This is a genomic window from Acinetobacter sp. 148 (genome assembly GCF_031196675.1).
GTDB classification, from domain to species: domain Bacteria; phylum Pseudomonadota; class Gammaproteobacteria; order Pseudomonadales; family Moraxellaceae; genus Acinetobacter; species Acinetobacter baumannii.
Map to the genome: position 1 here is coordinate 1 of NZ_JAVIMT010000038.1, position 57,671 is coordinate 57,671.

Consider the following 57,671-nt stretch of genomic DNA (forward strand, 5'->3'; position numbering starts at 1 on the left):
TTTATAATGATTTGACTATAAACAAGTTGTTCTTTATTAAGGAGCTTCTTTCAATACACTTTATGAGATAAATAAAAAAAGCCCCGTAGGGCTTTTTTGAGATGTTCAAGTGGTTGTGATTTTAGTGGTCTGATGCACCAGAAGCACCAATACCTGTCATTGAACGAACATATTGAGCATCGAAAGAAGCGCGTTCTTTTTTCGCACGTGCTGAGCTGTCAGTTACCGAGAAGAACCAGCAGCAAAGGAACGACAAAGGCATTGCAAATAATGCAGGACCATTGAACGGGTTAATTGGGGTATCAGATATTTTTAAAGTATCTACCCATACTGCTTTAGACAGAATAATGAGTACAACCGCTGTTACAAGACCAACTACGCCACCAATGACCGCACCACGAGTTGTTAAACCTTTCCAGAACATTGAAAGAACAAGAATTGGGAAGTTTGCACAACACGCTACAGAGAATGCTAAACCTACCATGAATGCTACGTTTTGCTTTTCAAACAAAATACCTAAAATCATGGCAAAGATTGCTAAACCAAGCGTCGCGATTTTTGACATGCGAAGCTCTGAAGCTGGCGTGGTTTGACCTTTTTTAAATACGTTAGCGTATAAATCGTGTGAGATCGCAGATGCACCTGAAAGTGTTAAACCAGCAACAACAGCAAGGATCGTTGCGAACGCTACTGCTGAAATGAAGCCCATGAATAAGTCACCGCCTAAAGCGTCACTTAAATGCACGGCTGCCATATTGTTACCACCAACAAGCTCAAGTTTGCCGGTCATTGCCATTTTCGCAACATCAAGGAATTGCGGGTTGTTTGATACGAAAAGGATCGCACCGAAACCAATAATGAAAGTTAAAAGATAGAAGTAACCAATAAAACCTGTTGCAACGACAACCGATTTACGCGCTTCTTTTGCGTCTTTTACCGTGAAGAAACGCATAAGAATGTGTGGAAGACCTGCTGTACCAAACATGAGTGCCAAGCCAAGAGATAAGGCATCAATCGGGTTTGCGGCAAGTTTACCTGGTCCCATAATTTTTGCAGCATCTTCAAAGCTTACATCATGAACTTTACTGAACACTTCAATTGATTGGGTGAACATATTACTAAAGCTGAAACCAACCGCTTTCATCACCATAAAGGCCATGAAAGTTGCACCACTTAATAACATCACTGCTTTAATGATTTGTACCCATGTGGTTGCTAGCATGCCGCCGAAAATAACGTATGCCATCATGAGCAAGCCGACAATCACAACTGCAATGTTATAGTTCAAACCAAATAATAGTTTGATGAGCTGACCTGCCCCTACCATTTGTGCAATCAAATAGAACGCGACTACAACAAGCGAGCTGAAAGCAGCTAAAGTACGAACTGGTTTTTCTTCAAGACGGAATGACACTACGTCAGAAAGGTTATATTTACCAAGGTTACGTAAGCGTTCTGCCACCAAGAATAAAACGATTGGCCAACCGACCATGAACCCGAGTGAATAAAGCAAGCCGTCAAAACCTGAGCTAAACACCATTGCAGAAATACCAAGAAATGACGCTGCTGACATATAGTCACCCGCAATCGCCAAACCGTTTTGGAAACCACTGATCCCACCACCAGCAGTATAGAAGTCTTGCGCCGATTGAGTTTGTTTAGCCGCCCATTTGGTAATAAACAAGGTAAAGCCAACAAAGATGATAAACATGATAATGGCATGCCAGTTGGTGGCTTGCTGTTCTGCTTCACCTAAGTCCGGGCTTGCCATAGCAACAGTTGAATATAGCGATGCTGCTGCCAATAAGGCTTTCGCTTTGAATGAATTCCATTTCATATTAGTGTAGTCCTTTCTCATGCGTGATGGCTTCAACTTCCTTCAACGCTTCTTCACTCAATTGGTCAAGGGTATTATTTGCGATATAGGAATACACACCACAAAGTAGGAAAGATAAAACAATAATTCCTAAACCTAGCGGGATCCCCCATGTCGTTACACCACCACTAAAGGAACTCATCAAAAATTCTTTGTTGTAGCCCACAAGTAGCATAAAGCCCACATAAAGCACTAACATGATGATTGTGAGCGTCCAGCTTAATGCACTTTTTTTCTTGACCATTTTTTGAAACTTTGGATTACGTAGAATCTGTTCTACTTGGCTTTGATCCATAACCAAACTCCTTACATAGTGCCCAACCTTGGTCACTTTTTTTTAATGTATTTTTTCATTATTAAAGTTAGCAAGATTCCAGCTCAGTCGTAACTTAGACTTTGGTCGTTAAAATTTAATCAATTTATAGCTTTGTTTCGGCTTGGGTTATGATAGGCATAAGGTTTCACTTATGTAGGTCATATGAACAGCTGGCTGATTATTGGGGTGCTCACTCTTTATATTGCGCTTTTATTTGTCTGTGCTTTTTTTGGTGAGAAGCATGCCAGTCGTCTTAGCACGCGTGGCCGTATGTTTTTATTTAGCTTAACTTTAGGTGTCTATTGTTCCTCTTGGACATTCTATGGGGCAACTGGGGCTGCCGTACGTGAAGGCGTTATCTTCTTACCTATTTATTTAGGTCCACTGTTATTTGTCTGGTTTGGTTATGACATCTGGCGGCGTCTAGGTCGAGTTCGTCAGCATCATGCGATTTCGTCAATCGCTGACTTTGTCGCGGCACGCTATGGTAAAAGTGGTGTACTCGCATCGTTGGTGACTATTCTTGCAGTTATTGCGATTATCCCCTACCTCGCGTTACAGCTCCGTGCGATTGCGTTAAGTACCTCGGTCATTATGGAGCAAAGCTCGCATATTCATACGACGACCAACAGTGTGTTATTGCTCACCAGTGTGCTTGCGATTTTAGCCATGATTTTTGGTACAAGGCAGATTGCAAACACGGAGCAACACGGCGGCCTCATGCTTGCGGTTGCATTTGAATCATTTGTGAAGTTATTTGCCTTACTTTGTGTCGCTTTATTTTTTATTTTTGAATCACCGGCCAACCTGAGCCAAATGACCTCTGATGTAAACCAGACTTTTCAGGAAGTTCAGCTTTTTGGTGTACCCGAAACCTTCTGGATTCAAACATTATTGGCGGGCTTAGCCATTATTTGCTTACCACGTCAGTTCCACGTGGCGGTGGTCGAGCTACGCGATGAGAAGCATATTCGCGGTGCTCGTAAATGGTTCGCGGTTTATCTCATTTTAACTATTCTTGCCATTATTCCGATTGCAAGCTGGGCTTTACATGCCGCACCGAAGTTTCTGACCGTGCCTGATGTAGCTGTGTTGTCATTGCCTTTAAGTTATAACCAAGAGTGGCTGGCATTACTGGCCTTTTTAGGCGGGTTCTCTGCATCAACAGGTATGTTACTGGTGTCATCAGTAGCATTGTCTATTATGCTCAGTAACGACTTGATTATGCCTGCTCTATGGCGATTTAAGTTGCTGTCACGTCACGATAAGCATTTACCTAAAGTTCTTAAATTTAGCCGCCGTATCAGTATTGTTGCGGTGATGCTACTTGGCTTTTTATTCTTCCATTTCTTTAATGACATTAACCAACTTTCAGTTTTCGGCTTATTGGCCTTTAGTGCTGTAGCACAGTTTGCACCTGCACTGATTGGTGGTTTGTATTGGCGTGGCGGAAGCCGTCAAGGCGTCTATGCAGGACTTATTATTGGATTTTTAATGTGGAGTTATACATTACTATTTCCAACTATTTTGCGTAGCTTGCCTGAAGCCTATCAGGAAACTGCTCAAAGTATTTTACTTTTCGGTCCTTTCGGCATTAATGCCCTATGCCCGGAATCTTTATTTGGTTTTGAGTCATTTGCACCTTTAACTCATGGTGTTATTTGGTCACTCGGTTTAAATATTGTTTTATATATCTGGATTTCAAAAATTTATCGGCCAAGCGTCGCTGAGCAAATTCAGGCAGAAAGCTTCTTTTATTATGAAACAAAGCCTTTACCATCACCGCACACCTCTACTGATTTAACCTATCTTCCTCATGATGCGGCCCGCTTAAAAGTGGGTGATTTATTTGCCCTAGCCAAAAGAATTACGGGTGAGCAACCCACTACGCAAGCGTTCGAAAATTTTTGTGAGCAAAATCACCTCACCCTCAACCCAAATAGTATTGCCAATGGCATGTGGTGGCGTTTTACCGAGCAATATCTGGCCGGTATTATCGGTGCCGCTTCTGCACGTACGTTGCTCACAACAGCAATGATTAATAACGGTCTCGCTTTAGGGCAAGTGGCTAATATTTTAGACCAAGCATCGCAGTGGCAACGTTTTAATCAGAACCTTCTTATGACCATGATTGACCACATGACCCAAGGGGTAAGCGTGGTTGATAAAAATATGTGTTTGGTCGCATGGAACAATCAATATTTAAAACTGTTTGGTTACCCAAAAGACCTCGTTTATGTGGGCTGCCCAATTGCCGACCTCATTCGTTATAACGCCGAACGCGGTGAATGTGGTCCCGGTTCAGTTGAAGAACATGTGCGTAAACGCCTTCACTGGATGAAAGTGGGAAGTGCTCACGAATTTGAACGTATTCGTAAAGATGGCCGTGTAATTCAAATGCGAGGAAATCCGATTGCAGGTGGAGGCTTTGTAACGACATTTGCCGATATTACGGCCTTCCGTGCGAACGAAGCCGTGCTTGAAGCCCGCGTAAAAGATAGAACACAACAGCTTGCCGATGCCTTAACTGAACAACAGCTTGCACGTGAACAAGCTGATATGGCCAATATGTCAAAAAGTCGATTTATTGCCGCGGCAAGTCACGATCTATTACAGCCTATGCATGCTGCTCGTCTGTTTAGTACCGTTCTTGAGCAAAGTATTTCGACCGAAGAAGACCGCCAGACCCTACAACAGCTTGACCGAGCACTCTATGGAGCAGAAAGTATGCTCTCTGCCCTACTCGATATTGCACGTTTGGAAGGCGGCACCATACAACCAAAGAGACAACCTTATCCGTTGCATGATTTGCTCAGTGATCTTGAGTTGCAGTTTAAATCGATCGCTGCTCAGCGAAATATCTCACTGAAAGTCCACGATGTGTCTTTCTGGATCGATACCGACCCGCAGTGGATTCGTCGTATTATTCAGAACTTTGTCAGTAATGCTTTGCGTTATACCGCTAAAGGTCGAGTGGTGGTGGGTGTACTCCGCTCTGCGCAGCAGTCTGGACATATTCGAATTGGGGTTTGGGATACTGGACCAGGGATTGCCGAAGAACAACGGATTAAGCTATTCCAAGAGTTTGAGCGCTGTGGGCATTTATCACCTTGGGGTGAACAAGGTTTAGGGCTAGGACTTGCCATCGTACAACGTATGACAGGTTTGCTAAATTACCCTGTTCATGTTTACTCAGAGTTGGGCAAAGGCTCATGCTTTATGATTGAAGTACCTATTGTCGAGCCGCCAAAAGTTGCAACACCAGCTGTACAAGCCGTACCTTTAAAAACTAAAGCCTACCGTATTTTGTGCCTAGACAATGATGAAACTATTCTTGAAGGAATGAGTAGTTTATTAGGACGATGGGGTTATCAAGTTTTCAAAGCGACTGAACCTGAACAGGCGCTAGAAATTATTCAAAAAGAGAATATACAGGTTTGGCTCATTGACCAGCACTTAAACCACAATCAACTTGGCGTTGATTTTATTACTCAAAATCGTCAAGAAGATGTTCCTGTTGCCTTAATTACAGCGGACTCGCACCCTGAATTACCGCAGCAATTAAAAGAGCTGAATATTGTTTTACTCAAAAAACCGTTAAAACCTGCTTCATTAAGAGCATGGTTATCTGGGCTTAAAATTGCCAGCACGATAGACTAATCATTTATCGCTTCCCAACCTTTGATAAGTTTGGGGAGCGGTTCTTGGCAAAAATGTTTGACTGAATTTAAGCCAATAGGCAGAACTGCTCAAAAAGTCTACTTTTACCCAGTAAATCATTGACCAAAATTTCCAATACCTTTTTTTCTATGGCAAAGCCCACCTTTTTTGTAAGTGAACACTTGTATACTTAGTTACAATTTAATAAATCATTGTTTTTATAATAGATTATTTACGAAAAATCACCTTATACGACTTTAGTCGTATTCTACTTGCATTCTTCATGACACATAAATATTCAAAACGAATTTTTAAATTGTATAACGAATTATCAAATTGATTTCCAATCTATATAGCTTCACTGCTCTAGAATGAATGCAAAGGATAACTGCCATGAATATTTCTGATAACACCCCACAAGGGCAACTCTCGTCTCAACAATTTTATCGTCAATACAGTGCCAATGCCTTACTTCCTGAGTTAGATTGGCAAAGTATTTTTCCGCATAGCAAGCTTAGCGAAGCACATATCAAAGCACTCAATACTATTTATCAGTGTGCTGTACCTCTCGCACTTAATGTATTTCATGATCTAAATTTTGATGTATTTGCGCCTGCTGCCTATCATCCGCAAGGCTTGGGTTTATTTGATAAATTAGCCCAACAAGAAGAGAACTTCTTAAAAGTCCTTACTGCGGAAAGTGAAAACCTTGATCATGAAACACGCCATCAAATCTGGAGTATGCTTCTACGCGGTGGCGCTGTTCTGGTTTTCAAGGCCTGGCTTGGTCATGTCAAACTCGGAGAAAACCAGTTAGATATGACTCAGTTCGATGAGCTTTCTGACTTGCTGTTTATTAAGACTCCTCCACATCAACTTGCTGAACGTTTGCATGTAGATGAAAAAGCAAAACTTGACCATATCTTCTTAATGTATGGCAATGATATTTTCCTTGACCGGTTCAATAGCCTAGAAACTGCAGCTCTCTTTGTTGATTTAGGTGTTTATGATGCGGCTTTCTTAAGCTTGCGTGATGACCGTGTAGCTGAATATTTAAAAAGCAAGGGCTATGTGACCCAAGAACAAATTGATGATTTGCAATGTGCTCTTAACCCACTGTACTGCGACAGCCTAACACCTAAGCAAGATTGCCTTGCCTAAGTGGAACATATAAAAAAGACCTCAATTGAGGTCTTTTTTATTTTAGATTTTTTTATCTTCAATATTTAATGCACTAATTGCCAATACAGCCTGTGTACGATTTTGTACGCCTAGTTTTCTAAAAATAGCGGTTACATGCGCTTTAATGGTAGCCTCTGAAACATCGAGTTCATAAGCAATTTGTTTATTTAATAAACCTTCTGCAACCATCATCAAAACTCGGAATTGCTGAGGAGTTAACGACTGGATACGTTCAGCCAAAGCAGTTTCATCTGCCGCTCTCGGGTCAAGATTAATATTTGATGGCAAGTTTGGCGGTAACCAGATTTCCCCATCTAACACTTGACGGATTGCTTCACCAATATGACTTGGATGAGCCGATTTAGGAATATAACCCATTGCACCATGCGCAATTGCACGTTGAATAATTGACGCTTCTTCGTGTGCAGAAACCACAATAATAGGAATAGATGGATATTGTGCTCTTACATAGACCAGAGCCGAAAAGCCTGAAGCACCCGGTAAGTTTAAATCGAGTAATACCAGATCAGGTTCTGCCCCATTTTCCAAACGCTCATAAAACTCATCAACCGAAGCTGTTTCATGAATTTGTGCCTGCGGCAGGCTATAACGTACTGCTTGAATCAAAGCATGACGAAACAAAGGATGATCATCAACGATTAAAATATTCATAAGCGATTAAAGTAATCTTGAGCATAAGTATGGCCTATTGTAACCCTACTATTTAGATGAAAGATATGCTCATCTTATCCATTTTTATGCAAAATGTTGTTAAATACAGACCTTTGCTTCGATTTTCAGATGTTTTTTACCTTTTAATCAAAATTAATCTGTTTTTTATATAAGCTTTATTTTTATTCTAAAAAATATATCATCAATAATTATATAAAATAAAAACAGTTATTTAACTCGCTATTAAATAATAAAAATCAACTATTCGGGTTTTATATTTAAAACTGATAAGGTTGACCAATTTCGTTATTTTACAGTTCGCCAGCATTGTTGATTAATAAGTCCAATCTTCTTTTTTAGGCTTAGGAACCAAATCATGACTGGTATCACATCATCAAAACCCTTAAATATTGTTGCTGTTTCTGGTGGTTTGAATACGCCATCTAAAACCGAAAGTCTGGTTCAGGCCATTCTTGATGAGTTATCTGAAGCAATTGATATTAAAGTTCACTTTATTAAATTGAGTGAAATCGGGCCCTTATTAGGCGGCGCATTTTATCGCAACCAGCTTCCACAGCGCGTACAAGATGACCTTGCAGCGGTTGAAGCAGCAGATGCCTTAATTGTTGGTACGCCTGTTTACCGTGCTTCTTTTACAGGCCTTTTCAAACACTTTTTTGACTTCGTTGAACAAACTGCATTAGTAGATGTACCTGTACTTTTAGCTGCATCAGGTGGTAGTGATCGTCATGCACTCGTACTAGAGCATCAGCTTCGCCCATTGTTTAGCTTCTTTCAGGCGCAAACTTTACCAATTGGCGTATACGCAACAGATCGCGACTTTACTCCTGAATATACGGTGAAAAGTGAACAGTTATCTGACCGTATTACGCTAGCCGTAGCGCGTGCATTGCCAATTTTAGAATGGGCACCAGCGAAAGGTAAACGTGCTGAAGTGGTTAAACCTAAATCTCAGCAAGCGAATCAAGAGCTCGGTATTAACAAGCAAATTGAGCAAGAAGAAGTATTGCCTTCAGCAGCTGTACCAAATCTCGATGCAGCAGAATCTCGTTTGCATCATAAGTCCGGTAAATCATTAACGCATGTTGCCTAAGCGCAATATAGCTAAATAAAAATAACGAATGGGGAGAGAGCACCATGACGCAATTACAACAACCAATTAAATTTGCTTATTGGGTACCAAATGTAAGCGGTGGCCTTGTCGTAAGTAACATCGAACAGCGTACAGACTGGAGTTATGACTACAATGTTCGACTTGCACAGGCAGCCGAAAACAATGGTTTTGAATATGCGCTCACCCAAATTCGTTTTACGGCAGGGTACGGGGCAGAAAACCAGCATGAATCTGTGAGTTTCAGTCATGCATTACTTGCAAAAACTGAGAAACTTAAAGTGATTGCGGCTATTCTGCCCGGCCCTTGGAAACCGGCACTTGCAGCTAAACAACTCGCAACGATTGATTATCTAACTCAAGGTCGTATTGCCATTAATGTGGTAAGTGGCTGGTTCAGAGGTGAGTTTGATGCTATTGGCGAAGAATGGCCTGAGCATGATGAGCGTTATGTTCGCTCTGAAGAGTTTATTCGCACGCTAAAAGGAATCTGGACCACAGATAACTATAGTTTCGATGGTAAGTATTACCAATTCCAGAACTACACACTTAAGCCAAAACCTCTGCAAAAACCACATATTGAAGTCTTTCAAGGTGGTAGTTCACGTGCCGCACGTGACATGGCCTCTCGTGTGTCTGACTGGTATTTTACCAACGGTAATACTGTCGAAGAAATTCAAAAACAGGTCGAAGACATTCGTAATAAAGCGAAAGCCAATAACCATCAAGTTAAAATTGGAGTGAACGCTTTCATTATTGCTCGAGATACCGAAGAAGAAGCAAAAGCAGTACTTCAAGAAATTATTGATAAAGCCAACACTGAAGCAGTAAATGCGTTTGGCGATGCAACTCGTGAAGCGGGTGCCGCTTCACCAGAACAAGAAGGCAACTGGGCAAAATCAACTTTTGAAGATTTAGTTCAATATAACGATGGCTTTAAAACCAATTTAATTGGTACACCTCAGCAAATTGCAGAGCGGATTGTGGCGCTTAAAAATGTAGGTGTCGACTTGATTCTTTCAGGTTTCTTACACTTTATTGAAGAGGTGGAATACTTTGGTGAAAAAGTTCTGCCGCTCGTTCGTCAGTTAGAACTACAACAGGAAAAGGAGGTAGAAATTCAAGCTAAATCAGCCTAAAACCTCCAGTTAAAACAGCGCAAGACAATAAAAACAATAAATAAAAATAAAGACATATTGGCTCCAAGACTCGGCTTGGAGCTTTTATTTTTTAAGCTTTCTCTACTTCTCGAATAACAGTTTCAACTGAGTAACGACACCATTTTGAGAGGACTTCAATAAAAGCATTGAGTTCTGCTGGTTCGAAATGACTAACGATCATATAACAAGCATTACCCATAACCTTAAAGCACTCATCGATTTGTTCATATTGCTTTACTAAATTTTCAATTTCTTCAAAGGAGCGTTGTTCATTTAAATGCAAATGAATAAATTGTTTATGCCTGTATTGCACAGCAATGGTGTAATTTTTAATAACGCCTGCATCCATTAACTGAGCAATTCGCGCTCCTACTGCCTGTCCTGTCCGATGAACACGCTGCCCAATTTCTTTATTTGTTAAGCGAGAATCTTGCTTAAGCAATGCAATAATTTTTAGATCAATAGGGTCTAATTCAATATTCATTTTTCATAACGAAAGAAAACTGGCGATAATGCTTTCATAGGACTATAGCCGATTTTGCGGGCAGAGAATAACCTTGTTTTATCTTATACCAACAAGAGTATTCTCATGAAACAAGCACTATTAGTTATCGATGTACAAAATGATTATTTTAAAAATGGCAAAATGGAATTGGTTGGACCAGATCAAGCGCTCGATAAAATAAAACAGCTCGAGCAATATTTTAATGAAAAAGATTTACCAATTATTTATGTGCAACATATTAACCCGCCACAAGCCAGCTTCTTTCAAGAAAATACTGAAGGTGTTTTACTTCATTCAGAACTTAGTGCTGGCGGTGATTCATTAATCGTGACAAAGCATTATCCAAACAGTTTTTTAGAAACCAATTTAGAAGAACTTTTAAAAGCACATCAAATTGAACAACTCGTGATCACAGGCATGATGACACATATTTGTATTGATTCTGGCACACGTGCAGCCAAAGAGTTAGGTTATCAACCCATCTTAATTGGAGATGCCACTGCGACCCGTGATTTAAGCCATAACGGAAAAACTGTTAAAGCCGAAGATGTACAAACTGCTTTTTTAGCTGCTCTTGGTATGTTTGCAAGCGTACAAAATACTGCTGACTTTCTAGCAAAATCTTAAACAGGCTTAATAAAAAAGCCCCTATCGGGGCTTTTTTATTAAAACGTTATTTTTGTCTATCAGGATAAACTGTCGCAATCAGTTGATCCACCACAGCAGGTTCAGCTAGGGTTGAGGTATCGCCCAAACTATCCAGTTCATTCGCTGCAATTTTTCTTAAAATACGGCGCATGATTTTACCCGAACGGGTTTTAGGTAATGCCGGCGCCCAGTGCAGTGCATCTGGTGAAGCCACTGGTCCAAGTACCTTACGTACCCAGCTAATTAACTCTTTTCGCAGTTCTTCCGACTCGGGAACTCCCGCCTGCAAGGTCACAAAAGTACAAATACCCTGCCCTTTAATATCATGCGGCATACCTACAACAGCAGCTTCTGCCACCGATTCATGCGATACAAGAGCACTTTCAATTTCAGCCGTACCTAGACGGTGGCCTGAAACGTTTAAGACATCGTCAACACGTCCCGTGATCCAGTAATAGCCATCTTCATCACGGCGGGCGCCATCACCTGTAAAATAAGTATTTTTAAAGGTCGAGAAGTAAGCTTCAATAAAGCGATCTGGGTCACCCCAAATGGTACGCATCTGGCCCGGCCATGAATCTTTAATCACAAGATTACCTTCGGCAGCACCTTCTAGTTCATTGCCTTCACCATCGACAATAGCTGGTTGAATACCAAATAAAGGGCGTGTTGCCGAACCTGGTTTTAAAGCTGTTGCCCCCGGTAATGGCGCAATCAAAATACCACCTGTTTCGGTTTGCCACCATGTATCAACAATTGGACAGCGGCCTTCACCGACTACATTGTAGTACCAGTTCCAAGCCTCAGGGTTAATAGGTTCACCCACTGAACCCAACAAACGCAAACTACTACGGTTACTTTCACGTACATACGAATCACCTTCTCGCATCATGGCACGAATCGCGGTTGGCGCTGTATATAAAATAGAGACTTTATGTTTATCGACAACATGACCAAGACGTGCCCATGTTGGATACTGAGGCACACCTTCGAACATTAAGGTCGTCGTACCATTTGCCAGTGGCCCATAGATTAGATAACTATGGCCTGTAATCCAGCCGACATCAGCGGTACACCAGTACACATCATCTTGTTTTAAATCAAAAACTTCTTTAAAGGTACTCGCCACATACACCAGATAACCACCTGTAGTATGCAACACTCCTTTAGGTTTACCCGTCGAGCCAGAGGTATAAAGAATAAATAAAGGGTCTTCGGCCTTCATTGGTTCTGGAGGACAGTTTGCATCCACCTCCATAATAATAAGGTGATACCACAAATCACGACCCGGCTTCATCTCGATTGGGTTTGCATTACGGTAAACCACAATCACGTTTTCAACGCACTCTGTGCCCGGCAATGCTAGAGCCAAATCAACATTTTCTTTAAGTGGTAACAACTTACCGGCACGTAGGCTTGAGTCAGCCGTAATCACAAGTTTAGCTTGGCTATCTTCAATACGACTCGCCAACGAGTCTGGTGAGAAACCACCAAATACCACGCAGTGCACCGCACCAATACGGGCACAGGCTAACATGGCAATTGCGGCCTCAGTCACCATTGGCATATACAGCACAACGCGGTCACCTTTACCAATGCCATATTTCTTTAAAACGTTGGCGAAACGGCAGACTTCGTCGTGTAACTCTTTATAAGAAACGATTTTATGACGAGAAGGATGGTCACCTTCCCAAATAATTGCAGGTTTGTGGGGGTGTTCTTTAAGATGCCTGTCCAAGCAGTTTGCTGATACGTTCAACTCACCATCAGCAAACCATTCAATCTTGAAATTGTCTTTGTCAAAACTGGTATTTTTAACTTGGGTAAATGGCTTTATCCAATCGACAATTTTAGCTTGCTCTGCCCAGAATTCATCTGGGTTCTCGATAGAGTGTTGATAACGTTTAAAGTAGTCTGCTTCAACAGTACGAGCAGTTTTTTTGAATTCCTCTGGTACTGGATAGATCTCATTCATACGCAACTTCCTTGATCTTGTGCATCCCATCTCGAGACTGTGGCTATTATTTTACTGGATCTTATTTGTTTGCCTTTTCAGTATGATGACTCTTTCAAAGCCTAGACAATGCGACTTTGGTCATATATTAATCACTTACTCAAGCATACGAAATTGTGAACATTTTTATAAAATTAAGTTGATTTAAAACATTTGTCTATAGCTTTTACTTTTATAATTTTTTTAAGTTTTGATGGTTTTGACCATCAACAAAGTTTATTTTAGCTTTTAGAAGCAGTGCAGGAATAAAATAAGATGTTTGCCGAAACTCCCTCTTCACGTCCACCTCAACTCCCGTTTAAAGACAGCCCTTTTTCAATTCATGGCCGCTTTAACCGAATGAGTTATTTGGGTGGATATGGCCTGATTTATTTAGTCACAATCGTGGGCTATTTTATACTGGCTTCGTTTCTTGGAAGTTTTCAGCTTTCAAGTGATCTATTTAATTTTGAGTTTTACAGCTCTCTCTCCGGTATAAGTGCTTTAATGGTCTGGGCTTTCTGGCTATTTCTGATCTATCTCAACATTATTTTGGTCGTTCGACGCCTACATGATTTAAATAAAAGTGGCTGGATGGGACTACTGTTATTTATTCCAGTCGTTCAGTTCTTTTTTATGCTTTATTTACTGCTTGCTTCTGGTACAGCGGGCACTAATCAATATGGTCCTGTTCGGCCTTCAACGTTTATAGAAAAACTGATGGCTTGGCTTATTTTAATCGCTATTTTAATTAGCCTTATTTCTACAGCAGGCTTTTTTTACTACTTCTCTGGTACCGATACTATTCAAACCCCGACACAAATCTTACAAAAGGGAACGGAATACTTTTAATTAAAAAACACTTTATTATTTAGATGAACTCATTATAGTAGGCGCACATTTTATCTCCTACTATGATGGAAGCTGAAAAGGCTTTCTGAATTTATTCAATTAGAGACTTGTCGTGGCTGATGAACAAAAATCCTTAACGGATGTTGCAAAAAATACAGGCGAACTTTTGCAAGAAGCAGGTACTAAAACCACTCAAACAGTTTTAGCGCATACCGAGAAATACCATGATGCCTATACCACTATCGACAAAATCGTAGATAGTTTTTGGGAACGTGTACCTTATATCTGCATTGCAATTGTTGTTTTTCTTATTTTTTGGCTACTGACCAAATTATTTAAGTTCTTTGTTCGTAAGACTTTAGAAAATCGCTCTTATACTCGTCAAAATCTTGTTTTAGTTTTAAACCGTGTCGGTAGTACAGCGATCTTATTCTTTGGTTTCTTAATAGCCCTTGTCATTATGATTCCAGGGTTCACACCAGGCCAGCTTATGAGTGCGTTAGGTATCGGTTCGGTCGCCATTGGTTTTGCATTTAAAGATATTTTCCAAAACCTACTTTCAGGTATTTTGATTTTATTGAGCGAGCCATTCCGTATTGGCGATTCAATTGTGGTGAATTCACTTGAAGGAACTGTAGAAGACATCCAGATCCGTGCAACCTTCCTACGCTCACCGGATGGTCGCCGTATTGTTATTCCAAATGCAACGGTTTATACAAGTGCCTTAACTGTTAATACTGCTTATCAACAACGACGCTGTGAGTTCGTAGTCGGAATTGGCTATGATGATGATGAGCAAAAAGCAAAACAGATTATTTTAGATATTCTCAATAATGACCGAAATGTACTGAGTCAGCCTGCGTTTTCGGTTAACGTCACAGCTTTAGCAGATTTCTCGGTTAACCTGACTGTACGCTGGTGGGTTGATACCACTGAAACTGATATCTCTTCATCTATTAGTAATATTCAAGCTCAAGTAAAACAAGCTTTCAATGAAAATGATATTGATATTCCTTACCCAATTCAGGAATTAAAAATGGTATCTAATCCACCAACTTTAAACCCTGAAACATCAGCTAAACAAACGACCTAAAATATAAGAAATAGACGTTTCGGTTCTTAAAATACGGTTGCCTAAGCTCATAGCTTGGCAGCCGTTTTTTATGAGCAAATCTACTTCGTAAGGAATAAATCCCCCTTCCGGTCCGACCACTACACTACAAGCATGGCTAATATTAATTGGCATACGTTGCTCAGCATAAGGATGAGCCACATAGGCAGGTGTTTCCTGCGTAATTAAACTTGGCAAGACGTCTTCAACAAAAGGTTTAAAGCGTTTATAGAGTTGAATTTCAGGAACAATTGTATCGCCTGCTTGCTCAAGTCCCAGCGTAACGTAGTTGTCTACTTGCTGTAAAAAAGGTGTTTGCCAATAGCTTTTATCAACACGATAACTATGAATCAGGCTTATCTTTTCAACCCCTAAAGTCACACTGTCCATAATTAGACGGCGTAAAACTTTAGGTCTTGGTAAAGCTACAATTAAATGAACCGGAAGTTTTGCTGGTAGTGGTTCTTCACGAATAGGCCGTATACGGACTTCATGCTCATTCATCGAAACAATTTCAGTGATATAACGGGCGCCGTTGCGAATACCAACTTTTAGATTCTGGCCGACTGTAATATCAAGATGTTCACGCAAATGCTGTAATTGACGTTTTGAATGGATAGACCATGTATCCGATTGAACATCTTCAGACTCTAGTAAAACAATATTCATGATTTTTCGGCCAGATAGCGATTAATCACCCCGATATGTTTTTGTAAGGAACCTTGATTACGTTGCAACACTTTATGCGCCTGTACCACTAACTGTTCAGTCGCCTCAGGTTCTGCCAGACATGCTAACCAGATATCAACGACCTGCTGCGCATCTTGAGCAATAAGCACAGCATTTTCATCAATGAACTCATCGACAATCGTTTGAAAGTTAAAATAACGCGGTCCAACCACAGTAGGTACATTTAAAACCATAGGTTCTAAAATATTATGCCCACCACCCGGCTCATTTAAAGAACCGCCTACAAAACACACCTGACTTAAGGCATACCATAACCAGAGCTCACCCATACTGTCAGCGAGATAAACTTGCGTGCTGGCATGAATACTTTGGCCCATACTTCTACGATGCGTAATTAAATTTAAATTTTGGCAAATTTCAAATACTTCATCGAAACGCTCAGGATGACGAGGCACCACAATACACACCAACTTACGATCTGAATTTAAATAAGGTGCGAGTGCTTCCAAAATTTGTTGTTCTTCGGGTGCATGTGTACTGGCAATTGTCACAACCTGCCGATTTTCCAGATACCACTGCTGATGCAATTGGGCAGCTTGTTTAATAAAAGCCTCTGGTGCATGGATATCAAACTTAATATTACCAACGACCTGACTTTTGTGTTCGTCTAAACCAAGCTCAACATAACGCTGACGAGTTGCACTATCTTGCGCTAACACCCAGTCCAGCTGTTTTAACATACCTGCGGTTAAACCCGAGACTTTGCCATACCCCTTTGCAGATTTTTCTGACAACCGAGCATTAAGCAGCAAACAAGGTACATGCTGTAACTTGGCTTGATCGATTAAATTTGGCCAGAGTTCAGTTTCAACCAGTGCTAAAAGCTTTGGCTGATATAACTCAAAAAATTTTTTTAAAAGAGGCTTCTGGTCTACAGGCAAATAAACGGCTTGAAATAAATCTAAATAAGGTTCTTTTAGAAAAAGTGACTTGGCACGAGCCTGACCTGTTTTCGTGGTATTGGTCACTAAGACTGGCTGCCCAAGTTTTAGATAATACTCAATTAAAGGCTGTGCAGCATTGGTTTCCCCGACTGAAACAGCATGAAACCAGATCGCTTTTACATTCTTCGGTGCTTCAAACGGCCCAAATCTTTCCAGACATTCCTGCTGATATAATTCTAGACTTTCTGCACGTCTTTTTATCCGCCAACGATAAAACGGTTTTAATAAATGAAGTGCGGTGTTGTACCAAAATGGGGTCGCCAAGCGGTTTGCCTCAAATAGTCAAAATTCAAAAACTGCGGAAAATATAACATAGATAAAAAAAATGGCAGAGTTTCGATACCTAAACTCTACCATATACAAGAAAAGTCATTTACTGAACTCACAAAAGAGCAAGTTCAGCACATAGTAAATTTAAATAATATTATGAACTTATGAAGCTTCTAAAGCCGGATAGTCTGTATATCCTTCAGCGCCTTTAGCATATAAAGTTGTTGGTTGAAGTTCATTTAAAGGTAAGCCTTGTTCTAAACGCTGTAATAGATCTGGGTTAGCGATATATGCTTTACCAAAAGATACAGCATCTGCTTGACCTTCACGCAAGATACGTTTTGCTGACTCTGGTGTCAGATTTTCATTGGCAATCCATACACCATTAAATTTTTTACGTAATTGTGGGCTAATACTATCAGCTGCTTCATATTCACGAGAGAAAATGAAAGCCACATTACGTTGGCTGAGTTGTTCAACCACATAACCAAATGTCGCTAGCGGGTTTTCATCACCCATATCATGCGAGTCGCCACGCGGTGCAATATGCACACCTACTCGGCCAGCGCCCCACACTTCAATAAAGGCATCAACTACTTCTAATAACAAGCGAGCGCGGTTTTCAACCGGACCACCATACTCATCATCACGCTGGTTAGTATTACTTTGAAGGAACTGGTCAATTAAATAACCATTTGCTGCATGTAGCTCAACGCCATCAAAACCTGCTGCTTTAGCCAATTCAGCTGAATGCTTATATTGAGCAACAATTTCCTGAATTTCTTCAATTGAAAGCGCACGTGGCGTTACATATGGACGTTTAGGGCGTAATAAACTTACTTCACCCGCAGGTTGAATCGCACTCGGTGCAACAGGAATATCGCCATCTAAAAGCTCTGGATGTGAAATACGACCCACATGCCACAGTTGAACTACAATTTTTGAACCTTGAGCATGAACTGCTTCAATAATCTTATTCCATGCTTGTGCTTGCTCTTGTGACCATAGTCCCGGAGTATCTGCATAACCTACGGTTTTTGAACCAATCACTGTTGCTTCAGTGAGAATGAGACCAGCATTTGCACGTTGCTGATAATATTGCACCATTAAATCGTTGGGAACACGGCTTTCGCCACTACGCGCACGTGTTAATGGGGCCATTACCAGTCGATTTTTAATTTCAAAATCACCAACTGTTAAGGGAGTATTGAGTTCAGCCATGATCGCCTCGACTTACACTTTATTTGTTTTAAAGTGTTTGTTTTAAATGTTCGATATATTGCTGAATCAAAGCTTCGTTACGTGAAAAATAAGACCATTGTCCATATTTTTGGACCTGAATGAGACCCGCCTGCTGTAATACAGACAAATGATTGGACATCGTAGACTGAGCTACTTTACCCAAACGTTCAATATGACCTGCGCAAACCCCTTTTTCAAAACTACCACCACACTCTTCTACCGGTAAATAATGCTCCGGCTCTTTTAACCATTGCAGAATCTGCCGACGCAGAGGATTGGCTAGGGCTTTGCTAATTGCATCAATATCCATAGGCTCAACACGTCTTGTAAACGAACAAAGCTTTGTTCAGCATTTCGGAAACATAATATCGTATTTTGACGATATTCATATCTATTTTTTTCGATATTCATATCGTATTTTTCCGATTAACTTCCAAACACTGAACTGCTTTGCCGTTTTAATCGCTAAAAATTTAAGAGTTATAGAGAATTAAAAGTTCAAAAGACTCTTATAACCCCTGTTTTAAACTCGCTTCAATAAAACGATCAAGGTCACCATCAAGAACCGCACCAGTATTTGAATTTTCAACACCCGTACGTAAATCCTTGATTCGAGAGTCATCAAGTACATAAGAACGAATTTGGCTACCCCAACCAATATCAGACTTCGAGTCTTCAAGTGCTTGAGCAGCTTCATTACGTTTTTGCATTTCTAATTCATACAATTTTGCACGTAACTGTTTCCATGCATGATCACGGTTCGCATGCTGTGAACGTTGGTTCTGACATGCCACTACAATACCAGTCGGAATATGCGTCAAACGTACTGCCGAATCGGTTTTGTTAATGTGCTGACCACCTGCACCAGATGCACGGTAAGTATCAGTACGAACATCTGAAGGATTAATATCAATTTCGATATTGTCATCAACTTCTGGAGAAATAAATACCGCAGAGAAAGAAGTATGACGACGGTTACCACTGTCAAATGGTGATTTACGTACTAAACGGTGTACACCAGATTCTGTACGTAACCAACCATACGCATATTCACCTTCAACACGAATCGTAGCAGATTTGATACCTGCGACGTCACCGTCAGAGACTTCCATAAGTTCTGCTTTAAAACCATGACGTTCAATCCAGCGCATATACATACGTAATAGCATTGAAGCCCAATCTTGTGCTTCTGTACCACCTGAACCCGCCTGAATCTCGACATAGCAAGGATTCGGGTCCATTGGATTGCTAAACATACGGCGGAATTCAAGTTTTGCTAATTCTTCTTCAGCAGTACTCAGTTCAGACTGAACATCTTCAAGCAAGCTTTCATCATCAGCTTCTACAGCCAAATCCAACATTGCTTTTGCATCTTCAAGCTGTGTAGATAAGCCATCTAATACATTAATGACATTTTCTAGTTCGCCCTTTTCTTTCGCCATTGCCTGAGCACGGTTTTGATCATTCCAGATCGCAGGGTCTTCTAACTCACGTAAAACTTCTTCTAAACGTTCTTTTTTTAGATCGTAGTCAAAGATACCCCCGTAGTGTTTGGCTACGATCAGTTAAGTCTTTCAATTGGTTTAGATAAGGATTAATTTCCACGCGAGTGTTCCCATAAAAGCAGATAAACAGTCGAATATTTTATCATAGCTACGGTTATCTTCGAACCTGCTTTAATCGCTAACTCTTATTTCAATGAATAAGTTTGCTAATTTTCTTTCAGTAGATTTTAAGCTTAACTCGTAACATCCCCATACAAAATTGGGTACTTTTCCAGCATTTTTAAGTTTCTACACAAAATCTCCTCATTTTTAATAAAATAAAACATTGTTTTTTTATTATTTAAAATCAATATATTAAATTAAATATAGTTACATAAAAAGCACATGGTTACAGTCCAGTTACTTGGACAAGATTGACGGTAAATGATTTTGCTCTAGACTGAAAGTTGTAACAAAACATTTATAAAATCGTTTTTAGAGGGGAGAGATTCCATGAAAAAACTAGCAATTGCATCAGCTCTTTTATCTGCGCTTGCAGTAAGTGGCGCAGCAAACGCTTACCAAGCTGAAGTTGGTGGTTCTTACAATTATCTTGATCCAGATAATGGCAGCAGCGTAAGCAAATTCGGTGTTGATGGGACTTATTATTTCAACCCTGTTCAAACACGTAATGCACCGCTTGCAGAAGCAGCATTCTTAAACCGTGCAAGTAACGTTAACGCGCATGTTAACTATGGTGATAACAGCGGCACAAAAGACACTCAATATGGCGTAGGCGTTGAGTACTTCGTTCCGAACTCTGACTTTTACCTTAGCGGTGATGTAGGCAGAAACGAACGTGAAATCGACAACACTAATATCGACAGCAAAGTGACTACTTATGCTGCAGAAGTAGGTTATTTACCAGCTCCTGGTTTATTACTTGCTCTAGGTGTTAAAGGTTACGACGAGAAAGACGGTAAAGACGGTGCAGATCCTACCGTTCGTGCGAAGTATGTAACTCAAGTTGGTCAACATGACGTAAACCTTGAAGCTTATGGTGCGTTTGGTGACCTTGACGAATATAAAGTTCGTGGTGACTACTACATCGATAAAACTTTAAGTTTAGGTGTGGACTACTATAACAACGACTTAACTGATAAAGATGAATTTGGTATCAATGCTAAAAAATTCTTAAATCAGCAAGTTAGTGTTGAAGGTCGTGTTGGATTCGGTGATAACGACAACACTTATGGTGTTCGTGCAGCATACCGCTTCTAATCTAACCTAGATTAAATAAATCCGCTCAATTGAGCGGATTTTTTTATTGATTTAAATGCACAATGCGTAGCTGTAAGCTCACATTACCATTAAAGACATTACGGTCTATTTCATAAACCAAATGCACATGGTCACGCATCGGATCAAACTCGAAGCGACCTGCCGCATTAAAAGCAATAGCATCGAAACTATATTGGTCTATCGCTAATCTAAGCTTTAAATGTGTCTCTTTGAGCCAACGAAAATCGATAACTTTAAAATATCCTTCAAATTGAGGCAGTGGAAATTTTTGTCCCCACGGACCTAATTGCTCAATCCAGTTTAAGGTATCTAATTGCAAAGCAGAGACAGGTAGCTCACCATCGGTCCATAATGTCGCTTGAAAGATTGATTCATCCATAGCAGCTACACAATCATTAAATACGGTTTTAAAAGCTTCAAAGTTTTCTTTACGAATCGTTAAGCCTGCCGCTGCCGCATGTCCACCAAAATGACTCACCAGCTCAGGATGTTGTTCGGCAACTTGTTCAATGGTATCTCGAATATGCACCCCATCAATGGAACGTGCTGAGCCTTTAATATGAATACCATCTTCATCTGGGGCAAACACAATCGTTGGGCGATGAAACTGTTCTTTTAAACGTCCCGCGACAATCCCGATTACACCTTGGTGCCAGTTTTCTTCAAACAGAACAAGCGCCGCGGGAATATCTTGTTGTGAGAGTTGTAAACTGTCTAAAGCAGATAAAGCTTGTTGCTTCATCTCCCCTTCAATTTGACGGCGATCGATATTTAACTGATTTAATTGCTGAGCAATGGGGTATGCAGTTTCCATCGTGTCAGCTAATAAACACTCGATCCCAATACGCATACTCTCCATACGTCCAGCAGCATTAATGCGCGGTCCGAGCACAAAACCTAAATCTTGAGCACGTATTGAAGTAGCTTCCCGACCAGCGATATCAAGTAAGGCTAAGATTCCCACTCGACACTGATGTTGCTGAATGCGTTTTACACCTGCATTGACAAAAATACGGTTGTTATAATCTAGGACAGCAACATCAGCATAAGTTCCTAAAGCGACCAAATCTAAATATTGGGTAACTTTACTTGTGCTTTTACCTTGTCTATTGCGTAGGCTCGCCAAATTGGCAAGTACATAAAAAGCAACGCCAACACCTGCCAATGCTTTACTTGGAAACTCACAGCCTAATTGATTTGGATTAACAACTGCTTCTGCAAGTGGTGTTTCTTTAGTCGTTAAGTGATGATCGGTAATAATCACTTGCATGCCTAGGGCATGTGCTGCATCAACACCAGCATGGCTAGAAATTCCATTATCAACCGTAATTAATAGATCGGGTTGATAGGTGTGATGAGCAAGCTCAGCAATGGCAGGAGTAAGTCCATAGCCATATTTAAAACGGTCCGGTACCAGATAGTCGACTTGTGCTCCCATATCGCGAAGCACGAGCATCATTAAAGCAGTGCTGGTTGCACCATCAGCATCATAGTCCCCCACAATAACTATTTTTTTCTGCTCATCGATGGCTTGATCCATTAATGCTACAGCTGCGTCCAACCCCTTGAGTTCAGGAGCCAATAAATTCTTAAGCTTTAACTCTAGTTCTTGCTCGGATTGTACGCCCCGTCTTGCCAAAATTTCGGCAATAAACGGAGGCACGCCCTGAAACTGTTCAGGGCGTGTCAATAAAGGTCTTTGTTTAATTTGTATTTTTGTCATTTAAGGCATCAGTCGGTGCAACGTCCATTGACCGTCGATTTTTTCATAACTCAAGCGGTCATGTAAACGATTTGGTCGCCCTTGCCAGAACTCATAATAATCCGGCTGTAGACGATATCCGCCCCAGAACTCCGGCTTATCGAGTACTTCACGGCTTTGAACTTGTTGTTGCAAGTCTTGAAAACGCTGTTGTAACAACTCGCGACTTTCGATTTTGCCACTTTGGGGGGTACTGATATGAGCTGCAATCTGGCTATCACGTGGACGTTTATGATAGTAGTCTGTAGATTCCTGTTCAGGAATTTTTACAACATGCCCACCTACTCGTACCTGACGCTCTAGACTTGGCCAATAAAATAACAATTCAGCATATGGATTTTCTGCCAAATCTATACCTTTTTGACTGTCATAGTTGGTATAGAAATCATAACCTGCTTCTGTCGCACCGCGTAACAACACAGTTCTGACATGCGGACGACCACTAGCACTCGCAGTTGCTAATGACATTGCATACGGTTCATGCAAGTTAGCTGCTAAAGCATGATTAAACCAACCTAGAAATTGCTCGTGGGGATTGCTAGCAACTTGAGTCTCGTACAACTCACCTTGTTCATAGCTTAAGCGCAATTCACTTAAGTCTTTAATGACATCACTCATGCCATACACCTTATGCGACTTGTGCCTGTGAACGAACTGCATTTGCTAAATGTTCAGCTAAAGTTTTCACTTCTTGCTCGTTATCACCTTCAACCATGACACGAATGACTGGCTCAGTTCCAGACTTACGAATTAAAATACGTCCACGTCCTTTGAGCTGCTCTTCAGCTTTATTGAACTCAGCAACTAATGCAGGAATAGAATATGGATCAAGCATTTGTTCCAAACGTACATTTACAAGAACCTGTGGGTACAGTTTAAAGCCGTTAACCAATTCGTGCAGCGCTTTGTTCTGCTCAACCATCACGGTTAACACTTGTAATGCTGCAATAATCGCATCACCTGTTGTGCTCTTGTCTAAAGTCAGAATATGACCAGAAGGCTCACCACCTGTTACCCATCCGTTTTCTTCTAGGGCTTGTAACACATAACGGTCACCGACTTTTGCACGGACAAAGCCAACATTTGCTTTTTCAAGTGCCACTTCAAGTGCCATGTTACTCATTACCGTACCAACAACACCTGCTGGCTTGTTTTTTGCCTGAGTCGCTAAAATATATAAGATGTGGTCACCGTCAATTAAGTTACCGAACTTATCAACCATCACTACACGGTCAGCATCACCATCAAAGGCAATACCTAAGTCAGCCCCATGTTCCACAACCGCTTTTTGTAAGCTCTCTGGATGAGTTGAACCACAGTTTTCATTAATATTTAAACCATCTGGCTCATTGTATAAAGCGACAACTTTAGCGCCGAGTTCACGGAAAACCGAAGGGCCAACGCTGTAAGCAGCGCCGTGAGCACAATCCACAACAATTTTTAAATTATTTAAATCAAAATGATATGGGAATGTAGATTTACAAAATTCGATATAACGACCATTTGCATCGGTCACACGAACACTTTTACCTAAGTTTGCAGTGTCTTCGATAAATAAATCTTTTTCTAATTCTTTATTAATTTCTTCCTGCAATGAATCTGGTAATTTTTTACCTTCACTTGAGAAGAACTTAATCCCGTTATCAAAATATGGGTTATGTGATGCAGAAATAACAATCCCTGCATGTGCATGTAAGGCACGGGTAAGATGTGCAATTGCCGGTGTCGGTAATGGTCCAAGTAAGTGAACATATACACCAGCAGCATTTAATCCCGCCTGCAAAGCAGACTCTAAAATATAACCGGATAAACGAGTATCTTTTCCTAATACAACAAGTGGTTTATTTTTCGGACTCGTTCGTTTTAATACCTTCCCTGCAGCAAAACCGAGTTTTAAAGCAAACTCTGGCGTAATCGGCATTTGCCCAAATTTTCCACGAATACCATCCGTTCCAAAATAACTCATAGCTTATCTCATTTTTACGCCACTTCAGCCGTGGCTCATTTCATATATGGCTATTCCGCCATATCTCTTTTCATCGGATTTACTTTACACCAAAAACAAAAAGCCGTCAGTGTACTGACGGCTTTCTTGATTGTTTTGGTTACCAAAATCTAACCAACACGATAGTTCGGAGCTTCTTTAGTAATCGTTACATCATGAACATGTGACTCAGACATGCCTGCTGAAGTAATTTTCACAAATTTCGCATTTTGGCGAAGATCTTCAATCACAGCTGAACCTGTATAACCCATCGATGAACGTAAACCACCCATCATTTGATGAACGATGTTACCCATTGGGCCTTTATATGGAACGCGGCCTTCGATTCCTTCTGGTACTAACTTCTCAGCACCCGCTTTTGAATCTTGGAAATAACGGTCAGCAGAACCAGTTGCTCCCGCCATTGCACCTAATGAACCCATACCACGATATGCTTTGTAGTAACGACCTTGGAAAAACTCAACTTCGCCCGGCGCTTCTTCAGTACCTGCAAGTAATGAACCAACCATGATCGTACTTGCACCCGCACCGATCGCTTTTGCCATATCGCCAGAGAAGCGGATACCGCCATCTGCAATTAAAGGAATTTGATCTTTTAATGCGCTAGCAACGCTGTCAATTGCAGAAATTTGTGGCATACCGATACCAGCCACAATACGTGTAGTACAGATAGAACCAGGGCCAATACCCACTTTTACAGCATCTGCACCTGCATCTAATAATGCTAATGCAGCATCACCAGTTGCAATGTTGCCACCAATCACTTGTACTTGAGGGAAGTTTTGTTTCACCCAACGTACACGTTCAATTACACCAGCAGAGTGGCCATGTGCTGTATCAACAACAATGACGTCAACACCAGCTTCAACCAATGCTTCCACACGACTTGGTGTATCAGCACCTGTACCTACCGCAGCGCCAACACGTAAACGACCAAGATCATCTTTACAACTGTTTGGATAGCTCTCGGCTTTGCGGAAGTCGGTTACTGTAATTAAGCCTTTAAGTTCGTTGCTCTCGCCAACGACCAAGACTTTTTCAATACGGTGTTTTTGCAATAATGCTTGAATATTTTCTTTAGACTCGCCTTCACGTACAGTGACTAAACGATCTTGGCCTGTCATGATGTTGCTAACAGGTTGTTCTAAGTTGGTTTCAAAACGCGTATCACGGCCTGTCACAATACCAACAACCTTGCCGTCTTTAACAACAGGTACACCACTAATGTTATTAGCAGAGGTAATTGCAATCAGTTCACGTACTGTAGTTTCAGGGCTTACAGTGATAGGGTCTTTCACCATACCCGCTTCGAATTTTTTCACACGGCGTACTTCTGCAGCTTGAGCAGCAATATCCATGTTTTTGTGCAAAATCCCGATACCGCCATTTTGCGCCATTGCAATCGCCATACGTGACTCAGTCACTGTATCCATTGCAGCTGAAACTAATGGGATATTTAAATAAATGCCGCGAGTTAAACGTGTCTTTAGAGAGACATCTTTTGGGAGAACAGTAGAGTAGGCAGGAAGTAATAAGACATCATCGAAGGTTAGCGCTTCTTGAACGATGGTCAGCATAACAATCTCACTGGTAAATTCCGTGAGCTATTATAAACAAATTTCGATGCAATTTTCATATTATCTTTGCCTTTTTCAGCAATAGATATTCGCCTACTCTAAATATTTCCCACTTATTATTGTGTTAGCTTATATTTAACTCACCTGATCATAGTCGTGATCATTCTCTGAATCTGCCGGGCTAACTTGAATAAGAGGAATAAGCTGGTGCGCTAAACGAGCTTTATTACACTGCTCATCAGCAATCTGCACTTCTCTACAGGTAGAACTACGCACTGCATAGATGGAACAACCCACCTCTTTACCAATTTCACCCGTCAAAGCCTGACATCGGGGCTCAAGCTGATTAGTTCCACGCATACATGAATAGACAGGTGTCAAAGGTTCAACTAGATGTTCTTCCATTAACTCGGCCTCAGCCCAGTAAAATGAAACCCGAAAATGTGCACAACATGCCCCACAACGTAGGCATTCATCTGGAGTCGCAACTTGAGATAACATTTTTATTCAAATTCTCGTCATCAAAAATTTTTCTGCGACGCGAAATCCTAAAAAAATTTCAAATTGGACTCAATATGTCGAATATTATTTTTTATGTTGGACAGCTAAAAATTTGTTCTGTCATTAAATCTACACCGCATGGCAATGTTTCAATCCAGTCTAAAAACTGATTAATCATCTCTTTACCAATAAATGGACTACCGTGCTGAGGGACAATCATTTCAATATCCATCTGACGGACCATGTTGACCCATAAGCGAATGACTTTATTTGAACACATATAACGTTGATGAAAAGCTTTCATTTTCATCACGTGGCTATCAAAATCTTTTAGAGGCTGACTTGCATCATCTACAATGGATGCCCCCATATCACCAGAAAATAAAATTTTAGCAACGGGATCATAAAACTGAAAATTACCCACCGAATGTAGGAAATGCGCTGGAATAATTACAAGTTTCGATTCACCTAATTGAATCACTTGACCACGATCAGGCAGCTCAATCAAACGGTCTTCCCAATTCCCTTTCATACGCTCACTCATAAATGATGAATTTAAGTGAGGTAAAAACCTTGCCCATAATCTTGAGGCCACCACTTTAGCATCGGTATAAACCAACCAGCGGGGCATTGAGGTGATAATGTCTGGATCCTGATGCGAAGCCATCACATAATCAAGATTTTTAAGGCGCGTATATTTATTAAGTTCCATTGTCAGCGGAACATAGGTCAAATCACCACCCGGGTCGATCACGGCAGCACGCTCATGATCAATAATTAAAAATTGATTGGCTTGTATGCCTTCCCCTTTGACCAAACTGGTAAAACTAATACATTTGTGTACGCCATTATCAAATAATATCTGTGATGTTGTTTTTTCAAACCCCATAAAATTCCCCAAAAAAACTTTAAATATTAGATATTTTTATTTCCATAATAAAATAATGGGATTCAATAACTCATGCAATGAATTACTCTATTTTTCTCATAATATTTTAAAATTGATTTTGCTTTTCTTATTTTATAAATGAATCATAATGTTATTTAAAATTAAACTGCAATAAATTAAAATAATTCTCATTATCAAATTTACTTTTTGTGCTGTTTAGGCCTCCCATGACTCAACGCTTTGCTTTTTCAACTTCAAAAACTTTGTTAGCAGTTGCTATTTTTACTTCAATGACAACAAGTCATGCTGAAGAAACGGCAGAACAGCAAAATTCAACCAATGTGTTACCCACTATTTCTATTCAAGCACAAAAAGAAAATCCCACTTCTTATGTCGCAACAAAAGCAAACTCAGCTTTAAAATCAGATGCACCTCTATTTAAAACTGCTCAATCAGTTTCTGTCGTCACCCGTGAACAACTTGACCAAAAACAAGCAAGAACTCTTACGGATGCGCTTGAAGGGGTCGCAGGTGTAGAAGCTGGGAAACTTGGTCGCCGCGGTTGGGATGATTTCATTATCCGTGGGCAAACTTCTTCTGATTCGGTTTATGTCGATGGTTTAAGAATTGGCCAAAGTTCTCCTACCCCTTCTGTAGCTGCTGAAATTTCGGGAATGGATCAGGTACAAATTTTAAAAGGTCCTGCTTCTATTAATTTCGGTTTAGTTGCTCCGGGTGGTATGGTCAATTTAGTGACTAAAAGACCGGAAGCAGAAAGCTTTGCACGTGCTAGCATGACTTATGGTAGTTACAGCCTTAAAGAAGGAACATTCGATTTAAACTACAGCCCAAACAATAGCGAAAAAGGTGCTTTCCGTTTAAATGGACGTATCTCTGATCAAGATGATCCAACCGATTATGTTTATTTTAAAAATTTTTATATCTCGCCTTCTTATAATTTTGACCTCGGTGATAACACTGACCTCTCTGTAATCGCAAGCTATCAACACCGCGAATATATTCGTCAGCAAGGTTTACCTGTAATTGGTACATTAAAAGACAACCCTAATGGACCTATAGATCGTAGTTTATATATTGGCGACCCTAATTTCGGTAAATATGAGGCAGATGTTTATCGCACTGGTTATACGTTTAAACATACTTTTGATAATGGCTGGAACTTTAACCAGAATTTTGCCGTACAAAAAACCGAAATGGATGGCAAAGCAGTCTTTGCTCGTACAGGTAGTAACTTTTGGGCAAAAGATAAACAAGGTGAAATTGATTACACGACTATCAGCCGTAAAAATAACAGCCGACACCAAGTTATTGATAACTTAAGCTTCGCCATCGATAACCGTTTAAATAAACAGTTTGATCTATATGGCATGCAGCACGACATTAATATTGGAGTCGATGCTTTTCAGGAAAAAAGTGATTACACCAATGATAAATATGATATTGGCGATTTAAATATCTATAACCCTGTCTATGGTCAGAACGTGACATTGAAGCAAAATGTACGTGATATCAACCGTCTCAAATATCTGGGGCTTTATTTACGCGACCGTATTCAGCTTAATGATCAATTACTTTTAAGCTTATCAGGACGTCAAGATTGGGCACAAACCCAAACTACAAGTTTAGTAACTGGCAATGCGAGTAAACAATCAGATAATGCATTTACGGGCAGTGCTTCTGTCATGTATACCCTCAATGACATTGTGGCACCTTATGTGAGCTACGCTACTTCATTTACCCCAAATAGTGGTACTGATGTAAATAGCAACCCATTTAAGCCAGAAAAAGGAAAACAGGTTGAGGTCGGGATGAAATTACAAAGTCCGGATCAACGAATTCAAGGTGCTATCGCTTGGTATGATCTAAAACGTCAGAATGTTTTGGTTACTGATACTGCGAATAGTGGCTATAAAGTACAACGTGGTGAACAGTTAACTCGCGGTATTGAAACTGAACTTAGTGCAGAAATTTTAAAAGGTTTAAAATTAACGGCTGCATATACCTACACAATTGATGCAGAAATTAGTAAAGATGCAAATGCAAGCAATGTAGGGAAAGCGCTCGACAATATTCCTGAACACGCTTATAGCTTGTCAGCTCGTTACAAATTTGATCCATCATCAAAACTTGGTTGGTATGTAGGTGGTGGTTTCCGAGGTGAAACTTATAAAACTGTTGATGGTTTAGATGTGCATATTCCGGGCTATACAGTATTTGATACCGAAGCTGGCTATGAGGCTGAGCGTTGGGGTGCTCAACTTGCGATCCGTAATCTATTTGATAAAGATTATTATGCGGGTGCTCTCAACGAAAATTTGGTAACACTCGGCAATCCACGCCAAATTAACTTTACTGTGAAATTTAATTATTAATACTCGTTAGAAAAAACGCACTCTTAATGAGTGCGTTTTTATATAAGCTTAAAATCATTTAAAAGAAGTAATGCTGTACGAGCGTAGAAACACCTACAATGAAGAAAATAGCAGCACCAATTTTATGAATGAGCGCAATAGACAAACGTTCAGCCAACTTATTGCCAATAAATACAGCAGGTGCGTTGGCAATCATCATTCCTAAAGTTGTGCCTAACATTACCCAGAAAATGCTGTCATAACGTGCAGCTAAAGCGACTGTTGCAATTTGAGTCTTATCGCCAATTTCCGCCAAGAAAAATAAAATAAAGGTTGCGCCAAAAACGCCAAACTTTTGCCATTTATTAATACTCGCTGTTTCATCATCAAGCTCATCTGGAATAAGCATCCAGAACGCCATACCAATGAAACCAACTGCAAGTACCCAGACTAAAATTTCAGGGCTTAAAACTGTTGTAATCCACTGCCCAAGCACAGCAGAAATACCATGGTTAATTAAAGTTGCTAAAAGAATCGCGATTAAAATAGGGATTGGCTTACGAAAACGAGCAGATAATAAAAGTGCCAACAATTGAGTTTTATCGCCCATTTCAGCGAGGGCAACAATCGAGGTAGAAATCAGAAATTCTTGCATGTCGGTTCTCTGGCTAGCATAAATGCCTATGACCTACCCCTCCTGCTAGCCAAATATCATAAAATGATTGCAGAGTGGTAAATCAAAGGTCTTGCCAACTCAGGAACGATGAGACGTTTAAGCTATGATGACCATGTTCTGTTGAACAATTATGTTGACCATCACCTATTCACATTTGCTGTGAATAGCGGCTACTCCCCAATGAGGTATGGGCTTATTATATTCGACTAAATCTATTTTTCAAATATTCAGGCAAAAAATTTTACCCATGTCCACACGAATAAACGGGCTATTCCTAACAGCACTGCAAAACAAGCACTTATACTGATAAAACCAATATGGCTGCTACTTGTTCCAGTTTGATATTCAAGGGGTAAAATCAGAGTAGCGACAAACACTTCAATCCCCATGACAACATAAGTCATCCACTCCCAAGGGAAGTGCAAAATACTGACCCATATTCCCATCAATAAAAATACAACCAACAACAAGGGCAACATAATTTTCAGAAAACCCAACATTTACTATTTCTCCTTTACGTAATAACGAGAAATGTCTCCTCAATCTCGATAAATCCTGCTTAATCTGTAGATTAACCTAAAATTAAGTCAAATAGACATTAAAACAAAACCCCGCCGAAGCGAGGTTTTAGTATGTTCTTTCAAAGCATTAGATTAATAAAGTACGAATATCTTTAAGAAGTTTCGTAAGTTTATTTGTAAAGCGCGCTGCATCCGCACCATTAATTACACGGTGATCATAAGACAATGACAATGGCAACATTAAGCGTGGATCAAAGTCTTTACCATTCCATACAGGCTGCATCGTTGCAGGTGAAATACCCAAAATTGCAACTTGTGGCCAGTTAACTAGTGGCGTAAATGCTGTACCGCCAATTGAGCCCAAGCTTGTGATCGTGAAGTTAGCACCTTGTAAATCTTTCGGTGTTAATTTCTTATCACGCGCTTTTTTACTCAACTCACCTAATTCAACAGCAATTTGCTTAATTGATTTTTGGTCAGGATTACGTAGTACAGGTACTGTCAAACCATCTGGAGTCGCAACCGCAATACCCATATGGATTTCATTACGGAGCAATACAGATTTCTGATCATCTGCTAAGTGACCCGCAAAATAAGGCTCTTCTTTCAACAAGTGAGCTACTGCTTTTGCAATAAATGCTAAAATTGTTAGGCTCACACCTTGTTTCTTAAAGCCGTCTTTCAACTCACCACGCCAAGCTTCTAGCTCAGTAATATCCGCAAGGTCAAACTGAGTTACTTGTGGAATGTAGTTGTTTAAAGACAACTGCGGTACAGAAACTTGCTGTAAACGCGTCATTGGTTTCACTTCACCGCCACCAAAAGCAGTAAAGTCAGGTAATGACGGCAATCCAGCCGGAGCAGCAGTAGCTTGAGCCACTGGTGCAGCTTGCGGCGCAGTTAAACGGCTCTTCACATAAGCAAAGATATCTTCTTTAACAACACGGCCATGCTCACCAGAAGTTTTAACTTGTGACAAGATCACACCAAGTTCACGAGCCAGCTTACGAACAGCAGGACCAGCATACACTTTAGCGTTTTCTGCTTCTTGCTCTTTCGTTAACTTATCAGTACCAGATGTAGGCGCCGCAGGTGCAGACTGAGTTGCAACAGGAGCGGCTGCTTTAGATGCTGCTGCCTGTGGAGCTGGGGCTGCTTCTGTTTTTGCCGCTGGTGCAGCAGCAGGTGCTTGGCCTTCAGCTTCAATTGTTGCAAGCAATACACCTTGTGAAACTTGTTGGCCTGCTTGCAAGTGAATTGCTTTTACAACACCAGCAACGGTACTTGGAACTTCCACAGTTGCTTTATCTGACTCAACAACAACAAGGCTTTGGTCTACATCAACTTTATCGCCAACTTGAACCAAGATTTCAGCAACAACAGCTTTGTCTACACCCAAGTCAGGAACATTGATATCAACTGAACCAGACTGAGCTGGAACCGCTGCCACAGTTTCTTGCTTTGCAGCAACCGGTTCTGCTACCGCAGCTGGAGCTGGTGTAGTAGTAGGAGCTTCTGCTTGCGCATTAGATGCAGCTGCTGTTTTCACTTGAATAAGAACAACACCTTCTTTAACGGTATCGCCTTCTTTCACTTGAATACTTTCTACAGTACCAGCAACACTACTTGGAACTTCTACAGTCGCTTTATCCGACTCTACAACCACAATACTTTGTTCAACATCGATCTGGTCACCCACTTTAACGAGGATTTCACCAACCAATGCTTTTTCAACACCGATGTCAGGTACAGTCACTTCAACAGTTGCAGTTGATGTAGCAGCAGGTTGAGCTGAAGCCTGAGTTTGTTGCGCCGGTGCTGGAGCAGCTGGCTTTTCAGCCGCAGGAGCTGGTGTTGGTTCCGGTGCTGCTTGTGCCGCACCTTCTGCTTCGATCTCAATCAAAGCAACACCTTCAGTCACATCATCACCTTGATTAATCAAGATACTTTTTACGACACCTGCTGAAGTGCTAGGCACTTCAACAGTTGCTTTATCCGACTCAAGCACAACGATACTGTCGTCAACTTCAACACGGTCGCCAACTTTTACTAAAATTTCAGCGACGTTTGCTTTATCTACACCAATATCAGGGGTCTTAATTTGCATGCTTAGTTCCCCTCACCTGTTTGCGTTTCATTGTATTCAGCAACTGGCTGAACTTCCGGATGTGCTTGCGGCGCCCATGCAACCGGACGATCAGTATCTAGCTCAAAGTTAGAAATTGCATCTTTCACTAAACGTGCGTCTACTTCACCTTCGTCAGCTAATTTTTTCAAGGTAGCAACAACGATGTGCGCAGCATCAACACCAAAGAAACTACGTAAGTTCGCACGTGTATCTGAACGGCCGTAACCATCTGTACCCAATGCAACAAATGGGCGACCATCTGGAAGATACGCACGGATTTGCTCACTGTAAGCACGCATATGGTCGGTAGCAGAAACTACGATACCTTCCGTACCACGTAATTGTTTAGATACCCAAGATTCTTTAACTTCTTCAGCAAGTGGGTGTAGGCGGTTGTATTCTTCACATGCCATACCATCACGTGCCAATTCATTGAAGCTTGTTACACTCCAAACGTTTGAATGGATTTGGTATTCATCACGTAAGATTTTCGCAGCTTTAATCACTTCGCGAAGGATTACACCTGAACCAAGTAACTGAACAGTTGCTTTTTCATCTTTCTCGAATAAATACATACCACGTTTAATACCTTCTTCAACGCCTTCTGGCATTGCAGGATGCTCGTAGTTTTCATTCATTACAGTTAAGTAATAGAACACACGCTCTTGATTCACATACATACGTTGTAAACCGTCATGTACGATGACAGCCAACTCATAACCAAAACATGGGTCATAAGATACGCAGTTTGGAATCGTGTTCGCCAAGATGTGAGAATGACCGTCTTGGTGCTGTAAGCCTTCACCGTTCAATGTTGTACGACCCGCAGTCGCACCTAACAAGAAACCTTGAGCTTGTGCATCACCCGCAGCCCATGCAATATCACCAATACGTTGGAAACCAAACATTGAGTAGTACATGTACATTGGAATCATTGGCAAGTTATTGGTTGAATAACTTGTCGCTAACGCAGCCCATGCACTCATCGCACCTGCTTCGTTAATCCCTTCTTGTAACATGTGACCGTCTTTTGCTTCACGGTAATGCATTAACTGCTCTTGGTCTTCCGGTGTATATTTTTGACCGTGAGCGGCATAAATACCAAGCTGACGGAACATACCCTCTAAACCAAAAGTACGTGCTTCATCTGGAACGATTGGCACTACGCGGTCTTTAATTGCTTTTTCTTTAAGTAAAGCAGCAATTAAACGAACCATCACCATAGTGGTTGATTGCTCTTTGCCACCCGAACCTTTCAACACTGCATCAAATACAGATAAATCAGGAATCGCTAAAGATTCACTCTCACGACGACGTGCAGGTAAGTAACCACCTAACGCTTCACGACGCGCTTTCATATATTTCATTTCTGGAGAGTTTTCACTTGGGCGATAGAATGGAAGCTCTTCTAATTGCTCATCTGTGAATGGAAGATTGAAACGGTCACGTACATATCTTAAAGAGTCAATTTGCATCTTTTTGATTTGGTGAGTTTTGTTTACCGCTTCAATTTCTTCAGATAAACCGTAACCTTTAATGGTTTTCGCCAAGATTACTGTTGGTTGACCTTTTGCCTTCATCGCTTCTGCATACGCAGCAAAAACTTTGTAAGGGTCATGACCACCACGGTTAAGATTATCGATATCTTCATCGCTTAAATCTTTTACAAGTTCCGCAGCTTCTGGGTACTTACCAAAGAATTTTTCGCGTGTATATGCACCGCCTTTTACTTGGTAACGCTGATAGTCACCATCAACAGCTTCTTCCATACGTGCTTTTAATGCGCCGCTTGTGTCTTTAGCTAGTAATGGATCCCAATGACGACCCCATACTACTTTAATGACACGCCAGCCTGCGCCACGGAAGATTGATTCAAGTTCTTGAATAATTTTACCGTTACCACGTACAGGACCATCTAGACGCTGTAAGTTACAGTTAACTACCCAAATTAAGTTATCAAGCTTCTCACGACCAGCAAGTGAGATCGCGCCTAAGCTTTCTGGCTCATCCATCTCACCATCGCCGAGATATGCCCAAACTTTACGATCTTCTTCTTTGATCAAGCCACGGTTCATCAAATATTTTTGAATGTGCGCTTGATAAATCGACATGATTGGACCAAGACCCATTGATACAGTTGGGAATTGCCAATAGTCTGGCATTAAATATGGATGTGGATAGCTTGGTAAACCGTTACCGCCAACTTCACGGCGGAAATTACTTAACTGTTCTTCAGTTAAACGTCCTTCAAGGAATGAACGTGCATAAATACCAGGAGCACAGTGTCCTTGGTAATAAATCATATCTCCGCCAAAGTTATCACTGTTAGCGCGGAAGAAATGGTTAAAACCTACGTCATATAATGTTGCACTTGATGCGAAGCTCGCCAAGTGACCACCTAAATCATCACCTGTTTTATTCGCGCGAAGTACCATTGCTAAGGCATTCCAACGAATCAATGCACGAATACGGCGTTCCATATCTTGGTCGCCTGGCATTGCAGGTTGCTCTTCAACAGAAATTGTATTTAAGTAAGGTGTATTGAGACGTTGAATTGGAACATGCTTAGCAATTGCTTGTTGGTAAAGTTTTTCCAACAAGAATGCCGCTCGCTCAGTTCCCATGTGTTGTAAAACTGAATCGAATGCATCTTGCCATTCTTGGGTTTCTTGTGCGTCGGAGTCACCGTAAAACGCCATAATTCACCTGTTCCTTGTTCTCTAATCTACTTTGTATTTTTACCACGTTTTACCCCTTTCAAGTTATTGCCACGGGTGAATGTGGGGGGGGCCTATTATTTTCTGAATGAATAGTCATTGACCGAGCAGTAAACAAAATAACAAAAAAACGCCAATAAAGGCGTTTTTTTATACAATCATTACGTTAAAAAAGGTTTAAGTTAATTTCAAATTCATAAATTTAATAACCTTGACCTTTGCGGCAATGTAATTAAGGCAACATTGCTAAGTAAGTTGATGGATTCTTACGCTGACCATCTTTAACTACTTCATAATGTAAATGTGGACCAGTACAACGGCCTGTACAACCAACATTAGCAATATGGTCACCAGCAGAAACCTGATCACCTACTCGAACCATTAAGCGTGAAGCATGCGCGTAACGTGTTAAATAACCATTACCATGGTTAATTTCAACATATTGGCCATAACCTGTGCCCCAGCCTGATTTAGTCACAATACCCGGACCAGTCGCATAGATTGGCGTACCACTTGGTGCAGCCATATCTAATCCACCGTGATGCTCTGCACGACCACCCATGGTACGACCACCAAAGTTAGAAGAAACACGTACTGTATCAGGAAGAGGATGAGAAACTAACCAAGAATAAGGATTTGAAGAAGAGGTTTTAAATGAGTTTTTAGCTGTCGTAGTGCCGTATTTCTTTGCCAGTGAATCATTGTTGAGTTCAACTGTTTTCTCACGTAAAGTCACTGAAACTTTTGCACTCGCCGGAAGATCTAAATCATCAGGATGAGTATATGAGCCTTGAGATAGTGTTTTTGATAACTGTTCCAATCGATCTGAATCAGTGGATTGGTTAATATTTTGATAATCTGCAAAAGCAACCGATGCTGCCGAAGCGGCAAGTGAAAACGCTAATAAAATACGACGCGTGTGCATAAAAACCTCTTGAAACTGTTCTTACTCAAGTTCCTTATGATCTCTTCCTTGATATCGGTTGAAATGAACGCTTAAGATTAGGACAAGAAACCATTTGAGAATGATCAATGTCTAAACCCGATAACGTTTTTCAACAAACCGGAAAACACATAAAAACAGGAAACCTTACGTTTCTAACAACGCAAGTCGCGCAATGGCAAAGACTTACGAAAATAATCCAACCCTTATTGCCCCAACCGGAACAATGGCAAGTCGTGTGTTATCAAAATGGCTCTTTAATTATTACTGGTGAAAATCAGGCAATGATTAGTCAACTCAGCTATTTACAGAGCCAATATGTATCTAAATTATCTCAACTTGAAGGATTAAAAGACCTACAAAGAATTCAAGTTCGCTTAAGAAATAAAACTATTCCTGTAACGACCTCATCTGAGCCTTCTAAATCCATCCCCCCGGAAACACAAGAAATGTTACGTAGTGCTGCCGACTTCGTGAGCGACCCTAAGCTTAGCCAAGCTTTACTACGTTTGGCAAGCAATAAAAAATGATGAGCTTTCTATTTCTTAATTAGAATCGTTCTTAATATGTGATAAAAATCACATTTATTAATGTTACATTATAACATAGCCAAATAAAGACAATGACTTATGTCACACTCACGTATGGAATTGGACAGTCTTTCTCGTCATCAAATGTTACAATTTCATAATTACTCGGATCACTTTGAACATTGCGTAATAGCTGATTATTTAAGGCATGTCCTGATTTATAGCCATCAAACTTGGCAATAATTTGATGACCAAGTAAATACAAATCACCAACTGCATCTAAAATTTTGTGACGAACAAACTCATCGGCAAAGCGTAAACCTTCTTCGTTCACCACACCCGTATCATCTACGCCAATTGCATTATCTAGACTTGCTCCTAAAGCTAAATTATTTGCTTTGAGATAATCCAAGTCTTTCATAAAACCAAAAGTTCGTGCCTCACTGACCTCATACACAAACGTTTCAGTAGAAAAATCGATAGTTGCAGACTGATATTCTTTGGCAAATGCAGGATGATCAAAATCAATCGTAAAGTTAAGCTGAAAGCCATTATGCGGGCTGAATATTGCTTTTTTATCATCAATTAAAGCCTCGACTGGCTTTAATATTTTTATAAATTTCTTAGGAGCATCTTGTTCACGCAAGCCACCTTGCATGAGCAAATAAATAAATGGACCAGCACTACCATCCATAATTGGAACTTCGGATGCAGACACTTCCACAATTAAGTTATCGATTCCTAAACCAGCAATCGCACTCATCACATGTTCGATTGTCCCGACTTTAATATCGCCAGTAACAAGATTTGAACACATAAATGCTTCTTGAATCAGCAATGCATTAGCAGGAATATCGACAGGTGGATCCAAATCGATACGGCGAAATACAATACCTCCATCCACGGTATGTGGAATGAAATTGATCATCACTTTTTGACCGCTATGAAGACCTATTCCACTCGCTTTTACCACACGATTGAGAGTACGCTGTTTCACCATGCTTTGTAACTTCTTTTTTAAAACCGCTATACGTTAGCATATTTAGTCATTGATCAAAAATAAAAAAAGGCAGTGTTTATACACTGCCTTTCAATAGATTGTACGCTAAATTACTTACGTTGCTGATTTTTCAAGTAATCTTGAATACTCATTGGCGAAGAACGCGGTGTTGAACTTGGCGCATTATTCACGTCATTTTCAGCATTTTGGCGTTTATTAATTGCAGGAACGTCATCTTCATCTACAGATTGTGCAGATTGAGTTGATGTATGGCTAACTGTATTACGCTTTCTTGGCTCTGCATCAGCTGCATTACGTGTTAAACCAGTTGCAATCACAGTTACGCGTAATTCATCACGTGCATCCGGGTCAAATACTGTACCGTAGAAGATTTCACCTTCATCGAGGTCAACAATCTGGTTAACAACGTCAGTAATGATTTCTGTTTCACGTAATGTGATGTCATCGCCACCAGTAATGTTAATTAACACGCCTTTCGCATTAATAATATTCACATTATCAAGCAATGGGCTACGGATAGCTTGTTCAGCTGCTTGACGCGCACGGTCTTCACCACGGCCCAAACCAGCACCCATCATTGCGTAACCACGAGTACTCATTGCAGTTTTCAAGTCTGCGAAGTCAAGGTTAATATGACCACGGTTAACTACAAGATCAAAGATACTGCGTACAGCGTTTAACAATACGTCATCTGCCTTTTTATAGGCATCTTTCATTGAAATATCACCATAAACGCTTAATAAACGTTGGTTAGGAATAATAATCAATGAATCAACATGAGCTTCCAGCGCTTCAATACCACGCTCAGCAGACTTTTGACGACGACGGCCTTCAAAGTTAAATGGAGTTGTTACAACACCAACAGTCAAAATCCCCATTTCTTTAGCAACTTCGGCAACAACCGGAGCTGCACCAGTACCTGTACCACCACCCATACCAGCGGTTACAAACACCATGTCAGTCCCTTCAAGGTGCTGACGAATAATTTCACGGCTTTCTTCTGCTGCTACCTGGCCTACTTCAGGGTTAGCACCTGCACCTAGACCGCGTGTACTTTGCTCACCTAACTGAATTTTGAAAGGGGCATTCATACAGTCAAGTGCTTGTTTATCTGTATTAGCACAAACGAATTTAACACCCTGAATATCAGACTGTACCATGTGCTGAACGGCATTACCGCCACCGCCACCTACACCAAATACAGTGAAACGGGCTTGACCGTTGCCATCGTTTAGTTCATCTTCTATAAATTCAAATGAGGCCATGACCTTTAGGGTTCCTAATACATTATGGCAGTCACTTCAGCCCGTATACTGCCTTGATTTTCAAAAATAACTAATTTTAAGAATGCTGTGCAATACCAACCTTGTCAAGTACAGTGGTTTTCTCTTACAACTTCCTAACAATTCTACCAATAAATACATACATCCTAAAAAATGGCTTTAAGTTTGCTATTAAAAGCATTCCAGCCATTCACCATTCGTTCCCATACCGAACGGTCATTTCCCTCTTCAGGCTCCTCAACAGCTTCTTGTAATTCACTTTGGCTAAACATAAGTAAACCAGCTGCTGTTGCATACATTGAGCGGCGTAATGCAGCTTGATGCTGATCATCAGCATACACCTGTAATGGCGGATTACCTAGATGGGCAGACACACCTAACATACGACGCGCCAAACTTACCATACCTTCAATCTGGCAAGCATCACCAGTCAATACAACACCATGATATAGACCATGGATTGCACCGCTTTGTTCGAGTTCTTCGCGAATCTGGCTGAAAATCTCTTCATAACGAGCAATAATAATTTCCGCTAACTCAATTCGGCTAATCGTTTGCGGACCATCAATACCCTGTACTTGAATCATATGGTCAGGCTTAACAGCACTTAGATCAACGCAGCCATGCAGAATCTTAATACGTTCAGCTTCTTCAGTAGTTGTTTGTAACACAGCAGCAATATCACGTGTTACATGCTCACCACCACGCTGTAAGGTGCGTGCTAAAGCCAAACGGCCATCTAAATAAACTGCCAGATTGGTAATACCTGCACCAATATCGACAAGACAGACACCATATTCTTTTTCATCTTTAAGCAAGCTTGCCTCAGCGGTTGCCAGACAAGACACCACCATTTTCTCAACTCCAATGTTCGCGCCTTTCATCGCACGATCAAGGTTTTGCATAGTGGCAATCGGCATCATCATAAGCTGATAATGACCAGTCATGCTGTGAGCGGTCATATTGATTGGGTTTTGAACCCATTCAGATGAGTCGCCTAATTCAAATCCTAATGGGACTGCACTCGCTAGATAATAGTCAGAAGTCACATGGCTTGCTTTTGCCAACTCTAATGCACGTACAACTTCATTGGTTGTAATCACATGTGCCGGGTTAGCAACAGGTGTGCGTCCAGAAGCATAGAAACTTTGTAGCTCGGTACTCGGAATAGATACCCACGCACTATGAATGCGACATTCGGCCATATTTTCCGCTTCAGCAACAGCGTTTTTAATCGCAGCAATGACTTTATCGAGACTTACAATTTTTCCTTTGTTCATGCCTCGATTGCGAGCAGTTGCCATACCGATAACCTGAATGTTATCCGGCGCATGAATTTTTCCAATCAAAACTGAAACTTTATGCGTCCCAATGTCAATCGCAACAACTGAGGGAACAGCTTCACTCATCACTCATACCATTTCTTTGTTGTCTAATACCAGGCAAATTGCCTATTTTAAAGCCACGTATTATGGCTTTGCTTTTGTACCACCTGCAATGCTTGTGTCATCACTCGTTACAACAAACTGACCATTCACGATTTTAGGTGGGGTTGCATTCTTCCATTGAATAGATAATCCATTACGATATCGCAAATCAATGGCTGAGATTTTCGGCCACACAGGTTTTAGGTCAGATTGTGCCAAATGACTTAAACGTTGCAATTTATTCATTGTTTGATCTTGGTCAACAATAATTCGTAAACCAGAGTCAAACTGCATAAACCAAGTCATTCGCTCTGTTAGATATAACTCTTTTAAACGCAAATTAACAGGATGGAATAACTGATTAATTTCATTATAGCGTCGCATCATCATTTTAGACTGACTTACCGGACCGTGTAGCAACGGAAGCTCAGGATGAAGTCTCGGCTCTGCTTCACTAAATACATCGCCACCATCGCTCAATAAGCGACCTGTTCCCCAACGGGCGATAGCATGTCGAGGCATAACACGTACGCGAATACCATTGGGCCAGGCACGAGATACGACAACTCGGTCTACCCATGAAATTTCTAATGCTTTATCACGAATCTGCTCTAAATCAGATGTAAAGTAGTTATCTTTTACAATCGGCTGCACATATCGCATCACTTGCTGAGTCTCAACTGGAGTTGTTGAACCTACAACTTCAAGTTTTGCAACAGTTGCATCAGTAATAACTTTATATAGTCCGTAAATTCCGACCGCCAAGACTAAAAAGGCAATAACCAGCAACACCCATCCGCCGGCATTGGCAAGTTTTTGCTTGCGCGTAGGCGGTTTTTCATGAATGGAGGTAATTGCCGCACGTTTACGGCGCATGGATGCCGGAAGTTGTGCCATATTTAAGCCGTACCTTCCAATGTTTGCTCAAGAATTGCAACACACAATTCATCAAAGCTATAACCTACTGCTTTAGCAGCCTTTGGTACAAGCGAATGACTGGTCATGCCTGGCACAGTATTTACTTCTAAAAGCCAGAAATTACCTTGCTCATCCTGCATTGCATCAATACGTCCCCAGCCTTCTGCACCTACGGCCTGGAAAGCGCGTAAACATAGAGCTTGTAGTTTTTTCTCTTCAGTTTCGCTAAGACCACAAGGAATGCCATACTCAACATCATTACGTTGATATTTTGCTTCGTAGTCATAGAAAGCAACATCTGCTGGTGGCTGCAAACGAATAACTGGTAAAGGCTGACCATTTAAGAATGAAATCGTAAATTCGCGTCCTGTAATCCATTTTTCTGCCATAACTACAGCATCGTGCTGAGTTGCCTTTTCAATTGCTGCCGCAAAATCTTCAGCTTTCTCAACTTTACTCATGCCTACACTTGAACCTTCATGTACAGGCTTGATAATGACAGGCAACCCCAATTCAGCAATCACTGAATCCAAGTCAGTTTCTTTAGTAATAATGCGATACGGTGCGGTTGGTAAATCACTTCCTTGCCAGATTTGCTTGGTTTTGACTTTATCCATACCAATGGCAGAACCTTGTACACCCGTTCCTGTATAAGGGATGTTCAACCACTCAAGCACACCTTGGATTTGACCGTCTTCACCACCACGACCATGCAATACAATAAATGCACGGTCATAGTTTACAAGTTCGGTCACGCTACGGTCTTGCGGATCAAATGCCTCAGCCTGAACACCTGAACGTAACAAAGCGTCCAAAACTGCCTGACCACTATCTAAAGACACAGCACGCTCAGCCGATTTCCCACCAAGTAACACGGCAACTTTGCCGAATTTTGTAGCATTTGACACGTTTAAATCCTTAACCCGATAATTCAATACTTTTTGTTTATTTCACATACAAATGGTGCTGTGCAAGTTCTACTGAAATTGCTCCTACGTTACCTGCACCTTGCGTTAATAACAAGTCATTTGGTTGTAACACATTTTGCATGATGTTTTGCAAATTACCTTCAACCGGATCAATCAAAATCGGTTCAACCTGACCACGCAAGCGAATACTACGCGCCAAAGTACGGCTATCTGCGCCAACAATTGGTTTTTCCCCAGCCGGATAAACTTCTAGTAATAATAATTGGTCGACTTGAGATAAAACTTCAATAAAGTCATCAAAACAATCACGTGTACGAGAGTAACGGTGTGGTTGGAAAAGCATAACTAAACGACGATCAGGATGGCTCTGACGAGCAGCTTTAATCGTAGCTTCCACTTCTTTAGGATGATGCCCATAGTCATCGACTAATTTTACATTCCCTTCACCAAGTTCAAATTCACCTTGTACTTGGAAGCGACGTCCAACACCACTAAAACCTTTTAATGCACGGCTAATTGCTTCATCTGAAACGCCTTCATCAGTTGCAACACCAATTGCAGCCAAAGCATTTAAAACGTTATGTAAACCCGGTTGATTAATAGTTAGACGTAACGGCTCACGTCCTTTACGTAATACCGTAAAGTGCGAACGCATACCATCTTGCTCTACATCAATCGCACGGATGTCATTATCTTCATTAAAACCATAAGTAATAACCGGACGGCCTACACGTGGCAAAATCTCGCGGATGTTCGCATCATCGCCACAAACCACAGCCAAGCCGTAGAATGGTAAGTTATGAAGGAACTGTACGAAGGTATCTTTTAATTTATCGAAACTGCCTTCATAAGTGTCCATATGGTCAGCATCAATGTTGGTTACAATCGCTGCCATTGGCTGTAAATAAAGGAAAGATGCATCCGATTCGTCAGCTTCAGCAACAATAAAGCGGCTTTCACCCAGTGCTGCATTTACGCCTGTACTGTTAAGTAAACCACCGATCACATAAGTTGGGTCGAGGTTTTCTTCCGCCAACATTGTTGTTAATAAACTGGTGGTTGTAGTTTTACCATGTGTACCTGCCACAGCAATACCATGACGGTAACGCATAAGTTCACCGAGCATTTCTGCACGACGTACAATCGGAATACGTTGTTCAATGGCAGCTTTAACTTCCGGATTTTCCGGGTCAATTGCTGTTGACACGACAAGCACATTTGCATTTTTAATATTTTCTGCTTCGTGTCCGATATAGACCTTAATGCCATTTTCTTCTAATTGTTGTGTGGTTTTTGATGCCTTAATATCTGAACCGGAAATTTTATATCCTTGGTTAGCTAACACCTCAGCAATACCACACATACCTGCACCGCCAATTCCCACAAAATGAATGTGTTTGATACGGCGCATTTCAGGCACTTTAATCAGTTTTTTTGCTTGGTTCGCAGCTGTTGTTGGAGACATAGTAAATCCGATTACATTTTTTGGATAAGATCAACCACATGCTGAGTTGCATTTGGTTGGGCATGTTGACGCGCTTTCACTGCCATTTCTGTAAGTAATTGGCGATTCATCAGCGTAGTAAACAATTGATTTAAAACTTCTGGTGTCATAGTCGATTGCTGGCAAATTTTTGCAGCACCGACATCGGCCAGAAATTTGGCATTTGCAGTTTGGTGGTCATCCACCGCAATAGGAAGCGGTACAAAAACTGCTGCAACACCAGCTGTTGCTACTTCTGTCACAGTTAAAGCACCAGCACGGCAAATAATCAGGTCTGCTTCGCTATAAGCTTTCGCCATATCTTCAATAAACGGCAAAACCTGTACGGTCAAATTTGCTGGTGCGTCTGCGTACAAAGCTTGAGTTGCTTCAACCTGTTGCTGACCACATTGATGGAAAATATTCAGTGGAACCTGAAGTTGTTTTAATGCCGGAGGTAAGCGTTCATTCAGTGCTTTTGCACCTAAAGAGCCGCCCACAATTAAAATATTTAACGGCTTACCCGCTTGCTCGCGTTCATCATAGCGCCACTTTGGACTTAAGATATCAGTGATTTCACGACGTACCGGATTGCCGGTTGTCACTACTTTTTCGCTAGCAGGAAATGTATTTGGAAACGCTTCACATACCACTTTAGCAACACGGGATAACTGTGCGTTGGTAAATCCTGCAACCGCATTTTGCTCATGGATGAGAACAGGAATACCTAATAAACGCGCTGCTAGCCCACCCGGGCCTGCCACATATCCCCCAAAGCCTGCAACAGCATCCACTTTAAGCTGTTTCATATAGCGCATTGCACTAAAAGTTGCTTTTAAAATTTTAAAAGGTGCAGCAAGTTTACGGATCACTCCGTTTCCACGCACACCTTGAATATCAATTTGATAAATTGGAATATTTTGATCTTTTAATAAACGATTTTCCATACCTGTTGGCGTGGCTAACCATGAAACTTGACAACCTTGTTGTTGAAGTTGTTTGGCTACGGCGAGGGCTGGAAAAACATGTCCACCAGTACCGGCAGCCATCATCATGACATGTTTAGGTTTGCTTTGCTGTGAATCGGTCACGGTCTAATTCTTCAACTCAAAAAACAATGGAAATTGTCATCTATTTTTGTAGCCGTTTATTTTAATCCTAAAGCTTCATTAACGAAAAGCGAATTTCACTCGTTTATAACAGAAAGATGTGCTTTTTTGAAAATATGCCTACAAAGCGCTAGCGTATTTCATATTGTGATTTTATTAATTCATATATTTTCGGGTGATTTCCAATAATAAGCTTAGGAAACCACCCAAACTAGACCCTTATGCTGGACGACCGGCTTCTAATACATCAAATAGGTCATCGGCAATTGATGTACCAAATTGCGCATCAATTTCACGAATACAGGTTGGACTTGTCACATTAATTTCAGTGACATAATTACCAATTACATCAAGACCTACAAATACCAAACCTTTTTCACGTAAGAAAGGACCAACTTTAGCAGCAATGAGTTTGTCATTTTCTGTGAGTGGACGCGCTTGACCTAAGCCACCAGCTGCCAAATTCCCGCGCACTTCACCATTTTGCGGAATACGCGCCAAACAGTAAGGAATAGGCTCGCCATTTACCATTAAAATTCGTTTATCCCCTTCTACAATTTCAGGAATATAACGCTGAGCCATAATTGGGCGGGTGCCTAATTCTGTAAGCATTTCTAAGGTAGAACCAATATTTACACCGTCTTGGTATAAACGGAAAATACCCATACCACCCATACCATCAAGCGGCTTAACAATAACATCACCGTGCTCGGTAATAAATTCGCGAATCAAGCTCTGCTGCGATGTTACAAGTGTTGGCACCTGTAATTCAGGAAATTGTGTAGCAAACAATTTTTCATTGCAGTCACGCAGTGATTGGGGCTTATTAATAATCCATGAACCTTCACGCTCAGCTTGTTCAAGCACGTAAGTTGTGTAGACAAAGTTCATGTCAAAAGGAGGATCTTTACGCATGAGTACAACATCATAAGCCGCGATTGATTCTTTTTTCTTTTCGCCTAACTCATAATAATGGTTGTAATCTTCGAAAACTTTTAACGGAGAGATGAGACCGTAAGCCTTACCTTGATCGATATATAAATCTTGTTGTAATGCATAACCTAACTCATGTCCACGACGGCTCGCCGCCCACAACATTGCCATGGTTGAATCCTTTTTCAGATTTACGGTTTCAATCGGATCCATGACGACAAGTACACGCATGCTCAAGCTCTTCTTAAAATTTAAATTAGCATGAGTATAGCTGAGATTTTTCACTCGTTTTTCTTAATTTTAGTAAAACCTTATCGGTTATTTCTTTATCTTGAATTAAGGTAAATTCAGTTAAACTATGATCATAAAATATTATTTTTAAAGGCTAAAGATGAAACTTTATCGCTATTTAACTGGACCTGATGACTCTGCTTTTTGTGCACGAGTGACTAAAGCACTTAATCATGGTTGGGAGCTCTATGAAGCACCTACTATGACTTTTAATGGCTCTCAAGTCATTGTAGGCCAAGCGATTTGCAAAACAATTGACGAAAATTATGATCCAGAAATGGATATTTTAGATGTTCTCAAAAATAATGCGTGATTTTAGAGGGGGCATTTTTATCAATAAAAAGCCCCTCTAAAACCTAATTAACAAGAAAAACTAATGAGTCAACCCAACAAGTCCTTTAATTTTCTAATTAACTTCTTAAAAATCAGTTAATAAAAAATAAATATGCCATTTTTTAAGTTAATAGTTCTTTTATTCTAAACAATTAAATGATTATAATTATCATTTATACTTTTATTTTTGTTAATTGATTTTATTTTTATGTTAAGAATTTCTATATCATCTCCCCAAATTAAGGGTTCATTCCCGCTCAGCTTACTCAGTTTAATGATTTTAAATATTCAAGGTGCTAACGCCGAGGAATTGATTGAATCCTCATCAAAAGCCGCAGCCACCATGCCAACCATAAAAATCGAGGCCATGAGTGAGCTCGACCCGATTAAAAGCTATATCGATTATAACAAAGCCAATGTCACTCGTAATGGTTTAGATAAAAAAGATATCCCTCAAACCGTTGATACCATTGATGTTCAGAAATATAAAATTTATGGATCGAATGACTTAAGCGTCATGCTGCAAGGTACACCAGGGGTATCAACCAGTTACGATATGCGCGGCGATGGGATCACGATTCGTGGTTTTGGTGCTGACACAGGTGATATTTACCGTGATGGCATACGCGAAAGCGGACAAGTACGCCGCAGTACAGCCAATATCGAGCGTATAGAAATTTTAAAAGGCCCCGCTTCGGTTTTATATGGCCGTAGTGCTGGCGGCGGGGTTGTAAATATGGTGAGTAAATTCGCCAATTTTGACTCTAAAAGTTCAGTTGGCGCATATGCGGGTTCATACGATAACTACGGAACAACCGCTGACATCAACCAAGTACTTAATGACAATTTAGCAGTGCGTTTGACTGGAGAATATGGTGAGGCAGGCAGCTTCCGCTCTGGTATTGAAAATAAGATTGAGATGTTTTCCCCAAGCTTTACCTATAAAAATGACGATGGAAAGCTGACTTGGACCACACAATATACCTATGACAAATTAAATCGTGTACCCGACCGTGGGCCAACACGTGACAACTTGCCTGCGGGAACTTCAATTAAAATGGGATTTGCCCAAGACGGTGATTATGTTGATGATATTTTGCAAGTCGTTCGTACCGATGTGAATTATGAATACGCGCCTGATTGGAACTTCCACTGGGCGGCAAGTTACCGACAAGCAGAACAGAACTTTGACCACTTTTATTTTGGAAATTATTGTGGTTTAGATGGAAAAAACTCAAAGAATGAGGCTTGTACAAAAAAAGGTTACATCGACCAAATTTACTACTGGCAACAAACCAGCAATAAGACCACAACCAATACATTTGATATTAAAGGAAAGTTCAAGACAGGCCAGCTTGAACACCAAATTATGGTTGGTACAGACTGGACTTATGAACAACGAGAGCCACGTCTAGCCAATAAAACTCAAAATGGATCGGCCATTTATGGTTACGTTAATCCAATCACTGGTGAACGAGAGTACAGTCGTGGCAATGGCCCATTAAAGATTAGTCAGCATAACTATAATGAAGGCACAACTTACGGCGTATTTATTCAAGATTTAATTGGTCTAAATGACCAACTTAAACTTATGATGGGACTCCGCTACGATTACTTCGACTTTTCAACTACTAACAAAATTAAGAATGAACATCGTAATGTAAAAGACAGTACTTTTAGCCCAAATGTTGGCTTGGTATGGCAACCAGTTCCTGAACATAGCTTTTATACATCTTACTCTAAAAGCTTCGCACCGTTTGGTGGACAAATGGGTGTCAACCAAGTTACTGGAAGTACCGATGTCGCGAAAATGGATAAAGAGCCTCAATATAACGAGCAATATGAAGTTGGGGTAAAAAGTGAATGGTTCGATAATCGTTTAAATACTCAATTTTCTGTCTTTGATATTCGTAAAAATAATATTCGCTATAAACCGAACCCTGACAGTGAACCAGAGGTATGGGCAACTGCTGGTCAACATCAATCTCGTGGTCTCGAATTTAGTTTTATTGGTCGTGTACTTGATAATGTCTTTGTTCGCGGTGGGTATGGCTATACCGATGCCAAAGTTAAAGAAGACAATCAAAACCCTGAGCGAGAAGGCAATTATTTAGCCAACACTTCTAAAAATACGGGTAATTTATTTGTTCGCTATTTACCAACTGAACAGTGGTATACCGAAGTGGGCGTGACCTATGTCGGGTCTTATTATCCAAATATTAATAATCAGGTAAAAATGGAAGGCTTTAACCGTGTCGATGCAGCAATTGGGTATAGTGCAGAGCCGTGGAATGTCACACTTGCGGTAAATAACCTAACCAATAAAGAATACTGGCGTTCGGACAGTATGCCAGGCACACCACGTAATGTGTTATTGCGTTTGAATTATCAGTTTTAAGTAAATATTAAAAAGGCATACCCTTATTTTAGAGGTATGCCTTTTTGTTTTTAATAATAAAAGAAACAAGTTTTTTATCTTCACTAAATAAAATATTTAATTTTTAGATTATACTTTTCTCATTAGAGATACCAATTAAATCAACAATATGAATAAACAATTTATTTTAACTTTTTTATTATTTTTTTTATCGCTATCAACAGAAGCAAAAATCATTACTCTTTCAATTGATACATATCAAGAATTATCAAAACAACAGCAAAATAGTATTAAAGACAACCTCAACAAAGGATGGATCAGTTATGCTAGAGATGATACAAAAATTCATTATTTGAGTTATCAACTAATTAAATCTATTTCAGATTCCATCGTAATAGCCCCAGTTAAAACTACATCAGTCAATCTAGGAGATTTAAACTCTATAGGGTTATGGCAATTTGACTGCAAAAATAAAAAAATGATGTTGTTGTCTACAGCAACTTATTCAATTACGAATTCTAAAATATTTTCAATAGAAGAAGTAGAATTTCCAAAAGAAGTACCAGCTATTCCTAATTCTATGGCAAATAGAATTTTAGAAATGGCATGTGTTCTGAACTACATAAAAAATAATTAGTCATAAAAGGAAGAAGAGCTCAAGCGCTCCTTCCTTTTATATTATTAAAAATCAAATCCCGTATTTCTCGCGATAAGCTTGCATGTTTGCTAGCGCTTCTTTTTCGCCTTTCGCTTCTAAATAATCCATTAAATCTTTCATGGTAATCAGTGCATGCACAGGAATTTCTAATTCTTTTTGAACTTCTTGAATTGCAGAAAGTTCACCTTGCCCACGTTCTTGACGATCTAGCGCAACCAACACACCCGCAATAGTTGCACCGGCATTTTTCAAAATCGTTACCACTTCGCGAATCGCTGTGCCTGCGGTAATCACGTCATCAATAATCCAGACTTTTTTACCCTCAACCGCAGCACCGACTAAAACACCGCCTTCACCATGATCTTTTGCTTCTTTACGGTTAAAGCCCCATGGCACGCTCTTGTTATGTGTTTGCGATAAAGCAACAGCAGTCGCAGCTACAAATGGAATACCTTTGTAAGCTGGTCCAAAAATCACATCAACATTTTCACATTGTGTTAATTTATCGGCATAGCCTTGTGCTAAAAGAGATAAAGCTTCACCATCGTTGAGTAGGCCTGCATTAAAAAAATAAGGACTCACGCGTCCAGATTTTAAAGTAAACTCACCAAATTTAAGCACACCGCGTGATAATGCGAGTTCGATAAATGCTTGCGGGTGAAATGACACAGGCGTTGTCATGAGGTGCTCCAAATTCACAATTGAGGTTAAATTTTCGCATGATACCAAAGGATCAGTATCCAAGTGATGTAAAAATTCTTCGAGTCGTTTCCATTAACGTAAATGGCTTACGTTCTTCAGTGACGAAAGGCTTACTTGAATGGTTAGAACAATCAGATGCCGATGTCGTATGCATGCAGGAAAGCCGCATTACCCATGAACAATGGACTGAGAAATTTAGACCCGAGGGATGGCATACCCATCTCTTTCCAGCAGAGCGTGCAGGCTACGCAGGTACTGCAATTTATAGCCGCTTACCCTTTGTCTCTATTAAAGATGGTTTAGGGTTTGAATTGGCCGATAGTCAAGGCCGCTTCATTTCTGCCGAATTCGATTTAGGTTTGTCACATCCCGTACATATTGCATCATTATACTTACCTTCAGGCTCAAGTGGTGAAGAAGCGCAAGCACGTAAAGATTTATTTTTAGGTGAATACGCCAAAATCTTGAAACAATGGCGTGATGAGAATAAGTCCATCATTATTTGTGGCGATTACAACATTGTTCATAAACGGATTGATATTAAAAACTGGTCGGGCAATCAGAAATCGTCTGGCTGTTTACCACATGAGCGTGCTTGGCTTGACCACATTTATGATGAACTTGGCTATGTAGACACCTTCCGTGTTGTAAGAACAGAAGCGGAATTGTATTCATGGTGGTCAAATCGCGGACAAGCGCGTGCGAAAAATGTAGGTTGGCGTATTGACTACCACGCATGTTCACCAGACTGGAAAGCGCGCACTGTAAATGCATGGGTCTATAAAGATCAATGGTTTAGTGACCATGCTCCAGTTATTATCGACTATAAAATTCAAGAATAAGTGAACACATGTTCACTTACATTGTCGTTTTTACTTACAACACATGTCGCTTTTGAGTATTTTTCTTACACATGTTTAACGGCATTATAGCCCCACGGCACAGGGAAGCAGTCAGGATGACGCAAAAGGATAGGACGCCGTAGGAAGATAAAATAAACTTAAGATAAGTTTATTTGCAAGGATGTGACAATGGACGTTGAAATGAGACCCGCATGATCAGGATGATTAAATGCGGGTTTTCTCTTTTCTATCTCTTATTTTTTGCGCTACGTTCTTTTAGTTTTTAATTTATTCTTATTAAGCTCATTATTACCTTGTCTTATGACAATAACATGACATTCTTTATTGTTTTAATCATTATTTTTCATTTGTTTTAAAAGTATCTGTATAAAGTAGTGCTCAAATGCATTTTGGGTTAGGCTGTGTGTTCTTTCTTTTTGACATGGTCCGATAAAATGTTAAAAATTTATGGTATTAAAAACTGTAACTCGATGAAAAAAGCATTTGATGCTTTACAAGCAAAAGGTTTGAGCTACGAATTTCACGATTATAAAAAACAAGGGATCGATGCCGATACTCTAAAAATCTGGTTAAAAGAAATTGGACAAGACACGGTGCTCAACAAGAAAGGTACCACGTGGAAAAAACTATCTGAAGAAGAACAAACGCGTGCTTTAAGCAGTGAAGATCATCTTATTGAGGCGCTAATTACTCAGCCAAGCTTAATCAAGCGACCAGTTCTACAGACCTCTAAAGGGTTTCTTGTGGGCTTTGATGAAACGGCCTATCAAAACTTAAGCGCATAAAAAAACGAGCCCAATGGCTCGTTTTTTATTTAGGCTTTTAGTTCGCACGAATCCAAGTTTGGTTACGGCCCAATGCTGAAACGCCAATATAACCACGTAATTTAAGCTTCTTACCGCCCTCAGCCAACTCACCTTTTAATTTGTAAGTTTTGCCAGATTTAGGGTCTAAAATTGTACCGTTTTCATAACTGTTGCCACCTACATTTTTTAGATTATGTACAATGGTCACACCTTTAAGCGGTTTGTTTTTATACGGACCTTCACATTTTGTACAAGCGTTTTCTTCACCTGGTGTCAAAATGTTTTGAATGGTTGCAGTTAAGGTTCCATCCTTCTGTTCCGTAAATTTTACTACGGCTTTGGGCTTATTGGTTTGGTCATCAATCGTTTTCCATACCGTTCCGTTTAGTGGGTCAGCCGCATTGGCAAATGCAGCCATACCAACAAGTCCTAAAGCTAAAGCAATCTTTTTCATTTTTGTAATATCCTTGGGTCTTCCAAGACTTCAGTATTCAAAACTCGCAACGATATTGCAATTTTTGAATGTGACTGTTTCGTGTAACCTTGTAACCTTGAAAAATAAAATTTATAGGGAAACAAGTAATTAACATAAGCGGATACTATATGAATATACCTAATGTTTTAAAATATTATTTCACAGAAACATTTCTTAAAACAGCAATTCGCAAACCAAGTCAGTTGAATTTACCTCCAACTGCTCTGCGCCCTATGCTTGAACAACTTTGCCGAGCATTTCCAAAACAAAAAAATGTAACCGTTCGACCAATCCGACTTGCTGGCATTAAGGGTGAAGAAATTAAAGCCCAAGATTCAGCGACCCAGCTTATTTTTCATATTCACGGCGGCGCCTTTTTTTTAGGAAGTTTAAAAACACATCATGCGTTCATGACAGATTTGGCTGCTCGTACCCAAATGCAAATTATTCATGTGGACTATCCACTTGCACCCGAGCATCCATATCCTGAGGCGACTGAGGCCTTATATGATGTCTATCAATCATTATTAGTTCAAGGTATCCAACCTAAAGATATTATTTTATCTGGTGACTCTTGTGGAGCTAATTTGGCTTTGGCACTTTGCTTACGTTTAAAAGAACAACCCGAACTTATGCCAAGTGGCCTGATTTTAATGTCACCTTTTCTAGATTTAACCCTAACCAGTGAGTCTTTAAGATTTAACCAAAAACATGATGCCCTGCTTTCTCTTGAAGCTCTACAAATAGGTATTCAGCATTATATTGGCAATCATATTGCGGCAGATGACCCGCGTGTTTCACCTATTTTCGACAACTTAGAGGGTTTACCGCCAACATTAGTTCAGGTTGGTTCAAAAGAAATTTTATTAGACGATGCCAAACGTTTTAGAGAGAAAGCTGAAGAAGCAGGTGTAAAAGTACATTTTAAACTTTACACAGGCATGTGGCATAACTTCCAAATGTTTAATGCTTGGTTCGAAGAAGCAAAACAGGCGGTGGCGGATATTGCTGAGTTTGCTCATGAACTTGATAAGACGTAATCAAAATGAAGAAGTGACAAATTTAAAATTTGTCACTTCTTCTTATTTTTCACAATCCAAATCATAAGGTTTAATTTATGAATCATGGTATGTTTAGGTTATGAATCCTTCAAACTCTCCCTCTTTAGGATGATCTGACGAAGAGACATCTCTATTTAGGAGTTCCTTTATTATTATGAAAATTCGTTTAATCACTCGTCCTATAAATAAAATAAAACAGGTGATTCTCGATTTCATCCATCACAATCACATTATTAACTGGACCCCATTACAAAAAAGCGCACTAATGCTTACCCTCGCCTGCGCAATGAATTTCAGTTGGATTTTATGGAAAGGCTATATTTTAATTACTCCTAGTGTTTGGCAATGGGCAAACCTATCTTTAGTTGAATCACAAATCTGGCTGAATTTGCTGACCTTATTTTTATTAGCTGTACTCATTATTCCTTGTTATCGCTACAAAGACCAAGCTTGGGCGCAAAAAATTGTGCCTTTAATTAGTGTACAAGCCTTTATGCTGATGTTGTGCCACGATGGATATTTAATTGGTAGTATCAGCCCTGCCACAATGGTGGGTTACGTAGGCACTATTGGCGTAGGTTTGGTTTTATTTGAACGAAAAATTGTTTATAGCGCTTTTATACCTGCAACTATTATTCTAGCGGTATGTACATATTTAAGTATGACGGGGGTTATTTCATATGCGCCCCTATTTAATTTTACAGCGATGCGTCATGCCCAAACCAATCCATTTTGGCTAGGAAGTATGCTGTTTTTTATTATGCCTATTTTAGTGGCGTGTTTTATTTTATTTGAAATATTGCTGACTCAATGGCGTCAACGAGAAACCTATATTCAACGTTTAAGCCAAATCGACCCGTTAACTAATGTCTTAAATAGACGAAGCTTAAATACCCATCTTGAAGTACTTCATGAGCAACAATTTGATTATGCAGTGATACTTCTTGATATCGATCATTTTAAAAAAATTAATGATATATACGGACATCACCAAGGTGATCAGGTTTTGATTGAAATTGCTCGGTGTCTTTCTGAAAACTTACGTAATGAAGATATTATTGGACGTTTTGGTGGAGAAGAATTTATTTTATTACTTCCTCATACCGATATTATTCAAGCAGAAAAAATTGCTGAACGTTGCCAGCAAGCTTTACAAGAATTGACTATCTTCAATAATCAAAATATCCAAATTCATGTAAGTGCCAGCTTTGGCATCAGCAGTTCCGCATTTGCAAATGACCCCTATCTTGTGATTAGACAAGCCGATCAAGCGCTCTATGCGGTAAAGGCCTCTGGGCGTAATCAAGTACGCACTTTTCACCAACTACCTCAGATCAAATCAATTTGAATCTTTAACTTTTGATAAGCTCGCCAGCTGTTGTAAAAGCTCTTGCTGACTAAATGCGCCTGTTAAACGTAAAGAACGAATTTCTTGCTGTTGCTTGTTTAAAAAGAGATACGTAGGTGGCCCAAGAATATTCCACTGCTTGAGTAGAGCTTCATGTGAGTGGTCATAATGACTCAAATCAAGTTTAATGAGATAGTAAGGCGCAAGAGCCGTCTGAACCTCAGATGTTTTTAAAATACGATGTTCAATAGGCTGACAAGCCACGCACCAATCAGCATAGACATCAACAACAATAGCCCGATCTGCAGGAGCTGCTGCTAAAATCTTTTGAAAGTCTGCTGCCGTGGTCGCCACATGCCACTCAGCCATATACTCAGAATTTTGTAAGCTACGATTTTGAATATGTTGATACTGGTTATAAACCACAAATGGCGTTACCAATAAAAGTAGGAGCGCATAAAGCCACTGTAACTGCCCTTTTTTCCAAAAAAACTGATACAGCGCATAAATAATAAAAGCCAGCCCAAGTACACAACTAAGTGCTTGCATCCCCCAATCTGGCAATAAAGGGCGAATGAAATAAAGGCTTAACCCCAACATCAGAAAAGCAAAAATCACTTTAATCTGATGCATCCAGTCGCCCGCTTTAGGTAAGAACTTTGCACCTAAAACACTCGCGATGAGTAAAGGGATTCCCATGCCAAAACCGAGACAGAATAAAAGCAAAGCACCTTGCCATTGGTTCTGGGTTTGAGAAATAAATAATAAAGTTCCAGCCAAAGGCGCAGTCATGCATGGGCCAACCAAGAGCGCAGAAACCACCCCCATAACGCCTGCGCCAACTAAAGTACCGCCTTGTTGCATGGACTGAATACGATCAAGGCGATTTAACCAAGTTTGCGGTAACCGAAGCTCAAAAAGCCCAAACAGATTTAGTGCAAAAACCACAAACAACAAACTAAACGCAATAAGGGTAGCAGGCTGTTGTAGCCAGCGTTGGAAATTTAAACCCGCTGAAGAAGCAATCAAGCCTAGACCTGCATAGACCAATGCCATACTACACACAAAAGTAAGTGCAATCGTCCAAGCTTTTAAACCTTTGTGATCTCGAATGATCAACGAGGTTAAAATAGGCAGCATCGGTAAAGAGCATGGCGTAAATGCAAGCAGCATGCCTAAACCTAAAAATAATAAAACACCATACCAAAGCGAGTGTTCAATTAGCTTTGCTGACCAAACCTGATCTTGGGCAATCTCTGGAGCAGCTCCTTCAGCTTGAGTAGCTGAACTCTGATTTTCTAAAGGCTCCGTAGAGTTTGATGCTTGGGTATTTGCCAAATCTAATAAGCGTTTTGGTGCTGCACCTGCCTGATTTTGCAGACCGACCAGACCATCTGCGTCAGTTTGAAACTCAATAGTTTGTGGAGGATAACAAATACGGTCTTTGGCACAGCCTTGCCAAGTTACTGTGTAGTGCTCTGAAGGCTTGGTTTTAATCTGGAAGTTGACTTGATGGTAATAAACTTGGCTTTGGCCATAGTTCTCATCATATTGAGAAACCGCTTTAGGCAAATTTAAAGTTAAAGGCTGATTGCCCTGTTGTACGGTAAATTTATGCTGATACAAATAATAATTCGGCTGAATCTTCCACGATAACTTTGCGGTATGCGATTGTGGCGATTCAACCGAAAATGAAAAAGCCTGTTCGGGTGACAATAACTTATCTTCTGCAAAGACAAACTGACTCAATACAAAAGTAGCGGCTACTAGAAAATAAATAATTCCCTGAGAAATAAGCTTTTTCATCAATAATAATGAGTTCAAGTTAGTCTGATCAGAATAAGAATGCCATGCCTAAGCCACCTTTGTAGCTCTTATCTTGACCTTCTAAGTCCACACCAATATTTGCATCAAGTTGAGTGCGGTTATTTACT

At 40.4% G+C, this 57,671-nt stretch carries 50 protein-coding genes and 1 riboswitch (1 of these 51 running past the window's edge); of the genes, 17 read left to right on the top strand and 33 right to left on the bottom strand.

Going from position 1 to position 57,671, the window contains the following annotated elements; all coding sequences use genetic code 11:
• Window positions 1-121: 121 nt before the first annotated feature.
• A complete protein-coding gene (locus RFX69_RS06210; RefSeq protein WP_000871878.1) occupies window positions 122-1,837 on the bottom strand; it encodes a cation acetate symporter in 1,716 nt (571 codons plus the stop codon).
• Between the two features lies 1 nt (window position 1,838).
• Window positions 1,839-2,171, bottom strand: coding sequence for a DUF485 domain-containing protein (locus RFX69_RS06215; protein WP_000372818.1), 333 nt, complete (start codon window positions 2,169-2,171; stop codon window positions 1,839-1,841).
• A 183-nt stretch (window positions 2,172-2,354) separates the two neighbouring features.
• Here RFX69_RS06215 and RFX69_RS06220 point away from each other — a divergent pair, with 183 nt between their 5' ends.
• Window positions 2,355-5,852 (top strand): PAS domain-containing hybrid sensor histidine kinase/response regulator, encoded by a 3,498-nt coding sequence (locus RFX69_RS06220; RefSeq protein WP_289332974.1) that lies wholly within the window; start codon window positions 2,355-2,357, stop codon window positions 5,850-5,852.
• A 393-nt stretch (window positions 5,853-6,245) separates the two neighbouring features.
• Window positions 6,246-7,013 (top strand): hypothetical protein, encoded by a 768-nt coding sequence (locus tag RFX69_RS06225; RefSeq protein WP_001026735.1) that lies wholly within the window; start codon window positions 6,246-6,248, stop codon window positions 7,011-7,013.
• Window positions 7,014-7,055: 42 nt separating this feature from the next.
• Here the strand turns inward: RFX69_RS06225 and RFX69_RS06230 are convergent, their stop codons facing one another.
• Window positions 7,056-7,706, bottom strand: coding sequence for a response regulator transcription factor (locus RFX69_RS06230; protein ID WP_001023261.1), 651 nt, complete (start codon window positions 7,704-7,706; stop codon window positions 7,056-7,058).
• 376 nt (window positions 7,707-8,082) lie between these two features.
• On the opposite strand from RFX69_RS06230, the gene msuE reads away from it, so the two are divergent.
• On the top strand, window positions 8,083-8,820 hold the full coding sequence (msuE, locus tag RFX69_RS06235) for an FMN reductase (protein ID WP_000145860.1): 738 nt from the start codon (window positions 8,083-8,085) through the stop codon (window positions 8,818-8,820).
• Between the two features lie 44 nt (window positions 8,821-8,864).
• Complete coding sequence (sfnG, locus tag RFX69_RS06240; RefSeq protein WP_000192767.1) at window positions 8,865-9,977, top strand: dimethylsulfone monooxygenase SfnG; 1,113 nt, start codon at window positions 8,865-8,867, stop codon at window positions 9,975-9,977.
• A gap of 91 nt (window positions 9,978-10,068) precedes the next feature.
• Here sfnG and RFX69_RS06245 read toward each other — a convergent pair whose 3' ends face one another.
• Complete coding sequence (locus RFX69_RS06245; protein WP_001019415.1) at window positions 10,069-10,482, bottom strand: Lrp/AsnC family transcriptional regulator; 414 nt, start codon at window positions 10,480-10,482, stop codon at window positions 10,069-10,071.
• Between the two features lie 105 nt (window positions 10,483-10,587).
• On the opposite strand from RFX69_RS06245, the gene RFX69_RS06250 reads away from it, so the two are divergent.
• Complete coding sequence (locus RFX69_RS06250) at window positions 10,588-11,130, top strand: cysteine hydrolase family protein (RefSeq protein WP_000806371.1); 543 nt, start codon at window positions 10,588-10,590, stop codon at window positions 11,128-11,130.
• A gap of 46 nt (window positions 11,131-11,176) precedes the next feature.
• Here the strand turns inward: RFX69_RS06250 and acs are convergent, their stop codons facing one another.
• Window positions 11,177-13,126 (bottom strand): acetate--CoA ligase, encoded by a 1,950-nt coding sequence (gene acs / locus RFX69_RS06255; RefSeq protein WP_001002965.1) that lies wholly within the window; start codon window positions 13,124-13,126, stop codon window positions 11,177-11,179.
• Window positions 13,127-13,420: 294 nt separating this feature from the next.
• Here acs and RFX69_RS06260 point away from each other — a divergent pair, with 294 nt between their 5' ends.
• Both RFX69_RS06260 and RFX69_RS06265 read left to right on the top strand, forming a co-directional pair.
• The gene (locus RFX69_RS06260) at window positions 13,421-13,996 is read left to right on the top strand and encodes a DUF805 domain-containing protein (RefSeq protein ID WP_000457175.1); all 576 of its coding nucleotides are present in this window, start codon (window positions 13,421-13,423) and stop codon (window positions 13,994-13,996) included.
• A 112-nt stretch (window positions 13,997-14,108) separates the two neighbouring features.
• Window positions 14,109-15,089 (top strand): mechanosensitive ion channel family protein, encoded by a 981-nt coding sequence (locus tag RFX69_RS06265; RefSeq protein WP_000752854.1) that lies wholly within the window; start codon window positions 14,109-14,111, stop codon window positions 15,087-15,089.
• Here RFX69_RS06265 and RFX69_RS06270 read toward each other — a convergent pair.
• From RFX69_RS06270 to prfB, 5 genes are all read right to left on the bottom strand, one after another.
• On the bottom strand, window positions 15,069-15,776 hold the full coding sequence (locus tag RFX69_RS06270; protein ID WP_001028413.1) for a 16S rRNA (uracil(1498)-N(3))-methyltransferase: 708 nt from the start codon (window positions 15,774-15,776) through the stop codon (window positions 15,069-15,071). The two genes, RFX69_RS06265 and RFX69_RS06270, sit on opposite strands and share 21 nt — an antisense overlap.
• Window positions 15,773-17,065, bottom strand: a complete 1,293-nt coding sequence (locus RFX69_RS06275; protein ID WP_030425386.1) for a 3-deoxy-D-manno-octulosonic acid transferase — start codon at window positions 17,063-17,065, stop codon at window positions 15,773-15,775. Before RFX69_RS06275 ends, RFX69_RS06270 begins: the two co-directional genes overlap by 4 nt.
• A 168-nt stretch (window positions 17,066-17,233) precedes the next feature.
• Window positions 17,234-18,292: an alkene reductase gene (locus tag RFX69_RS06280; protein WP_000819050.1), complete on the bottom strand. Its 1,059-nt coding sequence runs from the start codon at window positions 18,290-18,292 to the stop codon at window positions 17,234-17,236.
• Window positions 18,293-18,320: 28 nt separating this feature from the next.
• Window positions 18,321-18,623 carry a helix-turn-helix transcriptional regulator gene (locus tag RFX69_RS06285; protein ID WP_000350419.1) on the bottom strand — a complete coding sequence of 101 codons (303 nt, stop codon included), beginning with the start codon at window positions 18,621-18,623 and terminating at the stop codon, window positions 18,321-18,323.
• A 199-nt stretch (window positions 18,624-18,822) separates the two neighbouring features.
• Window positions 18,823-19,918 (bottom strand): peptide chain release factor 2 gene (gene prfB / locus RFX69_RS06290; protein ID WP_096640204.1). Its coding sequence is split into 2 segments (ribosomal slippage): window positions 18,823-19,845 and window positions 19,847-19,918, totalling 1,095 coding nucleotides; the frame shifts between segments, so codons are not numbered across the junction.
• Between the two features lie 392 nt (window positions 19,919-20,310).
• Here prfB and RFX69_RS06295 point away from each other — a divergent pair.
• Window positions 20,311-21,078 carry a putative porin gene (locus tag RFX69_RS06295; RefSeq protein ID WP_000731728.1) on the top strand — a complete coding sequence of 256 codons (768 nt, stop codon included), beginning with the start codon at window positions 20,311-20,313 and terminating at the stop codon, window positions 21,076-21,078.
• Between the two features lie 43 nt (window positions 21,079-21,121).
• On the opposite strand, the gene recJ is transcribed toward RFX69_RS06295, so the two are convergent.
• From recJ to RFX69_RS06325, 6 genes are all read right to left on the bottom strand, one after another.
• The gene (gene recJ, locus RFX69_RS06300) at window positions 21,122-22,822 is read right to left on the bottom strand and encodes a single-stranded-DNA-specific exonuclease RecJ (RefSeq protein WP_289332973.1); all 1,701 of its coding nucleotides are present in this window, start codon (window positions 22,820-22,822) and stop codon (window positions 21,122-21,124) included.
• Complete coding sequence (gene pdxH, locus RFX69_RS06305) at window positions 22,823-23,479, bottom strand: pyridoxamine 5'-phosphate oxidase (protein ID WP_001286115.1); 657 nt, start codon at window positions 23,477-23,479, stop codon at window positions 22,823-22,825.
• Window positions 23,480-23,489: 10 nt separating this feature from the next.
• Window positions 23,490-24,827, bottom strand: a complete 1,338-nt coding sequence (glmM, locus tag RFX69_RS06310; RefSeq protein ID WP_000119870.1) for a phosphoglucosamine mutase — start codon at window positions 24,825-24,827, stop codon at window positions 23,490-23,492.
• Between the two features lie 149 nt (window positions 24,828-24,976).
• Entirely contained in the window at window positions 24,977-26,443 is a 1,467-nt protein-coding gene (gene guaB / locus RFX69_RS06315) for an IMP dehydrogenase (protein ID WP_000956023.1), read from the bottom strand.
• Between the two features lie 135 nt (window positions 26,444-26,578).
• Window positions 26,579-26,944 (bottom strand): YkgJ family cysteine cluster protein, encoded by a 366-nt coding sequence (locus RFX69_RS06320; RefSeq protein ID WP_000952247.1) that lies wholly within the window; start codon window positions 26,942-26,944, stop codon window positions 26,579-26,581.
• Window positions 26,945-27,035: 91 nt separating this feature from the next.
• The gene (locus RFX69_RS06325; RefSeq protein ID WP_000505326.1) at window positions 27,036-27,833 is read right to left on the bottom strand and encodes an MBL fold metallo-hydrolase; all 798 of its coding nucleotides are present in this window, start codon (window positions 27,831-27,833) and stop codon (window positions 27,036-27,038) included.
• A gap of 227 nt (window positions 27,834-28,060) precedes the next feature.
• On the opposite strand from RFX69_RS06325, the gene RFX69_RS06330 reads away from it, so the two are divergent.
• Window positions 28,061-30,226, top strand: coding sequence for a TonB-dependent siderophore receptor (locus RFX69_RS06330; protein WP_289332972.1), 2,166 nt, complete (start codon window positions 28,061-28,063; stop codon window positions 30,224-30,226).
• Between the two features lie 58 nt (window positions 30,227-30,284).
• Here the strand turns inward: RFX69_RS06330 and RFX69_RS06335 are convergent, their stop codons facing one another.
• From RFX69_RS06335 to RFX69_RS06355, 5 genes are all read right to left on the bottom strand, one after another.
• Window positions 30,285-30,860 carry a TMEM165/GDT1 family protein gene (locus RFX69_RS06335; protein WP_001154984.1) on the bottom strand — a complete coding sequence of 192 codons (576 nt, stop codon included), beginning with the start codon at window positions 30,858-30,860 and terminating at the stop codon, window positions 30,285-30,287.
• Between the two features lie 15 nt (window positions 30,861-30,875).
• A riboswitch (yybP-ykoY riboswitch) is annotated at window positions 30,876-31,072 on the bottom strand.
• Window positions 31,073-31,108: 36 nt separating this feature from the next.
• A complete protein-coding gene (locus RFX69_RS06340; RefSeq protein WP_000900285.1) occupies window positions 31,109-31,381 on the bottom strand; it encodes a hypothetical protein in 273 nt (90 codons plus the stop codon).
• 148 nt (window positions 31,382-31,529) lie between these two features.
• Entirely contained in the window at window positions 31,530-33,509 is a 1,980-nt protein-coding gene (locus tag RFX69_RS06345) for a 2-oxo acid dehydrogenase subunit E2 (protein ID WP_199970470.1), read from the bottom strand.
• Window positions 33,510-33,511: 2 nt separating this feature from the next.
• The gene (aceE, locus tag RFX69_RS06350; protein ID WP_000896433.1) at window positions 33,512-36,229 is read right to left on the bottom strand and encodes a pyruvate dehydrogenase (acetyl-transferring), homodimeric type; all 2,718 of its coding nucleotides are present in this window, start codon (window positions 36,227-36,229) and stop codon (window positions 33,512-33,514) included.
• Between the two features lie 250 nt (window positions 36,230-36,479).
• Complete coding sequence (locus tag RFX69_RS06355; protein ID WP_000557460.1) at window positions 36,480-37,172, bottom strand: M23 family metallopeptidase; 693 nt, start codon at window positions 37,170-37,172, stop codon at window positions 36,480-36,482.
• 107 nt (window positions 37,173-37,279) lie between these two features.
• Here RFX69_RS06355 and RFX69_RS06360 point away from each other — a divergent pair, with 107 nt between their 5' ends.
• Window positions 37,280-37,720, top strand: a complete 441-nt coding sequence (locus tag RFX69_RS06360; protein ID WP_000042455.1) for a DciA family protein — start codon at window positions 37,280-37,282, stop codon at window positions 37,718-37,720.
• Window positions 37,721-37,817: 97 nt separating this feature from the next.
• Here RFX69_RS06360 and lpxC read toward each other — a convergent pair whose 3' ends face one another.
• The 8 genes from lpxC to gshB form a co-directional block, all read right to left on the bottom strand.
• Window positions 37,818-38,720 (bottom strand): UDP-3-O-acyl-N-acetylglucosamine deacetylase, encoded by a 903-nt coding sequence (gene lpxC, locus RFX69_RS06365; RefSeq protein WP_000240700.1) that lies wholly within the window; start codon window positions 38,718-38,720, stop codon window positions 37,818-37,820.
• Between the two features lie 110 nt (window positions 38,721-38,830).
• Window positions 38,831-40,006 (bottom strand): cell division protein FtsZ, encoded by a 1,176-nt coding sequence (gene ftsZ / locus RFX69_RS06370; RefSeq protein ID WP_000135734.1) that lies wholly within the window; start codon window positions 40,004-40,006, stop codon window positions 38,831-38,833.
• A gap of 164 nt (window positions 40,007-40,170) precedes the next feature.
• Window positions 40,171-41,433, bottom strand: a complete 1,263-nt coding sequence (gene ftsA, locus RFX69_RS06375; protein ID WP_001287630.1) for a cell division protein FtsA — start codon at window positions 41,431-41,433, stop codon at window positions 40,171-40,173.
• A 60-nt stretch (window positions 41,434-41,493) separates the two neighbouring features.
• Complete coding sequence (locus RFX69_RS06380; RefSeq protein ID WP_000057903.1) at window positions 41,494-42,348, bottom strand: cell division protein FtsQ/DivIB; 855 nt, start codon at window positions 42,346-42,348, stop codon at window positions 41,494-41,496.
• A 2-nt stretch (window positions 42,349-42,350) separates the two neighbouring features.
• Entirely contained in the window at window positions 42,351-43,277 is a 927-nt protein-coding gene (locus RFX69_RS06385) for a D-alanine--D-alanine ligase (RefSeq protein ID WP_000063661.1), read from the bottom strand.
• Between the two features lie 37 nt (window positions 43,278-43,314).
• On the bottom strand, window positions 43,315-44,763 hold the full coding sequence (gene murC, locus RFX69_RS06390; protein ID WP_000075472.1) for a UDP-N-acetylmuramate--L-alanine ligase: 1,449 nt from the start codon (window positions 44,761-44,763) through the stop codon (window positions 43,315-43,317).
• 11 nt (window positions 44,764-44,774) lie between these two features.
• Window positions 44,775-45,872, bottom strand: a complete 1,098-nt coding sequence (gene murG / locus RFX69_RS06395; RefSeq protein WP_000132437.1) for an undecaprenyldiphospho-muramoylpentapeptide beta-N-acetylglucosaminyltransferase — start codon at window positions 45,870-45,872, stop codon at window positions 44,775-44,777.
• Between the two features lie 237 nt (window positions 45,873-46,109).
• Window positions 46,110-47,054: a glutathione synthase gene (gshB, locus tag RFX69_RS06400; protein ID WP_001265491.1), complete on the bottom strand. Its 945-nt coding sequence runs from the start codon at window positions 47,052-47,054 to the stop codon at window positions 46,110-46,112.
• Window positions 47,055-47,214: 160 nt separating this feature from the next.
• Between gshB and RFX69_RS06405 the strand changes: the two genes are divergently transcribed.
• The 3 genes from RFX69_RS06405 (at window position 47,215) to RFX69_RS06415 (ending at window position 50,461) form a co-directional block, all read left to right on the top strand.
• Entirely contained in the window at window positions 47,215-47,427 is a 213-nt protein-coding gene (locus RFX69_RS06405) for a DUF1737 domain-containing protein (protein ID WP_000781166.1), read from the top strand.
• Window positions 47,428-47,655: 228 nt separating this feature from the next.
• On the top strand, window positions 47,656-49,845 hold the full coding sequence (locus tag RFX69_RS06410; protein WP_289332971.1) for a TonB-dependent siderophore receptor: 2,190 nt from the start codon (window positions 47,656-47,658) through the stop codon (window positions 49,843-49,845).
• Window positions 49,846-49,993: 148 nt separating this feature from the next.
• Window positions 49,994-50,461 carry a surface-adhesin E family protein gene (locus RFX69_RS06415; RefSeq protein ID WP_001041192.1) on the top strand — a complete coding sequence of 156 codons (468 nt, stop codon included), beginning with the start codon at window positions 49,994-49,996 and terminating at the stop codon, window positions 50,459-50,461.
• A gap of 51 nt (window positions 50,462-50,512) precedes the next feature.
• Here the strand turns inward: RFX69_RS06415 and pyrE are convergent, their stop codons facing one another.
• The gene (gene pyrE / locus RFX69_RS06420) at window positions 50,513-51,163 is read right to left on the bottom strand and encodes an orotate phosphoribosyltransferase (protein WP_000211303.1); all 651 of its coding nucleotides are present in this window, start codon (window positions 51,161-51,163) and stop codon (window positions 50,513-50,515) included.
• A 38-nt stretch (window positions 51,164-51,201) separates the two neighbouring features.
• Here pyrE and RFX69_RS06425 point away from each other — a divergent pair, with 38 nt between their 5' ends.
• A complete protein-coding gene (locus RFX69_RS06425) occupies window positions 51,202-52,026 on the top strand; it encodes an exodeoxyribonuclease III (protein WP_000612365.1) in 825 nt (274 codons plus the stop codon).
• Window positions 52,027-52,481: 455 nt separating this feature from the next.
• Window positions 52,482-52,832: an arsenate reductase gene (locus RFX69_RS06430; RefSeq protein ID WP_002059456.1), complete on the top strand. Its 351-nt coding sequence runs from the start codon at window positions 52,482-52,484 to the stop codon at window positions 52,830-52,832.
• Between the two features lie 37 nt (window positions 52,833-52,869).
• On the opposite strand, the gene RFX69_RS06435 is transcribed toward RFX69_RS06430, so the two are convergent.
• Window positions 52,870-53,307, bottom strand: coding sequence for a DUF2147 domain-containing protein (locus RFX69_RS06435; protein WP_000717015.1), 438 nt, complete (start codon window positions 53,305-53,307; stop codon window positions 52,870-52,872).
• Between the two features lie 149 nt (window positions 53,308-53,456).
• Between RFX69_RS06435 and RFX69_RS06440 the strand changes: the two genes are divergently transcribed.
• Window positions 53,457-54,368, top strand: coding sequence for an alpha/beta hydrolase (locus RFX69_RS06440; RefSeq protein ID WP_199970486.1), 912 nt, complete (start codon window positions 53,457-53,459; stop codon window positions 54,366-54,368).
• A 175-nt stretch (window positions 54,369-54,543) separates the two neighbouring features.
• Window positions 54,544-55,737 carry a GGDEF domain-containing protein gene (locus RFX69_RS06445; protein WP_289332970.1) on the top strand — a complete coding sequence of 398 codons (1,194 nt, stop codon included), beginning with the start codon at window positions 54,544-54,546 and terminating at the stop codon, window positions 55,735-55,737.
• Here the strand turns inward: RFX69_RS06445 and dsbD are convergent.
• Together dsbD and RFX69_RS06455 are read right to left on the bottom strand one after the other, a co-directional pair.
• Window positions 55,729-57,543 (bottom strand): protein-disulfide reductase DsbD, encoded by a 1,815-nt coding sequence (gene dsbD, locus RFX69_RS06450; protein WP_271056016.1) that lies wholly within the window; start codon window positions 57,541-57,543, stop codon window positions 55,729-55,731. The two genes, RFX69_RS06445 and dsbD, sit on opposite strands and share 9 nt — an antisense overlap.
• A gap of 28 nt (window positions 57,544-57,571) precedes the next feature.
• On the bottom strand, window positions 57,572-57,671 hold the final stretch of the coding sequence (locus RFX69_RS06455) for a transporter (protein WP_001258758.1). Its footprint extends 668 nt past the window's final position; only the last 100 of its 768 coding nucleotides appear in the window; its start codon lies beyond the right edge, outside the window; it ends in the stop codon at window positions 57,572-57,574.

Bases quoted from the DNA above. Each gene is read 5' to 3' on its own strand.
- RFX69_RS06210 (WP_000871878.1), bottom strand. From the start codon at position 1,837: ATGAAATGGAATTCATTCAAAGCGAAAGCCTTATTGGCAGCAGCATCG.
- RFX69_RS06215 (WP_000372818.1), bottom strand. From the start codon at position 2,171: ATGGATCAAAGCCAAGTAGAACAGATTCTACGTAATCCAAAGTTTCAA.
- RFX69_RS06220 (WP_289332974.1), top strand. From the start codon at position 2,355: ATGAACAGCTGGCTGATTATTGGGGTGCTCACTCTTTATATTGCGCTT.
- RFX69_RS06225 (WP_001026735.1), top strand. From the start codon at position 6,246: ATGAATATTTCTGATAACACCCCACAAGGGCAACTCTCGTCTCAACAA.
- RFX69_RS06230 (WP_001023261.1), bottom strand. From the start codon at position 7,706: ATGAATATTTTAATCGTTGATGATCATCCTTTGTTTCGTCATGCTTTG.
- msuE (WP_000145860.1), top strand. From the start codon at position 8,083: ATGACTGGTATCACATCATCAAAACCCTTAAATATTGTTGCTGTTTCT.
- sfnG (WP_000192767.1), top strand. From the start codon at position 8,865: ATGACGCAATTACAACAACCAATTAAATTTGCTTATTGGGTACCAAAT.
- RFX69_RS06245 (WP_001019415.1), bottom strand. From the start codon at position 10,482: ATGAATATTGAATTAGACCCTATTGATCTAAAAATTATTGCATTGCTT.
- RFX69_RS06250 (WP_000806371.1), top strand. From the start codon at position 10,588: ATGAAACAAGCACTATTAGTTATCGATGTACAAAATGATTATTTTAAA.
- acs (WP_001002965.1), bottom strand. From the start codon at position 13,126: ATGAATGAGATCTATCCAGTACCAGAGGAATTCAAAAAAACTGCTCGT.
- RFX69_RS06260 (WP_000457175.1), top strand. From the start codon at position 13,421: ATGTTTGCCGAAACTCCCTCTTCACGTCCACCTCAACTCCCGTTTAAA.
- RFX69_RS06270 (WP_001028413.1), bottom strand. From the start codon at position 15,776: ATGAATATTGTTTTACTAGAGTCTGAAGATGTTCAATCGGATACATGG.
- RFX69_RS06280 (WP_000819050.1), bottom strand. From the start codon at position 18,292: ATGGCTGAACTCAATACTCCCTTAACAGTTGGTGATTTTGAAATTAAA.
- RFX69_RS06285 (WP_000350419.1), bottom strand. From the start codon at position 18,623: ATGGATATTGATGCAATTAGCAAAGCCCTAGCCAATCCTCTGCGTCGG.
- RFX69_RS06295 (WP_000731728.1), top strand. From the start codon at position 20,311: ATGAAAAAACTAGCAATTGCATCAGCTCTTTTATCTGCGCTTGCAGTA.
- recJ (WP_289332973.1), bottom strand. From the start codon at position 22,822: ATGACAAAAATACAAATTAAACAAAGACCTTTATTGACACGCCCTGAA.
- pdxH (WP_001286115.1), bottom strand. From the start codon at position 23,479: ATGAGTGATGTCATTAAAGACTTAAGTGAATTGCGCTTAAGCTATGAA.
- glmM (WP_000119870.1), bottom strand. From the start codon at position 24,827: ATGAGTTATTTTGGAACGGATGGTATTCGTGGAAAATTTGGGCAAATG.
- guaB (WP_000956023.1), bottom strand. From the start codon at position 26,443: ATGCTGACCATCGTTCAAGAAGCGCTAACCTTCGATGATGTCTTATTA.
- RFX69_RS06320 (WP_000952247.1), bottom strand. From the start codon at position 26,944: ATGTTATCTCAAGTTGCGACTCCAGATGAATGCCTACGTTGTGGGGCA.
- RFX69_RS06325 (WP_000505326.1), bottom strand. From the start codon at position 27,833: ATGGGGTTTGAAAAAACAACATCACAGATATTATTTGATAATGGCGTA.
- RFX69_RS06330 (WP_289332972.1), top strand. From the start codon at position 28,061: ATGACTCAACGCTTTGCTTTTTCAACTTCAAAAACTTTGTTAGCAGTT.
- RFX69_RS06335 (WP_001154984.1), bottom strand. From the start codon at position 30,860: ATGCAAGAATTTCTGATTTCTACCTCGATTGTTGCCCTCGCTGAAATG.
- RFX69_RS06340 (WP_000900285.1), bottom strand. From the start codon at position 31,381: ATGTTGGGTTTTCTGAAAATTATGTTGCCCTTGTTGTTGGTTGTATTT.
- RFX69_RS06345 (WP_199970470.1), bottom strand. From the start codon at position 33,509: ATGCAAATTAAGACCCCTGATATTGGTGTAGATAAAGCAAACGTCGCT.
- aceE (WP_000896433.1), bottom strand. From the start codon at position 36,229: ATGGCGTTTTACGGTGACTCCGACGCACAAGAAACCCAAGAATGGCAA.
- RFX69_RS06355 (WP_000557460.1), bottom strand. From the start codon at position 37,172: ATGCACACGCGTCGTATTTTATTAGCGTTTTCACTTGCCGCTTCGGCA.
- RFX69_RS06360 (WP_000042455.1), top strand. From the start codon at position 37,280: ATGTCTAAACCCGATAACGTTTTTCAACAAACCGGAAAACACATAAAA.
- lpxC (WP_000240700.1), bottom strand. From the start codon at position 38,720: ATGGTGAAACAGCGTACTCTCAATCGTGTGGTAAAAGCGAGTGGAATA.
- ftsZ (WP_000135734.1), bottom strand. From the start codon at position 40,006: ATGGCCTCATTTGAATTTATAGAAGATGAACTAAACGATGGCAACGGT.
- ftsA (WP_001287630.1), bottom strand. From the start codon at position 41,433: ATGAGTGAAGCTGTTCCCTCAGTTGTTGCGATTGACATTGGGACGCAT.
- RFX69_RS06380 (WP_000057903.1), bottom strand. From the start codon at position 42,348: ATGGCACAACTTCCGGCATCCATGCGCCGTAAACGTGCGGCAATTACC.
- murC (WP_000075472.1), bottom strand. From the start codon at position 44,763: ATGTCTCCAACAACAGCTGCGAACCAAGCAAAAAAACTGATTAAAGTG.
- gshB (WP_001265491.1), bottom strand. From the start codon at position 47,054: ATGCGTGTACTTGTCGTCATGGATCCGATTGAAACCGTAAATCTGAAA.
- RFX69_RS06405 (WP_000781166.1), top strand. From the start codon at position 47,215: ATGAAACTTTATCGCTATTTAACTGGACCTGATGACTCTGCTTTTTGT.
- RFX69_RS06410 (WP_289332971.1), top strand. From the start codon at position 47,656: ATGTTAAGAATTTCTATATCATCTCCCCAAATTAAGGGTTCATTCCCG.
- RFX69_RS06415 (WP_001041192.1), top strand. From the start codon at position 49,994: ATGAATAAACAATTTATTTTAACTTTTTTATTATTTTTTTTATCGCTA.
- pyrE (WP_000211303.1), bottom strand. From the start codon at position 51,163: ATGACAACGCCTGTGTCATTTCACCCGCAAGCATTTATCGAACTCGCA.
- RFX69_RS06425 (WP_000612365.1), top strand. From the start codon at position 51,202: ATGATACCAAAGGATCAGTATCCAAGTGATGTAAAAATTCTTCGAGTC.
- RFX69_RS06430 (WP_002059456.1), top strand. From the start codon at position 52,482: ATGTTAAAAATTTATGGTATTAAAAACTGTAACTCGATGAAAAAAGCA.
- RFX69_RS06435 (WP_000717015.1), bottom strand. From the start codon at position 53,307: ATGAAAAAGATTGCTTTAGCTTTAGGACTTGTTGGTATGGCTGCATTT.
- RFX69_RS06440 (WP_199970486.1), top strand. From the start codon at position 53,457: ATGAATATACCTAATGTTTTAAAATATTATTTCACAGAAACATTTCTT.
- RFX69_RS06445 (WP_289332970.1), top strand. From the start codon at position 54,544: ATGAAAATTCGTTTAATCACTCGTCCTATAAATAAAATAAAACAGGTG.
- dsbD (WP_271056016.1), bottom strand. From the start codon at position 57,543: ATGAAAAAGCTTATTTCTCAGGGAATTATTTATTTTCTAGTAGCCGCT.